The sequence below is a fragment of the Photorhabdus sp. RM96S genome (genome assembly GCF_042879335.1).
Taxonomy (GTDB): Bacteria; Pseudomonadota; Gammaproteobacteria; order Enterobacterales; family Enterobacteriaceae; genus Photorhabdus; species Photorhabdus kayaii.
In genome coordinates, this window is record NZ_JBHFKT010000028.1 from 1 (window position 1) to 57,671 (window position 57,671).

A 57,671-nucleotide genomic window follows, 5' to 3' on the forward strand; every position below is an offset into this window, starting at 1 on the left:
GTGGATAAATAACGGTAAACAGATAAGATTGCAACAAGAATAAAGCGTGGCTTATTTTGTACGGTTAATTCGTCATCTTATGGATAAAAAATGATCATGCGTTAGCCCTGGCCAACAACATCTACAAGAAATTGTGCATAACATCGTAATGCACGGAAACGATTTTCTGGCAACCCATAATAACAATTAATGAGATTAATACTGTTTATTACCAGGAGAAATTTTTATGACAACTCGCCCTTATGATTTTATCGCCATTGGAATAGGTCCTTTTAATCTCGGACTAGCATGTTTAACTCAGCCATTAAAAGATGTTCATAGCCTGTTCATTGATCAAAAACCGGGCTTTGATTGGCATCCGGGAATGATGCTAGAAAATTCCACCATGCAAACCCCTTTTATGTCAGATCTGGTGACTCTGGCATCACCCACTCATCCACTTAGCTTCCTTAATTACATCAAGCAAAAAGGGAGAATATACTCTTTTTATATCCGGGAAAGTTTTTTCCTGATGCGTAAGGAATACAACCAATATTGTCAGTGGGCGGCAGAACAGTTATCTAATCTACGCTTTAACACACGCGTTGACAGCATTAGTTATAATGAACATACCTCGCTATATACATTACATTGTTCAGATACGTTAACTGGGCAACAACACCAATTTGTTTGTAAAAAATTGGTATTGGGTACCGGACCTGCACCTTATATTCCAAAGTGTTGCCAACCCTTCTCTAATCAGATGGTGACATCTGGTGATTACTTGAAGAACAAAGAAGCTTTACAACAAAAGCAATCTATTACTGTTCTGGGTAGTGGACAAAGTGCCGCTGAGATTTTCTACGATTTGCTCAGTGATATTGATAAATTCGATTATCAACTTAATTGGCTTACCCGCTCGCCACGTTTTTTCCCGCTGGAATATACCAAGCTGACACTAGAAATGACGTCACCAGAATATGTAGATTATTTCTATAGTCTCCCGGGCGAAAAGCGTGATGCATTAAATTTGTCCCACAAGCAGCTTTATAAAGGTATCAATAGTTCATTAATCAATGATATTTTCGATTTAATGTACACCAAAAGGTTAAATGGCAAGTTAAACGTCAATTTATATACCAATAGTGAATTACAACAAGTTAGCCATGCCCAAAATGGCCGCGACCTAACATTGGCGTTATTCCAACACGAACAGGAGCAACCATTTTCTCTGGACACCGAAGGAGTTGTTCTGGCTACCGGCTATCAGTATCAAATCCCGACTTTTATTGAAGGTATACATCACCTTATCCGTTGGGATGAGAAAGGACGTTATGGTGTACAGCGTAATTACAGTATCGATCAGAACAATACCATTTTCATACAGAATGTGGAATTACATACTCACGGTTTCGTCACGCCGGATCTGGGAATGGCCTGTTATCGCAACTCCTGCCTGATTTATGAAATTACCGGTATTGAACATTATCCGATTGAGAAAAGTATCGCTTTCCAGCAGTTCAGCGTTGAAACCGAAGGAGCATGCTAATGTCCGTTTTTAATCCTACACTGTTTGAAAAATCCTTGCCTGAAATAGGTACCTTTGCATTACGTCCACTGGATCTGGAACAGGATATTCTCATATTAACTGACTGGGTTAACCGGGATTACGCCCATTATTGGGGAATGCAAAACAATACTGAGAAACAAGTACGGGAATTTTATCATAATTTAGAATCAAGCCATCCGGGCAGTGTCTTTATTGGAATATATCGGGGGCAACCTACTTTTCTATTAGAGTGTTATCGTGCACAAGATGATCTGATTGGAAAATATTATCCGGCACACCCAGATGATATGGGAATACATATTCTGGTTGCACCACCGCAAGAAAAAATAAGGCATTTCACCTGGGGAATTTTCCAAACCATCATGGCCTTTATTTTTAGTGATCCTACTGTGGCTCGCATTGTGGTTGAACCTGATATACGTAATGAAAAAATTCACAAACTTAATCTACGGGCTGGTTTTGTTTATCAGAAGGCATTGGTATTACCGAATAAAACAGCCAAGTTAGCCTTTTGCACCAGAGAACAACATCAGATTGCGTTACAGCGGGAACATCAAGCGACAACATCAACCCACTCAGGCGCATTGATGACAAATGCCATACACTTGCAACCGGCGGTCTGGCTGAAAGTTAATCGTCTGCACTTGTGTAAAGCGATTTCTGAATTTTCACATGAATGTTTACTCGTGCCTCAACAGTTAACTGAAAAAGCAGATAATGATGGATATCACCATTACCGTTTGGATAATGCTAACCATCTGGTCAGCTATACTTTCCGGGCACGGCGTATGGCACTGGATCACTGGCTGATTGATGCCGATTCGCTACAAAAAAATGCCAACGGAGAAGAAAAAGTACTCGATTCCTTACTATTCATTATTGAGTTCAAACAACAACTTGGCATCAGTGATGTCGTAATGCCTACCTATCTGGAAGAAATTACCAGTACTCTCTATAGCAGTGCTTTTAAGCATAACAGAATCGGTATCAGTGCAATGGATCTCGTGAATACTGATTTTCAGGCGCTGGAAGGGGAGATGATGGAGGGACATCCCTCTTTCGTCGCCAACAATGGCCGGATTGGTTTTGATATTGGTGATTTCCAGAACTTTAGTCCCGAAGCTGCCTCTGCTATGCATTTAGTATGGCTGGCCGCACATAAGAGCAAGGCACACTTTGCTTGCATCGAGCAACTCAATTATCAACAGTTGCTGGAACAAGAACTAGGCACCACTGCAATGGCTGAATTTGATCAGCGGTTGATCGCGCTTAACCTTAATCCAGAAGATTACGTTCTGATGCCAGTTCACCCCTGGCAATGGCAGAACAAACTGACATCGGTGTTTGCTCCTGATATTGCTAATCAGAAATTGGTCTACCTTGGTATTGGTGCCGATATCTATCAGGCACAACAGTCAATCCGCACCCTATTCAATCGCAGTCATCCTCAGCGATATTATGTAAAAATGGCGTTGTCCATTCTAAATATGGGATTCATGCGCGGTTTATCACCTTATTATATGGCGACGACGCCAGGCATTAACGACTGGCTATTCGATCTGGTCACACAAGATCCCATCTTGCAACATTATCGTTTTAAAATTTTACGAGAAGTCGCCAGTGTTGGATTCAAAAACAGCTATTACGAGCAAGCAATCAGTAGTGATACGCCTTATAAAAAAATGATGGCGGCACTATGGCGAGAAAACCCGCTGCAACTCATTGAACCTGGGCAACAAGTGATGACTATGGCTGCGTTACTGCACAGTGATCAGCAAGGGAATGCCCTATTGCCCGCATTAATTTCAGCATCCGGCCTACCTACTCATGAATGGTTACGTCGCTATTTAGAGAGTTATCTTGCGCCACTGTTACACTGTTTGTACGCTTATGATCTGATGTTTATGCCACACGGCGAAAACATCATCATGGTATTGGAAAACCATGTTCCACAGCACATCTTCATGAAAGATTTAGCGGAAGAGATTCTGGTCATGAATCCCGACGCCGATTTACCGGAAAAAGCGAGTCGAGTCAAAGTAGACATGCCGGAAGATATGAAAACACTCACTATCTTATCTGATGTGTTTGACGGTATATTCCGCTATCTGGCTGCAATACTGGATGAACAGGGTGACTATTCACAGGATCTTTTCTGGCAGGCCGTAGCAGATTGTATTTTAAGCTATCAGCACAACCATCCTGAATTGAGTGAGCAATTTGTACGTTACGATCTGTTTACACCAGAGATTAAACGCTGCTGTCTAAACCGCCTGCAAATAGCGAATAACCGCCAGATGCTTGATTTAGCTGATCCGGCTCAAAGTTTACAGTTTGCTGATAACTTGATTAACCCAATTGCCAAATTTGGTCATTCGTAAAATAGCACTATCCATGGGCATGGAGAATGGTGTTTCATCAGTAACATGCTCACTACTCTATTAAGGCGGTGCTGCTACAGTACTGCCTTCTTTATTTACATAATTTACCTATACACGTAATTTCAGTGGATTAAATTTCAGCACCGATATTATTTTCCGTTTCAACTTACCTATAGTTGTATTCAATTATGTTATACCCGTCATCTTTCAAGTTGCCTCTTTGTTGGCTGCACTCGCTCACCCCGGTCACATAGTTATCTATGCTCCCGGGGATTCACTCCCTTGCCGTCGCGATCCATCTTGAAATCCATAGGGTATATATTCAGATTATTGCCAGACATTCCTTAAAGCTGGCAAGATTAGCAATAAAAGCATAATATTAACAAGTCATTAACTATATAGAGTCATATTGGAAACATATATCTTTATTTAGGAATAAAATTAAATGTCTACAACGCTATTAACCCTGGAAGAAGCCCGGCAAGTGATTGGTCATACTTTTGTTCACGATATGCCTTTTAACCAATTATTAGAACTTGAACTAATTCGATTTGAACAAGATTACGTAGAAATACAATTCCGTAACCAAAGTAAATTAGTAGGTAATATCGCACAAAAAATTTTGCATGGTGGAGTCATTGCCTCAGTGCTTGACGTATGTGGTGGATTGGTCTGTATCGGTAACGCCTTGACCCGTCTAGTGCCTGCATCATTAGAAGAATTAGAAAAACGATTATCAATAATGGGAACGATTGATTTGCGGGTGGATTATCTACGCCCCGGTCGTGGTGAATTATTTACTGCCACCAGTAGCATTATCCGCAATGGTAACAAAGTTTCTGTTGCCAGAGCAGAACTACATAATGAGCAGAGAGCCCATATCGCCAGTGTAACGGCGACCTATTTGGTAGGATGACAATATCATTTTAATCGCTTGCGTAATATTCAGCCCGGTGACATATTATTTTCACGTTAACGGGCTAAAAACCCATGACACTCTTTCCACCTTTATTAACATCAGGACAATATGAACAAGCCACAAACTACCAAAGGAGTATTGTACGCCTTCGGTGCCTGTTTTATCTGGGGAATCGCACCAATTTATTTTAAACATATCCAGCAAGTACCTGCTGACGAAATTCTGACCCATCGTATTATTTGGTCATTTTTCTTTATGTTGCTACTGTTAACATTAACTCGTCACTGGTCACAGGTAGCCAAAATTTTCCGTCAACCTAAAAAAGTATTATTTCTGGCCGTGACAGCAACCGTGGTTGCCTGTAACTGGCTGATTTATATCTGGGCGGTGAACCACGGCCATATGCTGGAAGCCAGCTTAGGTTATTTCATTAGCCCATTAGTTAACGTTTTGTTCGGCATGTTGTTTCTCAGTGAGCGTTTCCGCGGTACGCAATGGGCTGCGGTTATTCTGGCCTTCACCGGCGTATTAATCCAGCTATGGCAATTTGGTTCTATACCGGTCATTGGATTAAGTTTGGCTGTCACTTTTGCCCTGTATGCCCTGCTGCGTAAGAAGATGAACGTTGATGCTCAAACAGGCATGACGATTGAAACACTGTGGTTACTACCGGTTGCCGCCATTTACCTATTTGGTTTTGCCAACACCCCAACCAGTGATTTAAGTAATAACCCAACGATTCTCAATTTATTGCTGATTGCCGCGGGCATTATTACTACTGTGCCATTACTGTTATACACGGAAGCCGCAGCTCACCTGCGCCTATCCACACTAGGATTCTTTCAGTATGTCGGCCCAACGCTGATGTTCTTGCTAGCAACCTTGGTTTATGGTGAACAAATAGGCACCGACCGTCTGATTACTTTCGGCTTTATCTGGGCTGCATTAGTGCTGTTTACACTGGATGCCGTGTATACACAGCGTAGATCGCAGAGATAGCGAAACAATGAAAATAGCCATCAGATTAGCCAATACAACCGAACAGCTCGCCCTTGAAGCTCTGCAATTACGTGCGTCTCTTATGTGGGAAGAAGATAGAGAGTTATTACTAGCAAATCCCCACATGATAGAACTGCCGATAGAATATATTACAGCAGGATATGTTTATATTGCGGAACAAGCTAATGTAATCTTGGGATTTTGTGTTGTATTGCCGCTATCTGATGGAAATGCAGAACTTGATGGAATATTTGTTGAACCGGGCTTTTGGCATCAAGGTATTGGCAAGCAATTGGTGCAAATCACATTGAATGATCTTCATATAAAAGGCAAAGTCTCATTGCAGGTGCTGGCTAATCCGCAAGCAGAAGGGTTTTATATTGCCCTTGGCTTTAAATATTTGGGAAAAGAATATACTCAATTAGGGACAGCGATTCGTATGATTAAATACATACGATGAAATTAAGCTAATTTTATTTATTCTTTTTTATGTCCGATATAAAACCATAGAATTAAGGTTAATAATATTTAAATTAAAACTTCAACTATATTAAAGATAGAAAATAATAGTAAAAGCTTCTTTTAAAACAAAAAGCACTCCAAGTTATATATCCAATCAGAGATTATATGAACCATATGGAATAAGCATTTAAGCATTTTATAATAATGTTAAGATTGTTTCCACTCAATAATCAATATTTTAAAATAATAATAAAACCCAATACTGCACAAAAATATTATTAACGTATTAACGTATTAACGTATTAACGTATTAACGTATTAACGTATTAACGTATTATTTTCATATCTCTATTATAGCCGCTATAATACAATTATTACAGCAGCTATACCCTATGGATTTCAAGTTGCATCGCGACGGCAAGGGAACGAATCCCCGGGAGCATAGATAACTATGTGACCGGGGTGAGTGAGTGCAGCCAACAAAGAGGCAGCTTGAAAGATGACGGGTATATATATTAAAGCCAATTCTTCCGCTTAAAATAGAGATACGGTGCAAGGCCGGCCGCAATCATTAAACCAATTGCGCCCGGATAACCAAATGTCCAGTGTAACTCCGGCATAAATTCAAAGTTCATACCATAACTGGAAGCCACCAGCGTTGGCGGCAGGAATACCACAGAGACAACCGAGAAGATTTTGATAATTCTGCTCTGTTCAATATTGATAAAACCCATTGCCGCCTGCATCAAGAAATTAACTTTTTGAAACAAAGATTCATTATGTGGCAACAGTGATTCAATATCCCGCAAGATTTCACGGGCCTGCTCTAGTTGAGCTCCCGGCAAACGGGCCCGTCGCACCAAGAAGTTAAGCGCACGCTGTGTATCCATAAGACATAAGCGAACCTTCCAGCTAATATCTTCCTGTTCAGCAAGACTGGACAAGGCAATATCAAACTCATCACCCTGTTTCCCTTCCATAATGACCCGGCTCAGGGATTCCAGTACGCTGTAAATATTTTCGATAACATCAGCCAACTGTTCAATCTTGGTTTCAAACAGATCCATTAGCACTTCATAAGCATTACCATCGACTAATGTCTGATTACGAGCACGCATACGATACAATCGGAACGCAGGGAGCTCCCGCTCTCGCAACGTATAGAGACGACCATCACGAATAGTAAATGCAACTGTTGCGTTGCCAGCATGGTCTTCCGCGTCTTCAAAGTAAAAAAATGAGTGGACGTGTATCCCGTCTTCATCTTCAAAAAAACGCGCCGACGCCTCAATGTCATCCAGTTCCGGTCGGGTTGCCAGAATTTGGCCTAATTCATTTTGAACTTGCAGCCTGTCTTGTTCTTCCGGCTCAACCAAATCTACCCATAAGGAATCAGATAACTTTTCTCCCTCTTCAAATTCAAGACGGAGCAGGCGATTATTCTCTAACTTAAATGCGCTCAGCATGTATCATAAGTCTCCTTTACTCCCTACGTGATCGTAAGGCGCGAATGTTACGCTTAGAAGAAAAAGCCTGTCAACATTCAACCTGGATATTATTTTCAGACCATTTCAAGTCTGGCATAAGCAGCAACCAGCCACTTAATCCCTTCCCCTTGAAACGCGATTTGCAATCGGCTATTTTCACCACTCCCCTCCATATTGATAATGGTTCCTTCACCAAATTTAGGATGACGAACACGTTGCCCAAGAGCATAACCGCTATCATTGGAGCTAATTGGTGTACCTAACCGACTATGGCTAACTGGACGAGATACTGTCGCACGTAACCGAACTTCTTCAATACATTCTGACGGCAGTTCCCCAATAAAACGAGATGGCCGATGATAAACCTCTTTGCCATATAAACGACGACTTTCGGCATAAGTGATGGTCAGCTTTTCCATTGCACGTGTCAGCCCCACATAAGCCAAACGACGCTCCTCTTCCAAACGTCCACCTTCTTCAATCGACATCTGGCTTGGGAACATGCCTTCTTCCATGCCAACAATAAATACCTGTGGGAATTCCAGTCCTTTAGCCGAATGTAATGTCATCAGTTGCACCGAATCTTGGTAGGCATCGGCCTGCCCTTCTCCCGATTCCAGCGCGGCATGGGAAAGAAACGCCTGCAATGGCGTAAAATCTTCATCCTCTTCCTGATAGCTAAACTGGCGAGTCGCCGTGACAAGCTCTTCAAGGTTTTCAATACGCGCCTGCGCTTTTTCACCTTTTTCCTGCTGATACATTGCCCGCAGGCCAGAATCACGGATAACCCTGTCAGTCTGAACATGCAATGGCATATCTTCTGTTCCTGTCGATAATGCGTCAATCAGTTCAATAAAACGCTGTAAGGAAGCAGCGGCACGCCCAGCCAGCACTTTCTCTTGAAGCAATATCTGACAACAGTCCCACATCGTTTGCTGCCGTTCACGAGCCGCTTGACGCACAATATCTAAAGTTCTGTCACCAATACCACGGGTAGGCGTATTCACCACACGTTCAAACGCCGCGTCGTCATGACGATTGGCAATCAAACGCAGGTAAGCCAGTGCATCTTTAATTTCCTGACGTTCAAAGAATCGTTGACCACCATAAATACGGTATGGCATTGATGCCTGTAACAGCGCCTCTTCCAGTACACGGGACTGAGCGTTGCTGCGGTAAAGTATGGCACAGTTTTTCAGGGCACCACCATTTTCAAGCCAATTTTTTATCCGGCCGACCACATAACGGGCTTCATCCAGTTCATTAAATGCACAATAAAGGGAGATGGGCTCACCCTCTATACCATCAGTCCACAGATTTTTACCCAGACGATCACTATTATTAGCAATCAGCGTATTGGCAACTTTCAGAATATTACTGGTGGAACGGTAATTCTGCTCCAAACGGATAGTTTCAGCGCCGGAAAAATCTTTCAGAAAACGCTGAATGTTCTCAACTTGAGCCCCACGCCAACCATAAATAGATTGATCATCATCCCCGACAATCATCACTTTGCCTGTTTCCCCTGCCAACAGATGGATCCAAGCATATTGAATACTGTTAGTGTCCTGAAACTCATCCACTAGAATATTAGTAAAGCGGCCACGGTAATGTTGCAGGATCTGAGGTTTATTCAGCCACAACTCATGAGCTCGCAGTAAAAGCTCAGCAAAATCCACTAGCCCGGCCCGATCACAAGCCTCTTGGTAAGCCTGATAAATTTTCTGCCATGTCGCCTCAACAGGGTTGCCATAACTTTCAATATGCTGTGGCCGCAATCCTTCATCTTTTTTACCATTGATGTACCACATGCCTTGACGAGCTGGCCATTGTTTATCATCCAGATTCATCGCTTTGATAATGCGTTTAAGTAGGCGATTTTGATCTTCACTGTCAAGAATCTGAAAATCCTGTGGCAAATTAGCATCCAGATGATGGGCTCGTAACAAACGATGAGCCAAACCGTGAAACGTACCAATCCACATTCCACCTTGACTGGTACCGATCAAGTTTTCAATCCGATGACGCATCTCCGCAGCCGCTTTATTGGTGAAGGTCACGGCCATAATGGAAAATGGCGAAGCTTTCTCCACCGATAACAACCAAGCAATTCGATGTACCAGAACCCGGGTTTTACCACTCCCCGCGCCTGCTAATACCAACATATTAGTCCGCGAAGCAGCTACCGCTTCCCGTTGTTTGTCATTCAGACTTTCGAGCAGATAGGAGACGTCCATAGTTACCATCGATTGATTAGACAGCACCCAGAGGTTGCTGTGTTTTTATACAGAATAATTTCTTGATTATATCAATGCTGTCAAAGAAGCCAAATCGTAAATCTCAATGTGAGGCAGTAGGCAGCTTTCCATCGTCTGCAATCGTTTTTTATTCTTAGTATTCATCCAGCAAGCTTGCATACCACTACGCAGTGCCCCTGCCACATCAGTATTCAAGTCATCACCGACATGTAAGATTTGCCCAAGCGCTAAACCCAGACGATCCGCAGCCAAACAGTACATATCACTGCAAGGTTTTGCACGCCCATCAGGGCCAGCTTTCAGCACAAATTTAAAATAAGGGGCAAGGCCACAAGCAGCGGGTTCTGCATTGCCATTAGTAATGGCTACTAGTGGCATCTGTTCAGCAAGTGCCGTCAGGGTCTTATGTGTTGATTCAGGAATATCAATCCGATTACGCCAGAGGGTGAAATGCGCCATGACATCATCTGCCCCCCGATCAGCATCTTCACGGCTAAAACCGTAATAGCAAAACATCAACTTTGAGGAGTGCCAGCGCCATAAAGTCATGTCATGACAAATTTCAGGATACTGCTCAAGTGTCAATTCACGGAAAGTACATAGATCCTGATGATTAAGATGACTGAACCTAGGATCATACCGCCGTACAAAATTCAGTACTTCCTCTTCCGTTTTATCCATGACTGGATGATTATCATACAGCGTATCATCCAGATCAAATGTCATCGCTAACACTGGCGCAAGAGGCCGGTAAAAACGCATTACGATTTCCCCCGTTTGGCTCTGGGATGGGCTACATCATACACTTTTGTCAAATGCTGGAAATCCAAATGAGTATAGATTTGTGTGGAAGATAGGCTGGCATGACCAAGTAATTCCTGAACCGCGCGCAAATCACCACTGGATTCCAGAATATGAGTGGCAAAAGAGTGGCGCAATTTATGAGGATGAATATGACTACTTATTCCCTGGCGTATTCCCCACTGAGCAAACCGTTTTTGTACATTACGGGTTGATATCCGCCGCCCACTCTTTGAGACAAAAACGGCATTATCCTCCGGCTCGAATAGTTCCCGCATTGCCAACCAACGATTAAGCCATTCAACCGCGGTATGTCCCAAAGGCACCTTCCGCTCTTTACTGCCTTTACCTGAAACCCATACTTCTCCACTTTCAAGCTCCAGATGCGGGCAATCAAGGCTCACCAACTCCGACAAACGTAATCCAGCACCATACATCACTTCCAACATCGTCCGGTCACGCACCGATAATGGATCATTAAAATTGATATTCAGCAGCTGGTTCACTTCATCCACATCGATATTTTTCGGCAAATGACGCTTGGTTCCCGGCGTGCTGACGGTTTTACTCGGGTTAACGGAAATGTCCCCTTGAGTCACCAGCCAATCAAGGAAACTACGCAAGGAAGATAAACGCAACGCCAAGCTAGCTGACTGTAAGCCAGCCCGACGACTACGTGTTACCAACATCCTCACTTTCACTGGATCAAGATCTTTCCATTGGCTGACACCCATTTCTAAAACCATCTCAGCCAATGTGACAAGCTGACGACGATAATTGATGATAGTCACTGGACTTAACCGACGCTCTACCCTGAGATACCGCAAAAATGCCTCAATCGGCTCCAGTAACCGGTCAATTTCCTGCATCATATTCGTTTAATCCAACGAGACAATATATCCGGCAATAACTTAGCCAGATGCTCAAGCATGTCAGTTCCCATGCCTTCTTGATAATGTTGATGATTCCGACTGTTAAATATCACCATACCCAGTTCGCCCCTCGTTCCCAGTAGAGAGACGGCAACCGAACCGACATGCCGAACTTGCGGCAACAGCAATAGAATTTCCGGCCCATTTAGCATACCGAGATAGTGGTTTTTATTACCAAAACGCTGAATACGGATTGGTTCAAAAGCATTGCGAGAAAGCGCTAAATCAGGCGCATCAAGTGGTGCGCCAATATGCCATTTATCATTGAAAAGACGGATACTGGCACTATTTAGTCCCATATTCTTAGCCCATAAACTTAACCGACTAAGCATATCTTGCAAGCTCTCTGCCGCAACCAAATTAACAAGTAATTTAAGCAACTGCTCAAACAGTTGTTCATTCACTCTAGCCTGCTCCATGAGCAGCGTTATATCTTCTTCCAGATAAGCAATACGCGTTCTCTGGCGGCTCATATACCATTCAACCAAAGAAATCGTTTCTCTTACCGGATGAGGAACCCGCATCTGTTCAACGACACATGCATTACGGATAAAGAAATTGGGGTTTTCCAATAAATAATCCACAACAGTCTGATCATCAAGTATGTCATTGATGTTTAACTGCTCTTCTTTTTTCTCCATCTCCAATGCCCCGCAGCTCAAAACAGAATCGATTACAGATGAATTGTGCCATCATAAACATGCATCGCCGGTCCCGTCATATAGAGCGGTTTTCCCGGCCCATCCCAACAAATAAACAGTGAACCTCCCGGCAAATCTACCCGAACGTGATTGTCGAGCAATTGCTGCTGAATACCCACTGCAACCGCTGCACAAGCACCACTGCCACAAGCTTGGGTTTCCCCAACACCACGTTCATAAACCCGTAAGCGGATATGACCACGGTTTAAAATTTGCATGAAACCAATATTCGCCCGTTCAGGAAATCTTTCGTAGCTTTCCAAAGCTGGCCCCAAAATATCTACTTCAGCCGTTTCCACGTCTGACACTTGAATCACACAATGAGGATTCCCCATAGAGACAACACCACAAAGAACGGTTCTTTCTACTACCCGTAAAATATAGGTTTTTTCCGCCCTTAACGCACGAAATGGTACATGATGCGGCTCAAATTCAGGTTCCCCCATATTAACGCAAACCTGATCATCATTGGTGATGCTCAGCAGCATCCGCCCCGATTGCGTGCTGACTTTAATATCACGCTTATTAATTAATCCTTTAAGGCGGACAAAACGGGCAAAACAACGCGCTCCATTGCCACACTGTGCAACTTCACTACCGTCAGCATTAAAAATGCGATAGTGAAAATCCATATCCGGATCATAAGGTGCTTCAACAATTAATAATTGATCGAAGCCCACACCAGTATGTCTATCTGCCAAACGGCAGATCAATTCTGGTGAGAAATAAACATTTTGGGTCACAGCATCAACGACCATAAAGTCATTACCTAGACCATGCATTTTGGAGAACTGCATATAATGCTCCACCGTAAACCGTAGCTACTGACTATCGGCTTATCTCGCTTATTTCTGAGAGGTGCTATCCACTTTCTGCCCTTGCTGCTCTTGCTGCCCAGTATTCGGGGAAATCTGAGACGCAGTTGTCGCCTTCTCTGTCGATGGTTGTTCTGGAGGAAAATAGAGAGGACCTTTCAGTCCACAGCCGGAAAGTACAAATAAGGTTATGATAGCCAGAAATCCGCGTAATTTTTTCTTCATTGCATTAATGCCTGTAATTCATACGTCAATATTCTCTATAATCGCAGTTAGACCTCGAAAAGCAAATAGGAAATGAAGATGAACGACAGTGAATTTCACCAGTTAGCTGACCAACTGATACTTTATATCGAAGGGCAGTTAGATAATTATGATGGCAATGCTGATATCGACTGTGAAACCAATGGCGGCGTCATGACCCTGAGCTTTGATAATGACAGCAAAATTATTATCAATCGCCAGGAACCTTTCCATCAAATCTGGTTGGCAACCAAAGGCGGTGGTTATCATTTTGACTACAAAGAAGGTCAGTGGATTTGTGACCGCAGCGGTGACAATTTTTTAACCATGCTAGCACACGCCATCACCGAACAAAGTGGCGAGCAGTTCAGTTTTCCATAATTGAACCTACCCCGCACCGCGGGGTAAATCAGTAATGTGACACAGAACGATAAGGTTCTGGCTGCTCTTCATTTTCCCCATCATGAGCCACACACAAATGTGAAAAAGATGATTCACTAAATGGAATCACCTGAATCTGGCCTTTCATTTGCACAATCTGATAAAACTGTGGCAAGTTAAAGTTGATAAAACTTGATCCGTAGGTAAACCGATCATGAGATGAAGAATAAAACCGACTGACGTCACGTACCAATTCTTCCTTACTTCCCTCACAATGAGAATAAATTTCTACCCGGTTGGTTTCATCCAGAATATAAATATTAAAACCTTGATTATCTTGCGTATTTTCGAAGAAAAATTGAATAATTCCCTCACTGGCAAAGCCATCAACCACCGCGGGCAAATGTGTCTCTTTGGTATTAATTTTCACCGGCAACCCATGCAATTTGTTATTAGAAATTGCCCCATAGAATTCCACGGCATTTTCCAATTTCTGCACAGATACGTTAAGACGTTCAAAGAACAGCCCCCAAGTCTGACCAGCAATACGTAATGCTTTAAAACGACCAGGGTCCTGACGATTGCTGGATAAACGTAATTCAATACATTCAGATACCAGTTGCTGGATGCGGGTTCGGATAAGCCCTCGTAAATGTTCGCTGTAACAGAACACTTCAACAGCCGCTGGCGGTGCAGCATCTTGATGCATTTTACCCAGTATGGTCTTCAACGCTTCCAGCACAGATTGCCCACCACTAAAGTGTAAAGTCCTCACTTCATTCCATGAATTACGATAAAGTAAGTCAATGCTTTCTACCAAACACTGTTGCGATTCACCAAAACTGAATACATCAAGCTTACGGAAATCAAAATGTACAACCTGATTGGAGAATTCAGCGGTCGGATCTTTCTCCAGATTGACAATAATTGCCAAATGGCGAATTTCACATGGGCTATAGAGTGCTTTCGGTGTCGGTGATGGCAGACGGATGGGAAAATGAGTAGAAATATCATTAATCAATTCATGCAACTTCAGCTCATCACATTGAGTTTCGCCATGATGAATATGAATACACGATTTTTCTGTTAATAAACCGTTAAAGTAGGTCCACGACACCAGTTTATTGAGATAACGATTATATTCCAGAGGTTGATGACCAATGATCGATCCAATAGCCGGAGCCTGATTGTAGAGATACCAACCGCTACGGTTTGCACGTCCTTGAGGGACATAAATAAATGTTAAATTTTTCTCTGATAGGTCTGGCGAAATTTGCGGATTAACCAGCGTTACTTTCCCTGGCAATGCTTCAAATGCAGCATAAAGTTTACGCGTCAGCACACCAATATCCTGTGGACTGGCACTGACACTCAGATTATTACGGCGGGCAAAACGGATAAGATTACGATAGCTCTGCATCATGGTATCGAGCAGTTCATTATGCGCATCACGAACCTGTTCAATTTTCCATGAGTTGCGGTTATCCAAAATTTTCAACCGTTCTGGATCCCATTTCCACTCATAGACCAATTGGGTCAAAACCTGACGTCGCCAGCCAATGCAGCCTTTATCATCTTGATTTAGAGAGAGCTTTTCACAAACTTTTAAATAAAAACATCGACGTATTAGATCTAAACGGGTCGTATCATTAATTTCTATCAGATAACGGGTAACACGCTCAAGCATCATGCTGTATGCATCAAGGCCAAAGGAAACTATTTCACCCGCATGTAGGCGCTGTTTCATCTCCATTGCCAGTAACTTACCATTGGGATATTCCCAAGAATAGGCTTCCAGTAACAAGCTTTTTAATACGGCTTTATAAGGGGAATCGATACTTTTATAGAGTTGCCATAAGCTAGCGCCAAAGTACTCTTCAGCAGATAGTTCACTCAATCCACCGAGATCAAGCCACTCATTTGGCGTCAGAACACCTTGCGCATAAAGCGATAAAACATATTCATCATAATGGCGTTCTTCTTCTACGGGCACCATTTCCCATAACAAACGCTTACCCGCCATACGTACAGCGGTACGATAAAATTCATCAAGTAACAGAATATGCTGAGTAGAACCGCAGTTCTCTCCACCGAGGCTACCACTCGCATTATGGCGAAAGCGGTTTTCATCGATAAGAAAAAAATTGACTTCAATACTAAGCGCTGCCGCCCACTGTTCAATAAGCGTACACTTACGTTGCAGCAAAAGGCGCTCATCATTATCAAGCCATGACTGATGACATACCCAGATATCCAAATCAGAACAACCGCTCTGCCCGATTGATGAAGTACTGCCCATTGAGTAAATACCGGTAATAGGAAGTTCACCATTGGCTGGCTGTTCTATGAAGTGATCTAATTTATTTTCTAAATCATTAAGATAAGATTTTTGTGCTTCATCATGCACGAAAAAACATACGCCATAGGGAACATTACCGTTAATGTAACCTGGCATCATCGGATGATGATAATGCAATAATACTGGCAGTAAACTGTATACCTGTTTAAATTCCGCACTCATGGCGGTAGAAGCGCGTTCTAACCTGAGTTGGTTTATCGCATCCAGTCTCTGCTTCAGTGTTTCGATATAAAGGTACAAGACGTCTCGCCCGATTGAGTTCCAGTGCCCAGATAAATCCCCCGTTTCCGGCTGTTATAGCTCGATGGAATTATTTAGAATGATTTTTACCAATTTATTACCGGAAACGTGATCAATTTAACACCTTGTCGATAAACCGTAAAGTCAGTAAAGCAATTGAATTCGATGCCTTATCGTACGAAAAATCAAATAATACATTGTTATATATGGAAATAATCAAAAAACCCATACCGTTTATACTTTCTTATACGAAAGAAATTTTCTCTGCCCATTTTTTCAAGTTAATGCGCGTAATACCTTGTTATCATCAACCCTATAAAAATGACTCCGTTGGCTATATTTTAATTAATGATTTTTTCCATTCGGAATTCTTTAATTACAGAAATAAGTTATTTGAAAAGTTAATTCATAATTAAATCAATCTATTTTTATAGATATAAAAATAATTTAAAAATTAAAATTTATTTTATGCTTTAACATAACTGGCATCTCTTCTTCTCAGCCTCCTGGCTGGAAAAAAAAGTGATGAAGTGTTAAAACGAGTGCTATGTTTTTCATTTATATGACGGCTGAAAAGCCTGAGCAATACAAACATCTATGTCAACTAAAACCATCCGTATCGCAACCCGACAAAGCCCTCTAGCCATGTGGCAGGCGCTGTATGTTCAACAAAAACTACAACAATGTCACCCAGATTTGGAAGTTCAACTGGTTCCGATGGTAACCCAGGGCGATGTTATTCTGGACACGCCTCTGGCAAAAATTGGAGGAAAAGGGCTATTTGTCAAAGAGTTAGAATTAGCTCTACTTGAAGGCCGAGCCGATATCGCCGTCCATTCAATGAAAGACGTCCCGATCTCTTTTCCTGAGGGGCTAGGTCTGGTCACTATTTGTGAACGTGATGATCCACGTGATGCTTTCGTCTCTGTGAAATATCACTCTCTTGATGAATTGCCAACAGGCAGCATCGTTGGCACATCAAGTTTACGCCGCCAGTGTCAACTTCGTGTATTCCGTCCTGATCTGATTGTCCGTGACCTTCGGGGCAATGTTGGAACCCGTCTGAACAAGTTGGATAATGGTCACTATGATGCAATCATCCTCGCCGTCGCAGGATTGAAAAGGTTAAAACTGCATGAGCGTATCCGTACGCCATTGACGGCAGAACAATCATTACCTGCCGTTGGTCAAGGCGCGGTAGGAATTGAATGCCGCCTTGACGACCAACAAACACAAACTCTGTTAGCACCATTAAACCACTATGATACAGAAGCTTGTGTTCTTGCCGAACGTGCGATGAATACCCGGCTGGAAGGAGGCTGCCAAGTACCAATAGGTAGCTATGCTATCTGGCAGGACGGGAAAATCTGGTTACGGGCATTAGTTGGCGCACCTGATGGTAGCGTTATTATTCGCGGTGAGAGAACGGCTTTCCCAAAAGATGCCTGCCAGGCAGGGGTTGAATTGGCAGAAGAGTTGTTGGAACGGGGAGCACGGGAAATTCTAACCAAAATTTATCGAGGAAATCCCCCCACATGAGTATTCTGGTGACTCGCCCTGCTCCTGCCGGAGAGGAACTCGTCAGAAAGTTACAGGCTGCGGGAAAAACAGCTTTCAGCGCACCTTTAATCAATATTCACCCAGGTTCAGAGCTGCCACAGCTAGCTGAGAAGCTTAACCATCTAAATACCTGTGATATGGTATTTCTATTGTCAAAAAATGCAGTTTATTATGCAAACTCTCAGTTAAATAAAATTAATCTTTTATGGCCCAACAAGCTGATTTATTATGCTATCGGCAGATCAACCGCTCTGGCTTTTCATCAACTAACGGATATGAATGTTATCTGGTCATCAGAGGGTGAGACCAGCGAAATCTTGCTAAAACTACCATCACTACATCAGGTTGAAAATAAACAAGCTTTGCTGCTCAGAGGAAATGGCGGACGTGAACTTATTGCCCGGACGCTGACAGAAAGAGGTGCCACAGTTAATTATTGTGAATGTTATTTCCGCCAGCCAGTAGACTACCCGGCAGCAGAATTCAGTGCCCACTGGCAAAAGTATGGAGTACAAACTTTAGTTGTAACCAGTGGCGAAATACTGCAACTATTATATAACTTAATACCTGAAAGTGATCGAAATAGGTGGTTATTGCATTGCCACCTGATTGTGGTAAGCGAGCGTCTTGCACATACCGCCCGGAACTTGGGCTGGCAAGATGTTAAAGTTGCAAAAAGTGCAGATAACGATGCCTTAATTCAGGCACTAGAATAAACTGACATGGGATGCCCACTATGACGGAGCAAAAACAGTCCGCCGAGACAGTTGAACAAACAAAAACTACGGTTGAAAACTTGCAACAGCTCGAAACCGCGCCTCAAAAGCAAGAACGTTCTGGTACGCTAAAAAACATTATTGCTATTGCAATCATGCTGGCAATCGGCGGCGGTCTTTATTATTACGGACAGCAACAAAGCCATTTATTGAGTGCAGAGAACCACGAGCTACGCCAACAACTGGAATCATTGAAACAACAACAATCACAGGATAAACAGCATATTGAAGCGCTGTTTAAAGAACAATCACAGACTTTAAGCCATTTTTCCGCACAAAATGAGCAACTGGGTCATAGTCTACAAGAGTTACAGGCCAAAATCTCTGCGTTATCCAGTTCTGATGTAAAAAGCTGGCTACTAGCACAAGCTGATTTTCTGGTCAAAATGGCAGGCCGGAAATTATGGAATGATCAAGATATAGTCACCGCCGCTGCTCTGCTGAAAAATGCAGATGCCAGTCTCTCTGAAATGAATGATCCAAGCCTGATTGAAATCCGTCGTGCAATTACACAAGACATCAGTACATTATCTGCCATTAGTCAGATTGATTTTGACGGCATTATCCTGCGAGTTAATCAGCTTTCTAACCAAGTAGATAACCTGCGTCTGGCTGACAATACAACCGATGGTTCGCCAATGGACGAAGATAATGATGAATTAACCGGTACATTATCTGAATGGCGCCAGAATCTGAGCAAAAGCTGGAAGAGTTTCATGGATAATTTCATTACCATCCGTCGCCGGGATACCGCAGCAGAGCCATTACTGGCACCAAATCAAGATATCTATCTACGAGAAAATATCCGAGCCCGTCTGTTGATTGCCGCCCAAGCAATACCCCGTCATCAAGGTGAAGTTTTTAAACAATCATTAGAAACAGTTTCAACTTGGGTTAGAGCTTACTTTGATATCAATGATCCCAATACCAAAGCATTCCTGGAAGAAATTGATTCATTAAGCCAGCAGCCTGTTTCCATAACTGCGCCAGACCACCTTTCAAGCCAGCCTTTACTGGAAAAACTGATGCAAACCCGGGTTCGTAGCTTACTTTCCCAATCTTCTGAAACTAATCAGGAGGGTTAAGTTATGCTGAAAGTTCTATTACTGTTTGTGGTACTCATTGTTGGTATTGTGCTCGGTCCGATAATTGCTGGCCATCAGGGATATGTGCTGATTCAAACTGACAATTACAACATTGAAACCAGTGTTACCGGCCTGTTCATTATATTTGTTCTTTTACAACTGGTACTCTGCCTCTTTGGTTGGTGCTACCGCAGAGTTATACGCACAGGCTCACGTACCCGTGGCTGGTTCCTTGGACGCAAACGCAGCCGTGCCCATGCCCAAACAAAAGCAGCGTTGCTCAAACTGGCAGAAGGCGATTTCAAACAAGTTGAGCAATTACTGACCCGTAACGCTGATCATGCAGAACAACCTGTGGTCAACTACTTACTGGCGGCTGAAGCAGCCCAACAACGCGGTGATGAATTTCGTACCAATCAATATTTACAACGCGCGGCAGAAGTCGCAGATAATAACCAGTTGCCTGTGGATATTACCCGTGTACGTATTCAACTCACGCAAGGTGAAGTTCACGCAGCCCGTCATGGTGTAGACAAGCTATTAAATCAAGCTTCACGTCATCCAGAAGTCTTACGCTTGGCTGAACAGGCTTATATGAAATCAGGAGCTTACCAGTCACTGATTGATATACTACCGGTAATGGAAAAAATCCATCTACATGATGAGTTACAAATTCACAAATTGCGCCAGCAAGCCTATATCGGTCTGATGAATCAGTACATGGCAGAACAAGGCAGCGAAGGTTTAAAACGTTGGTGGCACGATCAAAGCCGAAAAATTCGCCATGATGTGGCGTTGCAAGTTGCAATATCTGAACATTTGATTGAATGTAATGACCATGAAGCTGCACAAAAGATCATCCTGGAAAGTTTAAAACGTCAATACGACGAACGTTTACTCTTATTGATCCCTCGCTTAAAAAGCGAAGATCCAAAGCCGATACAAAACGCATTGGACCATCAGTTAAAACAACATGGTTCTACCCCTCTGTTAAACAGTACACTTGGACAAGTTGCTTTGCGCCACGGAGAATGGGAAAAAGCAGTAAAAGACTTTAAAACTGCATTAGCCCAACGTCCTGATGCACATGATTATGCTTGGTTAGCCGATGCATTGGACAAACTACGTAAACCAGAAGAGGCCGCACAAGTTCGTCGCGAGGGATTAGTACTCACTTTAAAGCGTGAAAGTAATGTCGTGAAGAGTGATCTCGTTAATAGTAATAGTGCTGTAATGTCGTGATCGCTCATCCATTATTAGCAAGTCTTCATGCCGATGATTAAAAATGCCCCGCACGGGGCATTTTTCTAACCATATTTCTTAGCAAAATCTTCATCGGAAGTGCAAAGATAAATAATAAATTCAATAAATGAGATAAGTGTAGGGATAAATGTCCAGAAAAATAGCAGATATAAAATCCCCATACCGATCTTGCCCAGATAAAATTTATGAGCGCCAAAGGAACCAAGAAAAAACGCCAACAGTGCAGCAACAATGCGGCTTTGACTACCAGAAGAATAGGCCCTTATCATCGCGCCACAATGTGGGCATGATTGTGCGGATTCATGTAACATTCGGCTACAACCAGGACATCCCATCATTTTTGACATCAATATTCCCCTTAAGATAAGTTTAGAAATGAAATAACTAAATCAATTTTACAGTAAAAAACTAACTATCATATTTTCAGTTCTGTTTATATTAGACAGTAATACCTAAACAGTATATATACCCGTCATCTTTCAAGTTGCCTCTTTGTTGGCTGCACTCGCTCACCCCGGTCACATAGTTACCTATGCTCCCGGGGATTCACTCCCTTGCCGTCGCGATCCATCTTGAAATCCATAGGGTATAAACCTACCAGATATATCTCTTAGAAATAAAAAAACACCTACCTTAAAACAAAGATAGGTGTACAAATACAATCAGGTCTACAGACGGATAGTGCCTCACTCAACGTTGAGTCCGGTCGGCGATGAAAATTACTCATCTGTGACATGGACAATAGGCACCGATAATCGGCTCTGCATCATCCCTGGGTTTATGAAGCATATGCAATCATAAGAAATAGGATGAGCATCTACGTTTGTAATAATGCATTTAGTGTGCCAGCTTTTATTTAAATGAAAGCTGCCTCGCTTCATCAGCTATTTCTCTATTTATTACAACAAGAAATCGAATCATCACAAAATCCATCTCATGCACTGTCTCTTATTTGAGACAAAACACAAGGTATTTATTATTTTCATTATAATTCAATTTGTTATAAGTCTCTTATTTGAGACAGCTAGTATATCGATTGTCTCCAAAATACAAAAAATAAAAAATTACTATATAAAACAAATAGTTATTTTTAAAAAATAATCCACTAAATTTGAATCAACAGAGCACAACTTAAAGGTATATCGATCAGGAAAGGGAACAAAAAGCCAAGGAGATAAAAAGGGATAAAACGCAAAAAAACCTGCAATGCAGGTTTTTTTTTGGAATTTGGTCGGCGAGAGAGGATTCGAACCTCCGACCCACTGGTCCCAAACCAGTTGCGCTACCAAGCTGCGCTACTCGCCGAAATTTTCTACTCTTTACTTTTCTCTTTTTTATGGTGCGAAAGGGGGGACTTGAACCCCCACGTCCGTAAGGACACTAACACCTGAAGCTAGCGCGTCTACCAATTCCGCCACCCTCGCGTGTCACAAAAAAGATGGGGTGGCTAATGGGACTCGAACCCACGACAACTGGAATCACAATCCAGGGCTCTACCAACTGAGCTATAGCCACCATAACAGCTATTTACTGCTAAATACTTATTACCAACAGCGCAATACATCACCGCAGCTCTTGCACGCAAATAATGGCGCGCCCGACAGGATTCGAACCTGAGACCTCTGCCTCCGGAGGGCAGCGCTCTATCCAGCTGAGCTACGGGCGCTTAACGCCGTTTCGGGTGGGGATAGTACGGATTTAATGATATACTGTCCAGTGCTTTTTTAAAGAAATGATGCGTTTGATTACACCTTGCTCATTTCGTAGATAAAGCCAGCTCTTAACTTCCCTATTCACTACCACCGTGACAGTAAATCAATCTATACCCGTCATCTTTCAAGTTGCTTCTTTGTTGGCTGCACTCGCTCACCCCGGTCACATAGTTTGCTATGCTCCCGGGGATTCACTCCCTTGCCGCCGCGATGCATCTTGAAATCCATAAGGTATATCAGGCTTTTGATTTTTTACCGTTAAAAAGCTTCACCAACCAATAAATCAGCGACACCATTAACAAAAACCCCCCACCAACCAGCAATGAAAAACGGGTATCCGGGTTAATTGCCATTCCTATCAACACACAACATAAAAATGCCAATGTCAGGTAATTTACATAAGGGAACAGAATGGATTTAAAACCATGTTGTTTCAGTGCCTGCTGATGATACTGACGAAAACGCAATTGACTTATCAGAATAACAAACCACGGTACCATTCCTGGCAATACGCTGGCACTGTAAACATAAACAAAAACCGCCTGCGGATTTGGGATCAAATAATTCAAACTAGAGCCCACAATCAAACACAGGATAGTGATGGCAATACAGATTACCGGCACCCCATTCTTTGACAATTTAGTCAGTGATGAAGGTAGCTGACGGTTTTGCGCCAACGCATAAAGCATCCGTCCACCACTGTACATGCCGCTGTTACAGCCGGAAAGCGCGGCCGTCAATACGACAAAGTTAATCACGGCTGCCGCGGAAGTGATCCCCACTTTGGTAAATGTCATTACAAACGGGCTACCCTGTGAACCCACTTCTGTCCATGGAAATAATGTCACTACAATGAAAATCGCACCCACGTAGAAAATCAGAATACGCCAGAGAATATTGTTAATCGCTTTTTTCAATGTCACCTGAGGGTTCTTCGCTTCCCCCGCAGTGATACCAACCAACTCCACCCCCTGATAAGATGCAACCACAATACAGAGCGCAAACAAGAACCCTTGCCAATTACCCGCAAAGAAACCACCATGCGCAGTCAGATTACCCAATCCAATAGGCTGCCATTGATTACCAATACCGAAAAATATCAATCCCAAGCCAATCAGGATCATGACAATAATTGTGGTCACCTTAATCATGGCAAACCAAAATTCCAGCTCACCGTAAAGACGTACCGCCGCAAGGTTCGCCAAAGCGACCAATGCCACCGCAATCAATGCCGATACCCACTGAGGAAGTTCAGGGAACCAAAACTCAGCATAAACCCCGATAGCCGTTATTTCTGATATCCCTACCGCCACCCACATAAACCAATAACCCCAAGCGGTGAGGCATCCCCAATATGGGCTGAGATATTTATGTCCAAAAGAGGCGAAAGAACCCGTGACAGGTTCAAGAAACAGCATTTCTCCCATCGATCGCATAATGAAAAAAACAAAAATTCCGGCAATAATGTAAGCCAGCAAAACGGAAGGACCAGCCCATTTCAGTGTGCTGGCCGAGCCCATAAACAGACCGACACCAATTGTGCCGCCTAGTGCGATTAGCTCTATATGACGGGCTTCTAAACCCCGTTGCAAGCTATGTTGTTGATCTGCCATAAATTCCCTGTCCATTGTTATATGTTGTAATGTGCAATAATAAAAACATACAAGACTGATGTTGATCAGCCATAAAAAGGTCAGGGATCAAAACATGTTTTTCCACTGAGTGGAATAAAAAATTATCCAATAATTAACTACAAATAGTGAAAATCTGGCAGGATTAAAACTGTTAGATAAATATTGTGGAATAAATTCACTGTATCACCTGACGAAAGTATCGCCTGACGAAAATTTACACGACAGGCAAGAAGTGGGTTTACAGACGACCACTATAATAATATCCAAGAAATTTCAGTAACTTAAACTGGCGACGAATACGGCTTGGTTGTGATAACAAGCGATAAAGCCATTCAAGCCCCAAATTCTGCCATGCTTTTGGCGCACGTTTCACATGGCCGATAAATACGTCATAAGTACCGCCAACGCCCATATACAACGCATCCGAATGAATTTTTCGACAGTCACGCATAAAAACCTCCTGTTTAGGCGATCCCATTGCAACTGTCACAATCACCGCACCGCTGGCATGAATCCGTTCAAAAACAGCATTACGTTCTTCTGGCGTGAAATAACCGTTCTGGCTGCCAACAATATTGACGTTCCACTGAGCCCGTAGTTTGCTTTCAGTCTGTTTCAATATCTCTGGTTTACCTCCAACCAGAAAAATAGGTGTACCTTCTTTGCCAGCACGTTCCATGATGGCTTCCCATAAATCAGCACCCGCTACACGAGAAACTTCAGCATCAGGGTATTTACGGCGAATAGCACGTACAATACTGATACCATCAGCATACAGATATTCTGCATCACTCAGCAGTGTGCTTAAAGCTGTATCTTCCTCTGCCGTCAGAACTTTTTCCGCATTAATCGCCACCATAGTACCCGTCTTTACCTGCCCGCGTTGAAAAATATGGTCAAGAAAGTGCGCCATATCGCGGAAGCCCCAAATATTCAGGCCACGAATACTATATTTAGGAATATTGCTTAGCTCCATTTTCTTTCCTTACATTGCAACAGACGTTTTTGTGATACAACCAGGTTGCTAGTCAGATACGTTCTAATAAGCCCTGCACTCTCAAATAGCCAATACAACAACTTAGCAATTACCAGACATAAGCCAAAAATAATACAGAAAAATACTACACGGGAAACAAATGAATCCACGCCTTCACGAGCCAATACTATCATGTTGAAGATCGCGCCAAAGCAAAATGCCTGCAAGATAGCGGCCTTATAACGATTAGTCTCCTGTTTTCCTAATTCATAAACCCAGTCAAACCACTTAATTATCAATCCAACAACAATCGCACCAACCGGAATAAACAGCACTCCCCCCATCACAACCAGAGAGCCTATCAGAGTTGGGGAAATTGCCAGACCAGAGTGGTTATCCAGTACTTCCCAGGTAAAATAATTCGCTGAATTCAACACAGCATCAGGGCGTCCTGGCCAAAGCCAACTTGGAATAAAGACATAGAAATCACGGATAATAGGCGCCAACCCCTGAAAATCAATTTTGTCGTAGTTATTCAGCAGTAATGCAAAATTTTCCCACGGTGAAAAAGTATCCCTTGTAAGGTAGAGAAAAGTATAAAACGCTTCTGCACCGCTGACATCCAAACTATAGCGTTTGAGTGCCAACCAAAACATGCCAACAATCCCTATTGCGCCCGCCATGACCAACATCCACAAGGTTATCCAGCCACGCACAATGCCAATAAACAGAAACAACGCGAACGCAATGATAATATTAGCCCGTGTTCCGCCAACAATGACATAAGTCAGTATCCCAAAAGCAACCGTGCTCATCAGAAAAAACAGCCAGCGTAACTGGGTCTGCTTCAAGAAATAAACCACCAACATGGCAGGAATAAAGAAGTAAAAGAATCGCTTCAGGGCAACACCGGAAACCTGACTGGAAAAAATTTGACTGTACGACTGTAACTTAAACAGTAGAAAACCGTTTTGCATAAAGAACAGACCCACTGTCACCACCGCAACCAATGCCAGTAGTAACCATGTAAAGTTAGTTTCTACCCGGTTCATGGTGAATACAGGTGCTTTAGGCTGTATAGACGGCTTTCTTAGCCGTGTTTTATAACTGACGTAATAAATACCATAAAAACAGGTCGAAGCCAGTAGAGCGTGTAGTAAGGCGTCTACAGGTACCACTTCAACATCAAATTGGAAAACCAACAAACATGTCAGTGGGAAACCAAAATAGAATGTCAGCAAATAAAGCAATGAGAAGAATATATTAAAATTAAAGCGTACACGCCGGAATTCCTGATAAGTCAACGTCAGGATGAAAACCAGTGATATTAAATAAACAACAAATAATCCGCCAAACTGCGTTAAAGTCATTGCTGCTCTCCCGCCGCTTTTGCCAACGCCTGCCGCCAGCCATCAATAAAGTTCGGGCTAAAAAAAGCTATCACATTTCTATCCAAGGAGAGCATCTGCCGTTGTGCTTCTGTAATCAGTTGGCTATCTAAAGGATCACCGGCGAAAAATACCGGCACCTGTTGTTCTATTAAATCTCGCCAAAAAAGATTCTGACGACTAAGTACAAATGGCACACCAAATTGTATCAACAGACAAATTGTTCCAATCCCCTGCTGGCGATTAAACATGAAATACCCTAAATCACAACGGCGCAACAATGCCAGATAATCATCAAACGCCATATTTTGCTTAATAATGTTCAAATTTTCTGGCCGGAACAATGATAAAGCAGCCTGTTCTACCTGATTAATATAAACCTGATTGTTTTCAGGATAACCCATTGGGATAATGATTCGCACCTTATCGCCAAACTGCTTATGAATTACTTTCAATGCCGTAATATGGCGGTTCGATCGATCACCAGAATTCCCCAACAAAATTGTCATCTTGCCATCTTCAACAGATATTCTATCTGCAATTGTCAAAGCAGGTTCCATTCTGGTTGGAAAATAGAGCAATGATGTTGGTACGTTTGGATGATGTTGAGAATAAAAATAGAGATCTCCACGAACCGCAAACACATGCCCTACCCGACGCTGCGCCAGACGACGCAAGAAATAGAATAGACGGAATTTTAACTGACTGGAGTCTTCATACAGATCAGCTCCCCAGGCATGCCACCAAAATTGATTGCGTTTGATTTTTCCTGACAACAGCGCCAACCACAAACTCACATTAAATTGACCATGAAAAAAAAATCGACAATCTCTGTCTGAACTCGCTTTAGCAATAACCGCCTGCGCCAGAGATTTTTTACTGTCGAAGAATGCCACATCCAATGCTGGGCAATCATCCAATAAAGCGCGATTTCTGGTCACTACCATAAACTTCGGTTTGGCTAAAAAACCAATTTCGTGCGCTAAGACATCATTAAAAAAGCGCAATACCGTTCGATTGTGATGTGGGATATCAGATCCCAAAACGTGAATGAGGGTTGTCATGCTCGCCTACGATAAATAAGAAATGCACCACAACAAAGGGTGAAATAAATAATGTAAGTTGCCATATAGGCTTGTGCTGCACCTAACGCTCCATTTACAGGAATAAGCCAGTGGGCAAAACCAGTAAGCAATAAAAACTGACTAATTTCTGTCAACACATAAAAACGTAACGCAGCCTTGGCAATCACCAGATAACCAAAAACATAAGCGCCCACTTTCAAGACATCACCCACCAACTGCCAGGCAAATAGATCACGCATAGCAGTAAATTTGTCAGAAAACAGTAACCAAATGGCAAAATCACGCAGCAGCCATACAGTAAAACTTACAACAGCCACAGCAGGCAAAACAAATTTCAGCGCCTTAATTATCTCATTTGATATTTCGTCCTTACCTTGCAACCGTGAAAGCGTTGGCAACAGATAAACAGTAAAAGATGCTGTGATAAATTGCAGGTAAGCATCGGAAATACTGCTTACACCTTGCCAAATACCCACATCGTGCCAACTATAATGCGCTGCCAGTAGATTTCGCATCATAATGTAGGCAACCGGTATGGTAATAGAAGTCAGCAGAGCCATAAGGGTAAACTTGCCAAGCCGACCAGCCAGTACTTTATCCCACATGGGCTTAAGACTTGAAATCGATACCGCTTTGAGACGCCAAACCATCAATCCCGCGGGAAATATGATTAATGCTGGCACTAAAGCCAAACCCGCCAAAGCACCTTCATACCCACCAAGGACAAAACAGAGATAATAGGCCATTACACCAATCACGCTACCAAAAATAATCGCCAGCGCATTCCCCTGAGCATCTCGGTATCCTTTCAAAATAGCCAAAAAATAGTTGGCAAAAGCAATCCCCATTTGAATAAAGGCGAGGGCCTGCACAACTGGCTCATAATCTTGATGGCCGAATAATCCCGTACTGATAGACCCGCTAAACAGCAAGAAAATCACTGCCAACAGCGTGGAAAACCCAAGGATAATGGCAGAAGATGTTCCCAGTACCGTACGCAATCTTTCCGGCTGCTGCTGATACTCAGCAACATATTTAGTTACACCATTAAAAATACCGGCACCAGCCAACACCCCAAGCACAGTGATAAGCTGACGGAAATTACCCGCCTGCCCAACCCCGCTGGGGCCAAAAGCAACCGCCAGTAATTTAACGATTAAAAGCCCCACACCGATTTTTATCAGTGTGGAGCCCGCAGTCCATATTGATGCTTTAGCCAACGACATATCAGGCGAAGTATTCCTGAATATGTTTGATGACAATCTGCTGTTCAGCGTCTGTTATGTTGTAAGACATCGGCAAACGTACCAAACGATCACTTTCATAAGTAGTAAAACGATCTTCCCCATGAAAACGGCCAAATTTTTCACCACCGGGGCTGGTGTGCAGAGAAACATAATGGAATACCGTTAGTACCCCCGCGTCCTTCATATAACTATTGAATGCTGAGCGTTCTTCAACATCTTTCAGCTTGATATAGAACATGTGAGCATTATGCTCCAACCCTTCCGGTATGACAGGCAATGTCAGGAGACCAGCATCAGCCAGCGGTTTTAATGCTTGATAATAGGTATTCCACAAGGCAAGGCGACGTTCATTGATTGTCTCAGCTTTCTCTAATTGCGCCCACAAATAAGCAGCCTGAAGCTCCGACATCAGATAACTCGAACCGATATCGCGCCAAGTATATTTATCAACTTGACCACGGAAAAACTGACTACGATTAGTCCCTTTTTCGCGAACAATTTCCGCACGGGAAATCAGTGATTGATCATTGATAAGCGCTGCACCACCTTCACCACCAGAAGAGTAGTTTTTGGTTTCGTGGAAACTGTAGCAACCAATGTGTCCGATAGTTCCCAGTGCGCGTCCTTTATAAGTAGACATTACCCCCTGTGCAGCATCTTCCACGACAAACAGATTATATTTCTCTGCCAAGGCCATGATAGTATCCATTTCACAGGCTACGCCGGCGTAATGCACTGGAACAATCACGCGTGTTTTAGCTGTAATTGCTGCTTCGATTTTGGTTTCATCAATATTCATGGTATCCGGACGAATATCCACGAATACAATGGTTGCTCCACGCAGCACAAACGCGTTAGAACTAGAAACGAAAGTGAAGCTCGGCATAATAACTTCATCACCGGGTTGAACATTCAGCAAAATAGCCGCCATTTCCAGTGAAGCTGTACAGGATGGCGTCAATAAAACTTTCGGGCAATTGAAATGTTGTTCCATCCACTCTTCACAACGCTTGGTGAAACCACCATCCCCGCAAAGCTTACCGCTCTCCATTGCTTGCTTCATGTAATCTAATTCAGTGCCAACGACTGGTGGTCTGTTAAATGGAATCATTTCATCCCCTATATAACCAATACGCGGTGCTTTCAACAAACGCACCACTGCGTGTATAAAGGCGCAAAGCAGCAATGTTGCTGGTTTGTGTCGCAATCCTTAACTGCCGTATTTGGTGGTGTTGACACCACTGCTGCGCCGCCAACATCAATTTTGAGCCAATCCCACGGCCAATATTTCCTGGGAATACAGCCAGTAAACCTACACGAGCCTCTCCTGCTCCTATATCTCGTAAGGTAACAAACCCTGCGGGTTGTCCATTATCTCCATTTACCAGCAAACATTGATGATCAAATGTCCCCAATACCGCTTTTTCCACCCAGGTAGCGTAGAAGCGACCGCTATCCTGCGGTTGATACCACGGGGTTCGGAAACGACTCAAAGGAAATACGTTGGAAGCTACCTCCTTCAACATCGGGATATCTCGCCGCTCAGCCGAAAGCAACTTACTCTCAGAGTTGTCGTTATCAGCATTTTCTATGCCAATTATTAAGGAAAGGTCTACTTCTCCTTCCACTAACGAAAAGCCCAACGCGAATAATCCATCAATAAGATCCAATCGCTGCGCAGGTACTTTAGCTTGCACTAAAGCATACTGCTCTAACTGAGATGAGGTTAGCAGACCGGCATTAGGTGTGAAATCAAGGCGAGCGGTGGACAACCCAAAATAGTGGCTATCCCACTCCAATGGTTCAATATTAGCGTACACGAACATGGAGCAGATCCAGCAGATATTGGCCGTAGCCAGTTTTTGACAAAGATTTTACTGTTTCTCTTAACTGTACATCATCCAGCCAACCATTACGCCAAGCGATCTCTTCAAGACAGGCGATCTTAAAACCTTGACGCTTCTCTACGGTCTGCACAAAAGTGCTGGCCTCAATCAGGCTGTCATGAGTGCCAGTATCCAACCAGGCAAAGCCACGCCCTAACAACTCAATATTTAGTTCACCACGTTCCAAATACGTCTGGTTAATACTGGTAATCTCTAGTTCACCCCTGGCAGAAGGCTTGACCTGTTTAGCAAAATCTACTACTTGATTATCGTAGAAATAGAGACCCGTTACCGCCCAGTTGGATTTTGGCTTTTCTGGTTTTTCCTCAATAGAAAGAACGCGGAACGCGTCATCAAATTCCACCACCCCAAATCGCTCAGGATCCATCACTTGATAACCAAAAACAGTCGCCCCTTTTCCACGAGAAACAACATTTCTCAGTTTTGGGCTGAACCCTTGTCCAAAGTAAATATTGTCTCCCAATACCAAGCAGCAAGGCCCGCCATTGATGAACTCCTCACCAATCAAAAATGCCTGAGCTAAACCATCTGGTGATGGCTGTTCTTTATAACTTAAGTGAATACCAAATCTGTCACCATCACCTAACAGCCGGCGGAAAGAAGGTAAATCTTCTGGTGTAGAGATAATCAGAATATCACGTATCCCTGCTAGCATGAGTACTGACAAAGGATAGTAAATCATTGGTTTATCATAAATTGGCAGTAATTGTTTGGAAACACCCTGTGTTATCGGATGCAACCGGGTTCCCGATCCACCTGCCAGTATGATTCCTTTCATATTTACTGCCCCCATCGTCATTTAGTTTTTACCTAATCCAAGGCGCTCACCGGCATAAGAACCATCTTGAACCTTACGCCACCAGTTTTCATTTTCCAAATACCATTGAACTGTTTTACGAATACCTGATTCAAATGTTTCTTGTGGTCTCCAGCCTAGATCTCGTTCAACTTTCGCCGCATCAATAGCATAACGCATATCATGGCCTGGACGATCTGCAACATAAGTAATCAAATCTCGATAATAAGCAATGCCCGCGGGTTTCTCAGGACAAAGCTCTTCCAGAAGCTCACAAATCGCACAAACCACATCAATATTTTTGCGTTCATTATGACCTCCAATATTGTAGGTTTTGCCCGGTTCAGCTTCTGTCACAACCAAATAGAGCGCTCTGGCATGGTCTTCCACATACAGCCAATCGCGAATTTGTTTCCCTTCACCATATACCGGTAAAGATTTTCCTGCTAATGCATTTAAGATAATCAGAGGGATCAGTTTTTCCGGGAAATGGTAAGGACCATAGTTATTTGAACAATTGGTGATAATGACCGGTAAACCATAAGTCCGGTGCCATGCTCTTACCAGATGATCGCTGGATGCTTTGGACGCCGAATATGGGCTACTTGGCGCATAAGGTGTTGTTTCGGTAAAGAATCCCTCTTCACCATGTAAATCACCATACACTTCATCTGTTGAAATGTGGTGAAAACGGAAAGCAGCTTGTTTCTCTTCATTGAGTTTCTGCCAGAAAGCACGCGCAGCTTCCAACAAAGTATAAGTACCCACAATGTTGGTTTCGATAAATGCCGCAGGGCCATCAATAGAGCGATCCACATGGCTTTCTGCCGCCAAATGCATCACACAATCCGGCTGATATTGTTCAAAGACCCGTTCCAGCGCTCCGCGTTGACAGATATCAACCTGCTCAAACGCATAACGTGGGCTATCCGCAATCGGGGCAAGAGACGCCAGATTACCGGCATAAGTCAGGCTATCAACTACAACCACGCTATCTTCTGTATTATCAATGACATGCCGTACAACAGCAGAGCCAATAAAACCTGCACCACCTGTGATTAGAATACGTCTCAACGCCAGACTCCTTTTGTATCCACAATCCACTTCTGTTTAATTTCATGACTATTTACAGCTTTAAACTGATTATGATCTACCAGCATCAACAGAATATCTGCTTCTTCCAGCGCTTTTTCCAGATTAACTAATCGAGTTATTTCCTTCAAGGGAGCGGGTAATTCATGAATATGAGGTTCTACAGCCAGCGTTTCACCTGCATGCCATTGCGCAATCATACCGGTGATATGTGCTGCTGGACTCTCACGCAAATCGTCAATATTTGGTTTAAATGCCAAACCAAAACAGGCAATTTTCACTTCGCTTGCACGTTTTCCACTTTCAGCCAAACAATCCGCAACAGCCGCTTTTACTTGATCCACAACCCACAATGGCTTGTCATCATTAATCATACGTGCTGTATGAATAAGACGTGATTGTTTCGGGTTTTGAGAAACAATGAACCACGGATCAACAGCAATACAATGACCACCCACGCCAGGACCTGGTTGGAGAATATTTACACGCGGATGGCGATTCGCCAAATTGATCAATTCCCACACGTTGATACCTTGATCAGCACAAATCAGGGAAAGTTCGTTGGCGAATGCAATGTTTACATCTCGGAAACTGTTTTCTGTCAGCTTACACATTTCTGCCGTTCTTGAATTAGTGATAACACATTCACCTTCAAGGAAAATTTTATACAGCTCACTAGCTCTGGTTGAAGATTTTGACGTCATACCACCAACAACACGGTCATTCTTAATTAATTCAACCATAACTTGCCCTGGCAACACACGTTCAGGACAGTAAGCGATATCAATATCAGACGCCTCTCCCATCTGTTGTGGGAACGTTAAATCAGGGCGCGCTGCCGCCAACCATTCTGCCATCTGCTCCGTCGCGCCTACTGGTGAGGTAGATTCTAAAATAACCAGATCACCTTTTTTCAGAACTGGCGCCACAGATTCGGCTGCGGAACGGACATACGTCATATCCGGCTCATGATCGGCTTTAAAAGGCGTCGGAACAGCTATCAGAAAAGCATCTGCGGGTAACGGAGCAATCACTGCTTTCAGATAACCGCCTTCTACGGCAACTTTCACCACTTTGTCTAGATCCGGTTCTACAATATGAATTGCACCACAGTTGATGGTTTCTACCGCATGCTGATTAACATCCACGCCAATGACTTTCTTATTACGGGATGCAAACGCTGCCGCCGTTGGCAAGCCAATATAACCAAGACCAATAACAGAAATAGTTTCAAAGCTCATAGTGTCACCTGATTTTTTTCAAAGCGTCGAGAATACGTTGACAGGCATCGCCATCCCCGTAAGGATTATGAGCGCGGCTCATTCGCTGATAGGCAGCATCGTCTGTCAACAATCGAGTCACCTCTTCCACGATAGTTCTTGTTTCCGTCCCTACCAAACGTACCGTTCCAGCATCAACCGCCTCTGGCCGTTCAGTAGTATTGCGCATTACCAATACCGGCTTTCCTAAAGAAGGAGCTTCTTCCTGAATACCACCGGAATCTGTCAGGAGCATATAGGCATGGTTCATTAGATAAACAAATGGCAAATAATCCTGAGGTTCAATAAGAATAATGTTATCAATATCATGCAAAATGCGCTTTACTGGCTCACTGACATTCGGGTTTAGATGAACCGGATAGACTACTTGCACATCTGGATGAACACGGGCTATCTGTGCCAAAGCTTCACAAATTCGCTCAAATCCGCCACCAAAACTTTCACGACGATGCCCTGTCACCAGAATCATTTTCTTATTAGTATCAATAAACGGGTAGTGCTTCGCTAGCTTACTCCGCATAGCCTCGTCATTCATTATTCGATCGCGTACCCACAACAACGCATCAATTACTGTATTTCCGGTAACAAAAACCCGATTATCTGCAATTGATTCTTTCAATAAATTATTGTGAGAATTTTTTGTCGGAGCGAAATGATACATTGCCAGATGCCCAGCAATCTTACGGTTTGCCTCTTCCGGCCAAGGGGAATAAAGATCACCCGTTCTTAATCCAGCTTCAATGTGACCAACAGGGATACGTTGGTAGAACGCAGCCAAACTGGTTGCCATCGTTGTTGTCGTATCTCCGTGAACCAATACAACATCAGGCTTAAATTCTGCTAAAACAGGCTTCAATCCTTCCAAAATACGACAGGTAATATCCGTTAGATCTTGCCCTGATTTCATAATATTGAGATCAAAATCAGGCGTAATCTCGAAAAGGTGTAACACCTGATCCAACATTTCCCGATGTTGGGCGGTGACACATACTTTCGCTTCGAAGGCTTCATCCTCTGCCAATGCGTGTACTAGCGGAGCCATCTTGATAGCCTCCGGCCGGGTACCAAACACAGTCAACACTTTCACAGTGACTCTCTTATAGTCAGTAACTTGCAGATTTTCCTGCAAACAATACTCTGAATGCCATTTACTCCTGCTGGAGTCGCAGAAAATATCCTTCAGAAGCAGTTATTTCTAATAATTATCTGATTATTTACGCGAGCATCTAACCAATGCCACGCCAGCTCCCACTAAAACGCCAACTGCACCCCACATGATCATCAAAAACATTCTGCGTGGGCTGTCTCTGGTAACAGGCTCCTCTGGTGTTCTCAAATAGCGGTAAGCCTGGAATTGATCCTGTAATGTCGGGTGAACATTCAATACTGCTAACATTGCAATATTCTGGTCATAGCCCACATCATACTTAGGCCCTATTGCTTCCAAAGTCTCAAGTTGAGCCTGTAACAACGGAGTCCCTAACATAAACATTTTTGAATCGGGCAACTGATCCACCGGTGTATCCGTTTGATTGCGCTGAATCCCTTGTTTTTCCGCAATTTTCAGGGACTGCTGTAATACATTCATTTCGCGGTTATAAACCGCTTTAGCGACCATTTCTTGGCGCTTAACCAGTGCATCCATAGATTGGGCACGGGTAGCCCATGCACCTTTTACTTCATCATTTAAATGAGTACTGGCATGACTATTGGCAAAAGCAATGTACTGGCGCAGGAGTTGATTTGCTTGTTTAGAAGACTCAGCGGTCAGTTTAATGCTGTCATTCAGCACTTTTTTATCATCATGAGGAATAAACTGAATATTATTGATTAATTCATCTAATAAGGCCGCATCAGCTCTAGCATCGCCCTCCTGCTGCTGTTTGTAATAATCAGATTTCAACCAAAATTCACGGCGAGTATCATATGCAGCAACCTGAGTGATAAACTCCTTATAGGCTTCTTCTGGAATAGACGGTAACTGAGTTTCCAGTGAAATGTTAATGTGAGTATCCAGATTGCGCAAAAACTGCTGCTGAGAGTAATAACTTCCCAACTGATTAGTCGTAGGCAGATCAGTGATTGCGGTGGCACTCCATTTTTGTTGCATCAGATAAGATGCTCCTAGCGCCGCGGTTGCGAAAATTATTGCCAGTGCAACGATCCATACCTTTCCATGCCATAGCGCACTGCACAAGGCTCTGATATCCAGCTCATGCTCCAGAGCTTGTTCATCCTGAATAGATTTCGTTTCTGATTTTATCACTGCACAGAACCTCTGCTGATAATAGATGTTTAATGGTTAGCTGAACGGCGCATACGACGCTTTTGCCGTTTAATGAAACGAGCTACCTTCCATACACGCTTGAGGCAATAGCCATACAACACAAATGCAAGCAAGAACAGTGCCAACATTATCCACTCAGGCACAAATTCCAACCATTCTCCAGTAATGCCGACAGCGGCTAATAAAACGGCAACAACAGTGATTAAAATAAAAGCCTGACGTGATGAGAATCCAGACCGCATAACTAGGTGGTGAATATGTTGCCTATCAGGAGAAAATGGACTCATTCCTTTCCGTAACCGGCGGTACATAATAGCAACCATATCCATTAATGGAATGGCAACAATCCACAACGCAGTAACTGGATTAACAGGATGCTCATTCCCCTGAGTAGATTCAATGAGCAGCCAGATAATGGTAAAACCAATCAGTGTACTGCCCGCATCCCCCATAAATACTTTGAAACGTTGGCTTAATAAACCAAGATTAAGGACAATATAAGGGAAAATGGCAGCAATAAATGCAAAACACCATAATGCTAGTGCCGCATTACCACTTTGATACAGTAAAATCCCCAAAGCACCGAAGGAGACACAGGATAATCCGCCTAATAATCCATCTATCCCATCAACCATATTGAATGCATTGATAGCAGCCCAGACAGCAAATAGTGTTACAACATAACTAAACGGTCCAAGTGTCATGTCCCAAGGGCCAAAAGCATAACCAAGACTATCTAATTTCAGACCAGCAAAATACATCATCGCAATACCAACCAGAGCTTGGATGGTTGCCCGGACCTTAACGCTAATATCAAAACGGTCATCCAATGCACCGACAAATACCAATACACCGGCACAAACCAAATATAACCACTTGTGAGGAATAAATTCTTTTGTGATAACAAAAGCAAAACAGATGCCAACAAATATTGATATTCCTCCAACCAGAGGCACTAACCCCTGATGACACTTACGATAATTGGGCTTATCAACAAGGCCAACTTTTTTTGCTATTTTGCGAGCCATAAACAAAAACGCAAAAGAAAACAGAAAAACATAAAAAATTTCAATATTCATGCTGAGAATATTCACGATGATAACTCTCTGTAAAAAGTAAACACACCCTGGTCATTTATCAACCGAAAACACCGCTTATATGAAAAATTAATGGCCCTTATGCTCTTACATCATTCTTTTAATATTTATTTCAAATATATGGCAGCATATACAGCTTGCAAAATACATGCCATATATAGCTATAACAGTGCGGTGAATACAAAAAACGCCACGAAACTGTGGCGCTAATTTAAAATGATCATGAACTGAGTTAAAAACTATGAACGTTTCATCATGTCAAAGAAATCGTCGTTCGTTTTGCTCATAGCCAGTTTGTTGATAAGGAATTCCATCGCATCAATTTCGCCCATCGGATGAATAATTTTGCGCAGAATCCACATTTTCTGTAGCTCTTCAGAAGTGGTGAGTAGCTCTTCTTTACGTGTACCAGAACGGTTGTAATCGATAGCTGGGAAGACGCGTTTTTCAGCAATTTTGCGGGAGAGATGCAGCTCCATGTTACCAGTACCTTTGAACTCTTCGTAAATCACTTCATCCATCTTAGAACCCGTATCCACCAACGCAGTCGCAATAATGGTCAAGCTTCCGCCCTCTTCCACATTACGCGCAGCCCCGAAGAAACGTTTCGGACGATGTAACGCGTTAGCATCCACACCACCAGTCAATACCTTACCGGATGCGGGAACAACAGTATTATAGGCACGTGCTAAGCGAGTAATAGAGTCAAGCAGAATAATCACATCTTTTTTGTGTTCAACCAGACGTTTTGCTTTCTCAATAACCATCTCTGCCACCTGAACGTGACGAGAAGCGGGTTCATCAAAAGTAGAAGCAATAACCTCACCTTTTACCAGGCGTTGCATTTCAGTGACTTCTTCTGGACGTTCATCAATCAGAAGTACCATCAATACACAATCTGGATGATTGTGGGCAATGTTAGCAGCAATATTTTGCAGCAACATCGTTTTACCCGCTTTTGGTGGCGCGACGATCAGACCACGTTGTCCACGGCCAATCGGTGCAGCCAGATCCAGAACACGGGCAGTCAGATCCTCAGTGGAACCATTACCACGTTCCATACGTAGGCGGCTATTAGCATGCAGCGGGGTTAAGTTTTCAAAAAGAATTTTACTGCGGGCATTTTCTGGTTTGTCAAAATTAACTTCGTTAACCTTCAACAGGGCAAAATAGCGTTCACCTTCTTTAGGTGGACGAATTTTACCTGAAATTGTGTCACCGGTGCGGAGGTTAAAACGACGGATTTGGCTGGGAGAAACATAGATATCATCGGGGCCGGCAAGGTAGGAGCTGTCTGCTGAACGGAGGAATCCAAAGCCATCCTGCAATATCTCCAACACGCCATCACCGAAGATATCTTCCCCACTTTTCGCATGCTGCTTAAGGATAGAGAAGATAATATCTTGTTTACGCATACGGGCTAGATTTTCCAGCCCCATATTTTCGCCAAGTGTAATCAGTTCAGATACCGGCGTATTTTTTAATTCGGTAAGATTCATAATGGTGGGTTCTTAAACTCGGGGTATATCTCGAACTATGAACGTGAATAGTATGGCAGCGTCATCGATCGGTGCCTGTTTATTTTGTACAAAAACAAATCAGACCTTTAATACATTATGCATATAAAAAGGTAATAATTTGAAGTACTAAGATTGAGCTCAAATAAGACTGACAGGCTGTCAAAAACGCTGTTGAGATAATGCTGAAACATTACTGATTTCGATAAAAACTATCTCAACGTAACGAGCTATACGCCAGATTATTCCCGTATAACCCATTGGATATTTTAGACTATCCAGAGATAACAGACTTATCAGACACTACAGATTATTCAGTATGCAACATACTTCTAACATGATGTATGTGATACAAGCAGTGGCGCTAACTTATCACGCTTCTTTACGGACGTCTAGCGGTCAATGAAATAAATAATAATATACGCTAAACGCCCAGCATTAATGTGAGCTCACTTCAATCAGAGATTAGCATCCAAAAATTCTTTCAATTGAGTTTTTGACAGTGCTCCCACTTTTGTAGCAGCAACCTGACCATCTTTAAACAGCAACAGTGTAGGAATACCACGGATACCATACTTAGGAGCAGTTGCCGGGTTGTCATCAATGTTCAATTTAGCAATAGTCAGTTTGCCTAAGTATTCTGGGGCAATTTCATCTAAAATAGGTGCAATCATTTTACATGGTCCACACCAGGCAGCCCAAAAATCGACAAGAACTGCACCTTCTGCGTTAAGAACGTCAGTATCAAAGCTAGCGTCACTCAAATGAATAATTTTGTCGCTCATTTTTTACTCCAAAGAATAATTTTTTACCATGCTAGTGTAACATTACTGATATAAGGTTGCCTTTATTTCAACGGATACACTTTCGTAAGACAATGGTTAACTGATATTCTACCACACTATGAGTAAAACACACTTGACAGAAAAGAAGTTTTCCGACTTCGCCTTGCACCCCAAGGTTATAGAAGCTCTTGATAATAAGGGCTTTTCTAATTGTACACCGATACAAGCACTGACATTGCCTTTCACTGTCGAAGGTCGTGATGTCGCGGGGCAAGCGCAAACCGGTACGGGGAAGACGCTAGCATTTTTAGCGTCTGCTTTTCATTATTTACTGACTCATCCCGCAGCGGAGGAGCGTCAAACCAATCAGCCAAGAGCGCTGATTATGGCTCCTACCCGCGAGCTCGCTGTACAGATTTACTCTGATGCAGAAGATCTAGCACAGGCAACAGGTCTAAAGATGGGTCTTGCCTACGGCGGTGATGGTTACGACAAACAGCTGAAAATACTAGGAACCGGTGTTGACATCCTTATCGGCACTACCGGACGTCTAATCGACTATACCAAACAGGGGCACATTAATCTGAATGCGGTCCAAGTTGTGGTGCTTGATGAAGCTGATCGCATGTATGATCTCGGTTTTATCAAAGATATCCGCTGGCTATTCCGTCGGATGCCATCAGCAAACGAACGTATGAACCTACTGTTTTCTGCCACACTCTCTTACCGAGTCCGAGAACTGGCATTTGAGCAAATGAATCATGCAGAGTATGTCGAGGTAGAACCGTTACAGAAAACGGGACACCGTATCCGCGAAGAGCTGTTTTATCCTTCTAATGAAGAAAAGATGCGCCTGCTTCAAACGTTATTGGAAGAAGAGTGGCCTGATCGATGCATTATTTTCGCCAATACAAAACATCGTTGTGAAGATATCTGGGCGCATCTGGCTGCTGACGGACATCGAGTTGGGTTACTAACCGGTGATGTAGCACAAAAAAAACGGTTACGCATTCTGGAAGAATTCAGCAACGGCAATATTGATATTCTAGTTGCAACTGATGTCGCAGCCCGTGGATTGCACATTCCTTTAGTCACTCATGTTTTTAATTATGACTTACCAGACGACTGCGAGGATTATGTTCACCGCATTGGCCGTACTGGTCGTGCAGGTGAAAGTGGTCATTCGATCAGCCTAGCCTGTGAAGAATATGCACTAAACCTGCCAGCGATTGAAGATTATATTCAACACACTATCCCGGTCAGCAAATATGACAGTCAAGCCTTGCTGAAAGATTTACCGGTACCTAAACGCCGACACCGTCCGCGTTCAGGAAACCATCAGCGTCGTAACAATTTGTCGCATCGTAATAATACACCACGTAATAACCGTAAACGTTCAGGCTGAAAATGATGCTGAGTTCTTCTTCGCTCTATGCGGCTATCGACCTAGGTTCAAACAGTTTTCACATGCTGGTTGTGCGTGAAGTATCCGGCAGTATGCAGATACTGGCACGAATCAAACGTAAAGTCAGGCTGGCCGCCGGATTAGATAAAAATAACCGCTTATCTCAACAGGCAATGGAGAGAGGCTGGCAATGTCTCAGGATTTTTTCTGAATGCTTACAGGATATACCTCCATCACAAATCCGCGTTGTTGCTACGGCAACTTTACGCATCGCTGAAAATTCAGACGCATTTGTGAAAAAAGCATCAGAAATCCTTGATTGTCCGGTTAAGGTAATCAGTGGCGAAGATGAAGCTCGGCTTATTTATCAAGGCGTTGCCCATACAACTGGCGGCCCTGAAAAACGTCTGGTTGTCGATATTGGTGGTGCAAGTACAGAACTGGTTACAGGGAATGGGGCAAAAGCCTCTCAGTTATCCAGCCTAAGTATGGGTTGTGTTACCTGGCTTGAAGGCTACTTTAATGACCGTAGCCTGACGGAAGAAAATTTCGCCAGAGCCGAAGCTGCCGCACATGAAACGTTGAAACTCATTGCCCCAAAACTGATCGAACAAGGCTGGCAGATTTGTGTAGGCGCTTCCGGTACCGTTCAGGCTCTGCAAGAAATCATGATTGCTCAGGGTATGGATGAACTGATCACTTTGCCGAAACTTCAAGAGCTCAAACATAAAGCAATTGAATGCGGTAAGCTGGAAGAGCTGGAAATAGAAGGATTGACGCTGGAACGGGCTTTAGTTTTCCCAAGTGGCCTTGCTATCCTGATAGCGATTTTCCAGGCATTAAATATTGAAAGTATGATCCTTGCGGGCGGCGCCTTACGGGAAGGTCTTGTTTACGGCATGCTGGATTTACCAATAGAACCCGATATTCGTACCAGAACACTACGTAATATACAGCGACGTTTTCAGCTAGACGTTGAACAGTCTCAACGGGTCAAGCAATTGGCTGAACACTTCCTACAACAGGTTGCTAAACCTTGGGAGCTTGATAGCCGATGTCATGAATTATTACAAAGTGCCTGTTTGATACATGAAATTGGCCTAAGTATTGATTTCCACCAAGCTCCATCACATGCAGCCTATCTGATCAATTATCTCGCTCTCCCCGGCTATACGCCTGCACAGAAAAAACTCTTAGCCACATTGCTAAAGAACCAGAGTGGCTCTATTGATTTGTTTTCCTTTAATCAACAAAACGCCTTACCTATGATACAAGCTCAACGTTTATGTCGTCTGTTGCGGTTAGCTATCATCTTCGCCAACCGTCGTCGAAATGACACGCTCCCTGCTCTACGTTTAAATGTGAGTGATGAAGCGTTAACAATAACATTACCTCATGGCTGGCTAATGCAACACCCTCTGAGAGCAGAGTCTTTACAGCAGGAAATTCAGTGGCAAAACCATGCTCAATGGTCACTTGTTTTAGGCGAGCAGAATGCTCAAACCTGAATAAAATCACTTTCCCTGTATCTCTGTGATACAGGGAATCTCCAGCATATTTATGACTTATTTTTTTGTCCAAGCCCTAAACGCGATTTGATATCCGCGATACACGATTGCCCTTTTTGCATTCTTTCTTCGGCAGTCACTATTTTTTTATCTTGTGGCCAATGTAAGTCATCCTGTGGCAATTCATGCAAAAAACGGCTTGGTTCTGGACGGATTAACTCGCCATATTGACGACGTTCTTTACATAAAGTAAAGAATAACTCACGTTGAGCTCGGGTGATCCCTACATAAGCCAATCGTCGCTCTTCATCAATATTTTCTTCATCAATACTGCTCTGATGAGGCAACAGCCCTTCTTCCATGCCAACCAGAAATACATAGGGAAACTCCAACCCTTTGGAAGCATGTAAAGTCATCAATTGCACCTGATCAAACTCCTCACTGTCCTCGGCTCGATCCAACATGTCCCGTAATGTGAAACGCGCAACCACCTGAGATAAAGTCATTGCCTCGTTTAATTCATCACCTTCCAGCATTTCACTCATCCAAGTGAATAACTGATTAATATTTTTCATCCGCATCTCAGCCGCTTTTTGGCTCGGTGATGTTTCGTACAGCCAACTTTCATAATCCATACCATGTAGCAGATCACGCACAGCTAGCAAAGGATATCGTTCAACCTGACGAGTTATCTCATCCATCCAGTGAGTAAAACGCTGTAGCGCCGCCAAACCGCGGCCAGTTAGACTTTGTTCCAAACCAAGATCAAAACTAGCCTGATAGAAACTTTTATTGCGCTGATTCGCCCACTCACCCAGTTTTTGAATGGTAGCCGCACCAATTTCACGTCTTGGTGTATTGACAATTCTTAGGAATGCGCTGTCATCTTCAGGGTTAGTCAACACCCGCAGGTAAGCTAGCAAATCCTTAATTTCGGGGCGAGCAAAGAAAGAAGTTCCACCAGAAATCCGGTAAGGAATACGGTTTTGCACCAGCATCTTTTCAAACACGCGGGATTGATGATTTCCTCGGTAGAGAATAGCGTAATCTTTATATTGGGTCTTATTGATAAAATGATGTGCCATCAGCTCCCCAATAACCCTTTCCGCCTCATGCTCTTCATTATTAGCTGTAATCACTTTCAATGGATCACCATACCCCAATTCAGAAAAGAGCCGTTTTTCAAACACGTGAGGGTTATTGGCGATCAAAATATTAGCTGCTTTCAGAATACAGCCAGAGGAACGATAATTCTGTTCTAATTTGATCACATTAAGCTTAGGGAAATCCTCTTTCAGTAACACCAAATTTTGTGGTCTTGCACCGCGCCATGAATAGATCGACTGGTCATCATCACCCACCACCGTAAAACGAGCCCTTTGTCCCACCAACAATTTAACCAGTTGATATTGACTGGTATTGGTGTCCTGATATTCATCTACTAGCAGATAACGAATACGGTTTTGCCAACGCTCCCTGACTTCTTCATCACGTTGCATTAGCAAAGTCGGTTTGGTAATCAGATCGTCAAAATCCAATACATTACAGCTCGCCAGATGTAAATCATAACGGCGATAACATTCAGCAAACTGATGCTCCTGAGCAGAACGGGCCAATGCCAAAACTTGCTGTGGAGAAAGCAGATCATTTTTCCAGTTTGAAATGGCAGAGATCAATTTTTGTAATAGATCTTTATCTTCCTCCAGTAAATCGGCTGTTAAATCTTTCAACAGGGCCATCTGGTCATGCTCATCAAACAACGAGAAATTGCTTTTCATTCCTAAAGCTTTGTACTCACGCTTAATGATTTCCAACCCCAACGTGTGGAAAGTAGAAATCATCAGCCCCTTAGCCTCTTTGCGCCCCAGAGTTTGTGCTACACGCTCTTTCATTTCCCGGGCGGCTTTATTAGTAAACGTCACAGCGGCGATATGACGAGGCTGATAGCCACAAATGCGGATAAGATGAGCAATTTTATTGGTAATCACTCTGGTTTTGCCGGAACCAGCCCCCGCCAGGACCAGACAAGGACCGGTAACAAATTCGACAGCTTGTTGTTGGCTAGGATTTAATCGCATGATGTTTAATAAGTTATATCAGGACAGTATCTCAGGGGATAGAATTGTAGCAGAAAGGAGAGAAAGGAAACGCCGTTTTCTTTATGAAAGAAAAGCACTCTATTAGTTGGTAAATCGCGACTTATCCCGCAAAACTTTAGCAAACGGTCTCAGAACCATATTCATTGGATTCAAAGAGGGAGGATTTCTCCCCCTTATCCTTATCAATATCAACCGCCAACAGCAATACGTTTCATATCTGTCATGTAACCACGTAATACGCGGCCAACAACTTCAATTGGGTGGTTACGAATAGCCTCATTTACATCGCGTAACTGAGCGTTATCGATACCGTTATCTACAACGGGTTTACCTAAATCACCCGCCTGTAGCGAACCCATAAACTTCTCTTTCAGCAGTGGAACCGCAACATGAGAGAACAAATAGTTACCATATTCTGCTGTATCAGAAATAACGATATTCATTTCGTACAGGCGTTTACGAGAGATAGTATTCGCAATCAGCGGTAATTCATGCAGAGATTCATAATAGGCCGATTCAGCGATAATACCGGTATCAACCATAATTTCGAATGCCAGTTCAACCCCGGCTTTCACCATAGCAACCAGTAAAACGCTGTGATCAAAATATTCCTGTTCACTGATTTTGCCATCATATCCAGGTGAATTCTCAAACGGAGTATTGCCGGTTTCTTCTCGCCAATCTAACAGTTTCTTATCATCATTGGCCCAATCAGCCATCATACCGGAGGAAAATGCACCAGAAATGATATCATCCATATGTTTCTGGAACAGCGGCGTCATTATTTCTTTCAACTGCTCAGACAAAGCATACGCTCGCAGTTTTGCCGGGTTAGACAGGCGATCCATCATCAGGGTAATGCCACCTTGTTTCAGTGCTTCTGTGATGGTCTCCCAGCCAAACTGGATCAGCTTTCCTGCATAACCCGGTTCAACGCCATCTGCCACCAGTTTGTCATAACACAACAGTGAGCCCGCCTGTAACATACCGCACAGAATAGTTTGCTCACCCATCAGGTCAGATTTCACTTCAGCCACGAAAGAAGATTCCAGAACACCGGCGCGATGCGCACCCGTTGCCGCGGCCCATGCCTTAGCGATTGCCATACCTTCACCTTTCGGATCGTTTTCCGGGTGAACTGCGATCAAAGTAGGCACACCAAAACCCCGTTTGTATTCTTCACGCACTTCCGTGCCAGGACACTTAGGTGCGACCATCACCACAGTGATATCTTTACGGATTTGTTCACCGACTTCAACAATATTTAAGCCGTGAGAATAACCCAGTGCAGCGCCTTCTTTCATCAATGGTTGAACTGCGCGAACAACAGAAGAGTGTTGCTTATCTGGCGTCAGGTTAATTACCAAATCAGCCTGAGGTATTAACTCTTCATAAGTGCCGACTTGAAAACCATTTTCCGTTGCTTTACGCCATGAAGCACGTTTTTCTTCAATGGCCTCTTTACGCAGGGCATAAGTGATATCCAGGCCGGAGTCACGCATATTCAGGCCCTGATTCAGTCCCTGCGCTCCGCAACCGACGATAACCACTTTTTTACCTTTTAAATATCCTGTCTCATCAACAAACTCTTCCCGCGCCATAAAACGACATTTACCTAACTGCGCCAACTGCTGACGCAAATTCAGCGTATTAAAATAATTAGCCATTAGTGACTCCGTTATCATGTTGTGCTCAGCGCTCAGCAATGAAATGCTGCGACTGTTTTTTAGATTTCCCCACCCTGTGGGGTGTTTATATATTTTCAATATATGACATGAAAGCCATTGCTTAAATTGATATATTAACAATACTACATTGCACTTTATGCAATACAGATTATTGGACAGGAAAAGGAGAATAGGCTATGGATATACGCGACCTCAAACTGTTTCTACATCTGGCTGAAAGCTGTCATTTTGGTCGTACAGCAAAAGCAATGCATGTCAGTCCATCCACATTATCTCGCCAGATTCAGCGTATTGAAGATATTTTGGGGCATCCATTATTTTTACGGGATAATCGCACTGTAAAATTGACCTTTGCCGGCGAGCAATTTAAACAATTCGCCCAACAGACACTGTTGCAATACCAGCAACTAAAACACTCATTGAATCAACAAAGCCCATCTCTAAGCGGCGAGTTACGTCTATTTTGTTCGGTCACCGCGGCCTACAGTCACTTACCACAGATCCTAGACCGTTTTCGTGCGGAACATCCTATGGTTGAAATCAAACTCACCACAGGTGATGCCGCAGATGCAGTCAATAAGATACAGTCTAATGATGCCGATTTAGGCATCGCCGGTAAGCCGGAAAAACTACCAGATAATGTCAGCTTCACCAAAATCGGTGAAATCCCACTGGTACTGATTGCGCCTTCCCTCCCTTGCTCTGTACGAGCACTTGTAATACAAAAGTCCCCTGACTGGAATAGCATTCCCTTCATTTTGCCGGAACATGGCCCTTCACGTAAGCGCATTGAGTACTGGTTCCGCCACCATAAAATTACCAACCCATCGATTTACGCTACCGTGTCCGGTCATGAAGCCATTGTTTCTATGGTTGCATTGGGTTGTGGAGTGGCATTAATTCCCAATGTCGTTGTAGAAAATAGCCCTGAACCGGTACGCAATCGCATATCTTTACTGGACAACATCTCTCTAGTAGAACCATTCGAATTGGGTATATGTGTACAGAGAAAACGGCTTAATGAACCCTTGATTAAAGCGTTTTGGGGATTGTTATAACAAACTGGATTAACAGGTCTTTTTATTCATTACAATCCTGATACAACTTATTTTCGGTATTATGCCAACATACTTATAATTTATGTGGCCTAATTCACAAAGAACATAAAAATATAACCATATTGTTCTCATGATAATATGTTTAATATAAGTTATAACCAATCAAAATAATTATATAAAAATATTGGCTCCTCATTAAATTTTTGGTCATTAATTATGTCATTAAAGAAAATACTTTTAATTATATCAAGTAGATAGTAGCTATTTAACGTTAAAAAATTTAGATATTGTTAAGATTGACCAGCAAAAATTGAATATTCCACCAGCAAAAAACAGAGTGGAAAATAATTCTTTTCGCCATGTCATAACGATATTTTCCAATAGTGAAATTATTTTTTACAGATACCAAAGGAGGCGGCTTCATAATAATGATTTAATGGTATTGTGACGATATAGTAACTAATAATAATTATTTAACGAGTTAATATAATTTAATTAAAAAATCACATCAAGTATTCATAATAATTAAATAAAATAATTAATTCAAATACACACAACAATTTAATAAAGGACACCACCATGTTACACAAAATAGACAAATCACCGTATTTTATTAAATTCTATAAATTCCATCTACAAGATCTGGTTTTCTCTTATAATATGCAAACAGAATGGCATCATCATCCTTGTATCCAATTGAGTGTATCACCACATAATTCACTCATGAGGGTTGATACCGAAAATGAATCGAGACAAGTACATGGATTCATTATTTCTTCTAATATTAAACATAGATTACACTCGGAAGGGCAACTCTGCTTTAATCTACTGATAGACCTAGCCAATCCACTATGTCATTTATTACTACATCAAATGAGAGGCTCAGATATAGTATACTTAAATCAAGAATCATCCAGTTTAATAGCAAATTACTTTATTAATTGTTTACAGTCAGAAATCTCTCCAGATATTTTCATCTTAAATAACCTTTTAGGTAAAATAGAAGATTGCCATTGTTATCAGGACAAACGAATCATAAAAGCAGCCTCTCTTATTACTGAATTACCGGTTAAATGTATATCTTCTCGTGAAATATCAAACCAACTCTACTTATCCGAAAGCCGATTCTTACATCTATTTAGAGAAAAAATGGGAACTAATTTCCGTAGTTATCTATTATGGAAACGTCTGCATCATGCTATTGATGAGATACATTCATCAGATTCACTGACTTTATTAGCTTGTAATAGTGGATTTTCAGATGGCGCACACTTCAGTCGTACCTGCATGACGCTATATGGATTAAGGCCCTCTGAATTAAAACATGCCAGTAAGAACAGAATTCAACAAGTACAACAAAAATATTTCAATTTATCATCAACATTAACAGGTCTAAATTTTACAAAGAAAAATATCTGTGTTATGAATAAATAATATTTTTGATACATTACCTAAAATAAATAATTTCTATTTATAACCGTTATTATCAAAGCCAATATGTTAGAGATTCTGTATCATTTTATTCCTAATAGCACATTTACTATATTATGCACTCTTAGTAATGATACAGAATTCAGAGTAACACCATCACAATACTACCTAATAAACCATCAATCCACGACAAATAAAACATACAGAGTAAAATATCACTATTCTGTATTAATAATTCATTTTAATGGTACATGCTCTTTCAGATAATTTTCCACCCATTTAGCGACCCGACAAGTGTCTTTATAAGCCCCTAACATCAGTTCAGAACCACGGCTACTCAACCATTTCCGCCCAACGATAAATAACCCAGGATAAGGAGTTTTCCCACCTTCCGCATGACCATTTTTACAAACGAATCCATTAGCATCCACAGCACCGGGAAGCGTTAACCATGCCGTATCATCTTTATACCCCAAACACCAGATAACCGTATCCACCTCATATTGATTGCCGGACGAATCACATAATTTATTGTCTTTTATATCAACTAGCCTATTCGCTATTTTTATACCCCAAGCAGCTAACCGATGGTTTTTCAGGTCACCACAAGGGATAGGATTACGCCGCCGCATAATTTTCCCTACTAAACTGTAATAATTGGCAAATAACAGACCGCTTTTACTTAACCACCAAAAGATATCTTTGCCCAATATTCTATTAGGCAAGAGAGGACGGGAGGAACCGCAAAATAATGTCACCTCCGCAGTTGCTGCCAAATCTTTAGCAATCTGACGACCACTCGCACCATCACCAACGACAGCAACTCGGCTACCCGTTTTAATTTGCTTAGGTTCCCGGTATTGATCTGCTGTAATTTGTTGTATATCTGTAGAAAACCGTTCAGCAAGCGCCGGAATATCAACTAATTGATTAGCCCCTGTTGCATTAACCAAACAAGGCGCATGAAATACTTTTCCATCTTTTGTTTTAACACGATAGCCATCTGTATCATGCTTCACCTCAACCACTTCGGTTTGAGTATGTATCGCAAGGTTATGATGTGAAGCATAGCGCTCAAGGTAATCAGCGACTTCATTTTTATCTGGATAACCTTCTTTAATTCCAGGAAACGGTAAGCCATGAAGTTGAGTCATACCGCGTGAAGTGAATAATAGCATATTATCTGGGCGCCTGCGCCACACATCACCAATACGTGCCTCCCGCTCTAATATGCAGACATTAATATTCTTAGCCGCAAGGATAGCAGCTAAACTTAACCCGGCTTGACCGGCACCCACAATTAAGCAATCCATTTTCATCATGCGTACTCGTTTTTTAATTTGGCATTTGTTTATATTTTATTTCTATCATTATCCCAATCTTAGGACAATGAAAAAATTTACAAAAGAACATTCAATAGATCAAAAAACAACGAACTTCACAAAAATATAAAAGACAATGAAAAAATTTACTTGAATTAACTGGTCATATTCGCACTAAAGTGAATATTTTGAATAAACCAGCTATTTTTAGCATAATTTTAACAATATTGACAAATCCATATAATGATCAAAGCAATAATATAGCCAATTTATTCAATAAAAATAAATTATTAATGACTATCCTTTTTTCCTACGTAACTTATGCTTTATCGCTATAACTTATAATAAGCAAAGATTAATTTATCTACTCTTTACCCTACCGGAGATGAAAAAATGGAAAATATCAAAAATATATATGACGGTATAAAATCTCGTGGCGGAAATCCGTTGAAGTGGTTAATAGCCGATGTCGACCTTCTCTATAAGCTGTCTAAAGAAGAGCAACAAGAATTAAAAACCTGTTTGCTTAAAGACGCTTTTAATTTCCATTATCATAATAACCCTTACTATAAAGATATTTGTGAAAAACAAGGTATTAAACCAGAAGATATCCAGAACTATAATGACTTAGTTCGCATCCCACTAATACCCGTTGCAACTTATAAATCAGCCGAAAGTCACCGTTTATTAAGCAAACCATTATCTGAAATCGAACATGAAATGCGCTCAACGGGTACCAGTGGAATTCCTAGCGTTTATCGTCGTTGCCACGATACGATGGATCATACAGTATTGGCTGTCTATTCCAATTATCGCAGTATGTTCAAAGTATCTGGCGGTGCCGGCCTATGCTTATGCCCGTCAACAGAAGATATTCCAGAAATGGCACTGGTCAAAATCTTTAATTTCCTGACGGGTTTATTAGATACCCGACGCTATATGATTAATCAGGACCACTTCTCCCCAGAAGATGCTTTGAATCAATTAATCCAGTGGAAAGGCAAATTCACCCGGCATTTAATTGGCCCTCCATTCATGATCCATCGTTTTATTACGTTCCTAAAAGAGAATAATACCAAGCTCACTTTAGATCGCGATAGCATGGTAATTACTATGGGCGGCTGGAAACGTTTTACCGGGGATATGATCTCCCGCAGCGAATTGAATGCAGATATCGAAGAATGGATGGGCATTCCTGCTTCCCGAAATCGTGACATGTATGGTCTGGTTGAAGCAAACGTTCTTGCCATCGAAGATGAATATAACCATAAGCATGTTCCTCCTTATATTCATTTCTCCGTCCGTGATCCTAACGATTTAACACGTGAATTACCTGATGGCGAAACCGGACAATTAGTGATCTTAGATCCACTCTCTGTTTCCACTCCCGGCATGTTACTGACAGAAGATTTGGTCTACTTGCGTACCGATCCTAATAAATCCTGGCGTAATTCTCAGCGAATTCAGTTTGTTATGCGTACCGCTGCTGCTAAAGAGTTTGGTTGCTGTGCAGTCAACCTTGAGAGAAGAATGTCAGACGATGAAGGTACTTCAGCTACACCCGCTGTATAAATAGCAAGGTGGAATTATGTTTAACAACATCATTATTGACAACTTTTGCAATCCTGACTGCCAAGGGACGTTATCCGCCCCCACCATTAAACTGGCATTAGGTAACCCTGTATGCGGTGACAAGGTTGATATCGACCTGACACTGAATAACCAAGGCCGGGTAAATAATGCCTGTTTTCGTGCATGGGGATGTACCGCCTCCCTGGCAATGTCTAACCAATTTTGTCGTCATGCTAAAGGTAAGACTCTCGAAGAATTGAATGCATTATCGCCTGAGGGAATAGATGCATTATTAGGCGAGTTAGAACCCGCACAGCAACACTGCCTTGATATGCTGCATAAGCTATTTGAGCAGCTAAAGGGAAAAATATGACAAGTCTATATTTCGACTACAACGCCACAACACCGCTAAGTGTTAAAGCTCAGTTGGCGATTAAAGACGCAATGTCTATTTTTGCTAATCCGTCTAGCCACTACAGCTTAAGCGGCATGGCGAAAAAGTTGCTCACTGACGCTAGAAGATCGATGGCTGCATTGATGGGCACAGTCCCAGAGCAAATCCTATTTACATCAGGGGGAACCGAAAGTAATAACCAAGCCTTATCCAGCTTGTTAGCAACACTTTCCGGTTCGGATCTGTCTGCTCATCATGTTATTAGCTCTTCCATTGAGCATCCGTCTGTTCTGGCACCGTTACTCTGGTATCAGCAACGCGGGCTCCAGCTAACGCTGATCAATCCCGATAATCAAGGGCGGATCAGTGTACAAAGTATCCAGGAAAACCTACGGCCACAAACACGTCTGATCACATTGATGGCGATTAACAACGAAACCGGCGTGATCCAGCCCTATGAAGCGGTCGCTTCTTTAGCAAAAGAGGCCGGTGTTTATCTACATATCGATGCAGTACAGGCTATTGGTAAGCTTCCTTTTAGCTGTGACACACTTTCCGGCGTAACGACCGTATCTTTCTCCGGCCATAAGTTTAACGGCCCGAAAGGTATTGGCGGGCTCTACCATGCACCAAGTATTCAATTAAATCCCTTGCTACATGGTGGAGGGCAAGAACAAGGAGTACGCAGCGGCACTGAGAACACCTTAGGACTTGCTGGACTAGCGGCAGCAGCTAAAGAATCACTGAACGGCTTGCAAGGACGCTTCAATACTTACAAAACGCTCAGAACAACCTTGCTATCTCTGTTAGATCAATATCATGTTAACTACCTGATTAATGGTAATACCAATCCAGCGTTTCAGGCACCTTGGACTCTCAATTTAAGTTTCCCTGGTATTCGTGCTGAATCGCTAGCCAGCAGGCTAGATTTACGTTACGGCATCTCTTTATCCTTAGGATCAGCCTGTAGCAATAACAAATCAACACAACGTTCTCATGTTCTGGCTGCTATGAGGCTCCCCGATGATCGTATTGATAGTGCGGTACGCATCAGTTTCGGATATACCACAAGCCAAGATGATATTGAGATATTGGCTAGCGCTATCAAACAAGAAACATATAACTTACTTAAAATTTCAGGGAAATCTTTAATCACCCAGGAATAATAGCAAAACGATATTTAAAAAACGGGGTGGCAGGAATAACGCATTTATTAATTGGTACCTATACCCTATGGATTTCAAGATGCATCGCGACGGCAAGGGAGCGAATCCCCAGGAGCATAGATAACGATGTGACCGGGGTGAGTGAGTGCAGCCAACAAAGAGGCAACTTGAAAGATAACGGGTATATATTCCTGCACCTAAGCTCCGCCAGTACTGTTTAAATTTTTAGGGGACATTAATATGAAACTATTTGAATTACTTCAATCTCAAATTACTGAATTAACTGATATCGAACCAGAAGATATTACTCTTGACACCCTGCTTGATGATATTCATCTGGTGAGTCTGGATTTTGTTTCTATTCAGGTTGCTTTAAAAAGAGAAATGGGAATTCAACTGAATTTCGATAAGTTCCAGCGAGATAATACGACGACAATCGGTGATTTCGTCAATTATGTCAGTGAATTAACAAAATAATCATCACCAATGCACTTGGATGTTAGCTGTCTATGACGATATCACAATGCAGCTAACATTCATTTTTATGATGCTTTTATCTGCCAATCCTATTATTTGGTTGTATTAAAAATAAAGCATGTCACCAGGAAATAAATTTTGGAGATAATGTTTCATGAATATTCAAACAGGCTATCACCGCGTTGCCGTCACAGGCTATGGTTCTATCTGTTCGCTTGGGCAAAATACCCAAGAAATTTGGGATGCAATTCTAAGCTACCGTGTAGGCTACAAAAAGGAGGACCACCCAGACGCTTCTGTCGTAGCAAAGTTTTTCGGCAATATCCCTTTTTCTCCTGATGTCTCTCGGTTTTCCAAAAAGTTATTAAAGAACCTGCCCAAATTCAGCAAACTTGGGCTGATTGCTGCGGATGAAGCAATCAAGATGGCATTTGGTCACGATAAAGCCGCTCTTGACGAAAATTATTCTCCTTTTGAACGCGGCGTCATTTTTGGCACTGGTTGGGGTGGAGAAGATGCAACCGTTGAAAACAGCCATTCCTATGCTGATCAAGGCATTGCTTCACCTATGACCAATATTATGTCTATGCACAGCGTAGGGACAGCGGCAATTTCAATGAACTGGAATTTACGAGGATATCAAAATACCCCGGTTGCAGCTTGTGCAACTGGCAGTATGGCGATAGGTGATGCGTTTGAACTTATCCGCAGTGGACGCACTAAAATGATGCTAGCAGGGGGCGGTGAAAGCATCAGAGATCCATTCATTGTTTGGAGTATCGACATTCTTGGAGCATTGAGTAAAGAACAGGAATCTGTCGAAAATGCCTGCTGCCCATTCAGTAAAGATCGTAGTGGTTTTGTTATGTCGGAGGGTGCCGCAATATTATGCCTTGAAGACTATGACAGCGCTGTTGCCAGGGGAGCAAAAATACTGGCGGAAGTGATTGGCTATGGCAATAACTCTGATGCGTCAGATATGACAGCCCCGGCACCAGATTGCAAAGGACGGGTCATGGCGATTCAGATGGCGCTGGAACAGGCCAAGCTCTCCACCTCAGATATTCACTATATTAATGCTCATGGGACATCAACCCCATTAAACGACATTAACGAAACCGATGTTCTAAAAATAAGCCTGGGCGAGCACGCTTATCGTATCCCTATTTCCAGTACAAAATCCTATACAGGCCATCTTATTGCCGGAGCCGGAGCAATTGAATCCATTTTCTGTCTCAAAGCGATAGAGACAGCAACGATTCCCGCAACGATGCACTTGAATAATCCTGATCCGCTATGCGATCTGGATTATGTCCCCAATATCCACCGAACTCACCAAATTGTTGACACTGCTTTAAATGTTAACTACGGATTTGGTGGCACAAACTGTGCACTTATTTTCAGGAAAGCCGACAGATGAACGTTCAATTTCGTAAAGAAGATCTCAGTCAATGGGCTAAATTCTCTGGCGACTACAATCCTATCCATTTTGATGAGAAAATCGCTAGAGAAGTCGGGTTGGGTGGTATTGCAGTACACGGCATGCTGGCAATGATCCCGCTCAAAAGCGGATATGATTACCTGTCACAACCAAATGGGGAAATGGGCAGACAGTGGCACGTTAATTTACGCAATCCCGTACCTCTGGATGCCTGCTATTGCGTCAAAACTAAGCACACTGACCGAAATGGGAAAACGACCTTTAATCTGCAAGACGAAACAACCAACCTGAAACCTCTAGTTGGTCACTATAGTTGTTTCGATTTTTCACAAAAAACTAGCTTTCCCGAAAAACCACGTTGCCAAGTTCCCATACAAGAGACAATAAAAAAATCCATCGAATTTAAACATACCTTTCCGGAAGTCAATGAATTCTGGATCTTTCTTGATGCTCTGATGTTTTATCTTTTTATGCAGCAAAGTGCCAAAACTGCACTAGCAACAGAATTTAAAACCTATTTTGGCAAACAAGAACATGATGAAACATGCCTCAAAGATCTCATTGTTTTGCATGTTATGCACACTGTGAGTTTCTCTCCAGCGCTGCTTAATCGCCAAATCCCAGATGAAATGCCAAATATCGAATATACGATCCTACCAAAAGATACATTCGACGTTGATGGTTCGTTATACGGTACGTTGGAAATCCCAATCTGGCTGAATGGCGAAATCTCTTTAGTTGTTGAGATGAGTCTGATGGGAACAACAAAAAGAAAGCAGATTGCCAACTAAGATTTGATGAATGCGGTATTGGCAAACGGATGGCAAAAATTTAGAGGAATAACTTAATGAGTATCAGCACCCCTTGGGTTTTTATTTCAGGAGGATCACGTGGTATCGGCAAAGGCATAGTAAAAATGCTGGCTGCTCAGAACTATCACGTGGTTTTTACCTATAAATCAAGCACAAATGAAGCTCAAACATTATGTCAGGAAATTGAACAGCAAGGTTATCGCTGTGAGGGCTATCAATGTGATGTCTCAAACGCCGAAGAAGTCAAAACATTGTCAACAGAGCTTGTCTCACAATATGGCTCTCCCTATGCCATCATCAATAACGCCGGAATTACACAAGATGCATTACTGATAAATATGAAAGAAGAAGAGTGGCACAATGTAATTTCTACCAATCTTTCTTCTGTTTATTTAGTCAATCACGCTTTTCTCCCTGAAATGATTACTGCGGGAGAAGGCTGCATTATCCACATGAGCTCAGTCACTGCGTTTAAAGCCAACTCAGGGCAAGTTAACTACGCTGCAACCAAAGCCGCTATGATCGGTATTACCCGCTCGTTAGCGGTTGAAGTTGGCCGATTTAATGTTCGAGTCAATACCGTTGCGCCAGGCTTGATTGATACTGAAATGTTGGATCATATCCCTGCATCACACAGGAAAAAACTATTATCTACCATTCCATTGGGCCGTTTAGGTTCAGTGGAAGATATTGCTCTGGCAATCAATTTCCTGCTCAGCCCCGGAGGACGCTACATCACCGGGCAAACATTCGTTATTGATGGAGGAATGACTGCCTGAGTCAGTTAAATAATTAACATCAATGGCTTCGTATCCCTATTCTGTGATTATTTGTACCCAGATAAATGTTCTGGGTACTGACACAAAATACTGTTAATCATTACCAGATAGACAATCCAGCCTCTCTGATAAATGTTAATAACGATAATAAACAATTTTAATATTAAATCATGCTCTTGGCGTTAAGTGCTAAATATTAGCAATTTTCATTTTATCAGATGAGAAGGGCTTGACCTTGTAGTCGACTCCAAGGTGTTTAATCAAATATAAGCACATTAATTAAGACAAATTTATTTTTAATCACTGTGATGGGAGAGAACACATGACCGGAGAAATACAACCCCCTCCGCTTAATGAGAAAAAGTCAAAACGTAAGTTAGCACTGATCCTCGCAACTCTCTTATTTGTTTTTGCCGGGTTAGGTTACTTCACCTATTGGCTTATTTCATTACGTCATTATCAAGCAACTGATGATGCTTATGTTGTTGGTAATCAGGTACAAGTA

The 57,671-nt window shown here is 42.5% G+C and carries 50 protein-coding genes and 4 tRNA genes (1 of these 54 running past the window's edge); 23 read left to right on the forward strand and 31 right to left on the reverse strand.

The window, feature by feature from the left end; translation table 11 throughout:
* Window positions 1-226: 226 nt before the first annotated feature.
* The 5 genes from ACGF49_RS16550 (at window position 227) to ACGF49_RS16570 (ending at window position 6,308) form a co-directional block, all read left to right on the forward strand.
* Entirely contained in the window at window positions 227-1,528 is a 1,302-nt protein-coding gene (locus ACGF49_RS16550; RefSeq protein ID WP_113042920.1) for a lysine N(6)-hydroxylase/L-ornithine N(5)-oxygenase family protein, read from the forward strand.
* Window positions 1,528-3,930 carry a GNAT family N-acetyltransferase gene (locus ACGF49_RS16555; protein WP_113042919.1) on the forward strand — a complete coding sequence of 801 codons (2,403 nt, stop codon included), beginning with the start codon at window positions 1,528-1,530 and terminating at the stop codon, window positions 3,928-3,930. The genes ACGF49_RS16550 and ACGF49_RS16555 overlap by 1 nt, the downstream gene beginning before the upstream one ends.
* Before the next feature lie 445 nt (window positions 3,931-4,375).
* A complete protein-coding gene (locus ACGF49_RS16560) occupies window positions 4,376-4,846 on the forward strand; it encodes a thioesterase family protein (RefSeq protein WP_113042917.1) in 471 nt (156 codons plus the stop codon).
* 111 nt (window positions 4,847-4,957) lie between these two features.
* Window positions 4,958-5,848 carry an EamA family transporter RarD gene (rarD, locus tag ACGF49_RS16565; RefSeq protein WP_113042916.1) on the forward strand — a complete coding sequence of 297 codons (891 nt, stop codon included), beginning with the start codon at window positions 4,958-4,960 and terminating at the stop codon, window positions 5,846-5,848.
* A 7-nt stretch (window positions 5,849-5,855) separates the two neighbouring features.
* Complete coding sequence (locus tag ACGF49_RS16570) at window positions 5,856-6,308, forward strand: GNAT family N-acetyltransferase (protein WP_158536573.1); 453 nt, start codon at window positions 5,856-5,858, stop codon at window positions 6,306-6,308.
* A gap of 517 nt (window positions 6,309-6,825) precedes the next feature.
* On the opposite strand, the gene corA is transcribed toward ACGF49_RS16570, so the two are convergent.
* From corA to ACGF49_RS16605, 7 genes are all read right to left on the reverse strand, one after another.
* Window positions 6,826-7,776 (reverse strand): magnesium/cobalt transporter CorA, encoded by a 951-nt coding sequence (gene corA / locus ACGF49_RS16575; protein ID WP_112877284.1) that lies wholly within the window; start codon window positions 7,774-7,776, stop codon window positions 6,826-6,828.
* 95 nt (window positions 7,777-7,871) lie between these two features.
* Window positions 7,872-10,043, reverse strand: coding sequence for a DNA helicase II (uvrD, locus tag ACGF49_RS16580; protein ID WP_113042913.1), 2,172 nt, complete (start codon window positions 10,041-10,043; stop codon window positions 7,872-7,874).
* A gap of 57 nt (window positions 10,044-10,100) precedes the next feature.
* Complete coding sequence (gene yigB / locus ACGF49_RS16585) at window positions 10,101-10,817, reverse strand: 5-amino-6-(5-phospho-D-ribitylamino)uracil phosphatase YigB (protein WP_387491934.1); 717 nt, start codon at window positions 10,815-10,817, stop codon at window positions 10,101-10,103.
* The gene (xerC, locus tag ACGF49_RS16590) at window positions 10,817-11,725 is read right to left on the reverse strand and encodes a tyrosine recombinase XerC (protein WP_191214875.1); all 909 of its coding nucleotides are present in this window, start codon (window positions 11,723-11,725) and stop codon (window positions 10,817-10,819) included. The genes yigB and xerC overlap by 1 nt, the downstream gene beginning before the upstream one ends.
* Entirely contained in the window at window positions 11,725-12,429 is a 705-nt protein-coding gene (locus ACGF49_RS16595; protein ID WP_113042907.1) for a DUF484 domain-containing protein, read from the reverse strand. The genes xerC and ACGF49_RS16595 overlap by 1 nt, the downstream gene beginning before the upstream one ends.
* A 32-nt stretch (window positions 12,430-12,461) precedes the next feature.
* Entirely contained in the window at window positions 12,462-13,286 is an 825-nt protein-coding gene (gene dapF / locus ACGF49_RS16600) for a diaminopimelate epimerase (protein ID WP_387491936.1), read from the reverse strand.
* 48 nt (window positions 13,287-13,334) lie between these two features.
* Window positions 13,335-13,529 carry a lipoprotein gene (locus ACGF49_RS16605; RefSeq protein WP_113042903.1) on the reverse strand — a complete coding sequence of 65 codons (195 nt, stop codon included), beginning with the start codon at window positions 13,527-13,529 and terminating at the stop codon, window positions 13,335-13,337.
* 78 nt (window positions 13,530-13,607) lie between these two features.
* Here ACGF49_RS16605 and cyaY point away from each other — a divergent pair, with 78 nt between their 5' ends.
* Window positions 13,608-13,928 carry an iron donor protein CyaY gene (gene cyaY / locus ACGF49_RS16610; RefSeq protein ID WP_113042901.1) on the forward strand — a complete coding sequence of 107 codons (321 nt, stop codon included), beginning with the start codon at window positions 13,608-13,610 and terminating at the stop codon, window positions 13,926-13,928.
* 28 nt (window positions 13,929-13,956) lie between these two features.
* Here the strand turns inward: cyaY and ACGF49_RS16615 are convergent, their stop codons facing one another.
* The gene (locus tag ACGF49_RS16615; RefSeq protein ID WP_113042899.1) at window positions 13,957-16,527 is read right to left on the reverse strand and encodes a class I adenylate cyclase; all 2,571 of its coding nucleotides are present in this window, start codon (window positions 16,525-16,527) and stop codon (window positions 13,957-13,959) included.
* 597 nt (window positions 16,528-17,124) lie between these two features.
* Here ACGF49_RS16615 and hemC point away from each other — a divergent pair.
* From hemC to hemY, 4 genes are read left to right on the forward strand one after another with little or no spacing between them, the layout of a single operon-like run.
* Window positions 17,125-18,066 (forward strand): hydroxymethylbilane synthase, encoded by a 942-nt coding sequence (hemC, locus tag ACGF49_RS16620; RefSeq protein WP_113042897.1) that lies wholly within the window; start codon window positions 17,125-17,127, stop codon window positions 18,064-18,066.
* Window positions 18,063-18,803, forward strand: a complete 741-nt coding sequence (gene hemD, locus ACGF49_RS16625; RefSeq protein WP_113042896.1) for a uroporphyrinogen-III synthase — start codon at window positions 18,063-18,065, stop codon at window positions 18,801-18,803. Before hemC ends, hemD begins: the two co-directional genes overlap by 4 nt.
* Window positions 18,804-18,823: 20 nt before the next feature.
* On the forward strand, window positions 18,824-19,948 hold the full coding sequence (hemX, locus tag ACGF49_RS16630; protein WP_113042893.1) for a uroporphyrinogen-III C-methyltransferase: 1,125 nt from the start codon (window positions 18,824-18,826) through the stop codon (window positions 19,946-19,948).
* Window positions 19,949-19,951: 3 nt separating this feature from the next.
* A complete protein-coding gene (gene hemY, locus ACGF49_RS16635) occupies window positions 19,952-21,190 on the forward strand; it encodes a protoheme IX biogenesis protein HemY (protein ID WP_113042891.1) in 1,239 nt (412 codons plus the stop codon).
* A gap of 65 nt (window positions 21,191-21,255) precedes the next feature.
* Here the strand turns inward: hemY and ACGF49_RS16640 are convergent, their stop codons facing one another.
* The 20 genes from ACGF49_RS16640 to trxA all read right to left on the reverse strand — a co-directional run bounded on the left by ACGF49_RS16640 (window position 21,256) and on the right by trxA (window position 40,014).
* Window positions 21,256-21,558: an NINE protein gene (locus tag ACGF49_RS16640; protein WP_113042889.1), complete on the reverse strand. Its 303-nt coding sequence runs from the start codon at window positions 21,556-21,558 to the stop codon at window positions 21,256-21,258.
* A gap of 881 nt (window positions 21,559-22,439) precedes the next feature.
* Window positions 22,440-22,516: transfer RNA gene (locus ACGF49_RS16645), tRNA-Pro, on the reverse strand.
* 32 nt (window positions 22,517-22,548) lie between these two features.
* A tRNA-Leu gene (locus ACGF49_RS16650) sits at window positions 22,549-22,635 on the reverse strand.
* Window positions 22,636-22,650: 15 nt separating this feature from the next.
* Window positions 22,651-22,726: transfer RNA gene (locus ACGF49_RS16655), tRNA-His, on the reverse strand.
* 74 nt (window positions 22,727-22,800) lie between these two features.
* Window positions 22,801-22,877 (reverse strand) — tRNA-Arg (locus ACGF49_RS16660).
* A gap of 282 nt (window positions 22,878-23,159) precedes the next feature.
* On the reverse strand, window positions 23,160-24,536 hold the full coding sequence (locus ACGF49_RS16665) for an amino acid permease (protein WP_271867012.1): 1,377 nt from the start codon (window positions 24,534-24,536) through the stop codon (window positions 23,160-23,162).
* Between the two features lie 259 nt (window positions 24,537-24,795).
* Entirely contained in the window at window positions 24,796-25,533 is a 738-nt protein-coding gene (gene wecG / locus ACGF49_RS16670) for a lipopolysaccharide N-acetylmannosaminouronosyltransferase (RefSeq protein ID WP_113042885.1), read from the reverse strand.
* Window positions 25,524-26,903 (reverse strand): ECA oligosaccharide polymerase, encoded by a 1,380-nt coding sequence (gene wzyE, locus ACGF49_RS16675; RefSeq protein ID WP_113042883.1) that lies wholly within the window; start codon window positions 26,901-26,903, stop codon window positions 25,524-25,526. The genes wecG and wzyE overlap by 10 nt, the downstream gene beginning before the upstream one ends.
* A complete protein-coding gene (locus ACGF49_RS16680; RefSeq protein ID WP_113042881.1) occupies window positions 26,900-27,985 on the reverse strand; it encodes a TDP-N-acetylfucosamine:lipid II N-acetylfucosaminyltransferase in 1,086 nt (361 codons plus the stop codon). Before ACGF49_RS16680 ends, wzyE begins: the two co-directional genes overlap by 4 nt.
* Entirely contained in the window at window positions 27,982-29,232 is a 1,251-nt protein-coding gene (gene wzxE / locus ACGF49_RS16685) for a lipid III flippase WzxE (protein WP_113042880.1), read from the reverse strand. The genes ACGF49_RS16680 and wzxE overlap by 4 nt, the downstream gene beginning before the upstream one ends.
* A 1-nt stretch (window position 29,233) precedes the next feature.
* Complete coding sequence (rffA, locus tag ACGF49_RS16690) at window positions 29,234-30,364, reverse strand: dTDP-4-amino-4,6-dideoxygalactose transaminase (protein ID WP_113042878.1); 1,131 nt, start codon at window positions 30,362-30,364, stop codon at window positions 29,234-29,236.
* Window position 30,365: 1 nt separating this feature from the next.
* Window positions 30,366-31,079: a dTDP-4-amino-4,6-dideoxy-D-galactose acyltransferase gene (gene rffC / locus ACGF49_RS16695; protein ID WP_113042877.1), complete on the reverse strand. Its 714-nt coding sequence runs from the start codon at window positions 31,077-31,079 to the stop codon at window positions 30,366-30,368.
* Complete coding sequence (gene rfbA, locus ACGF49_RS16700) at window positions 31,063-31,938, reverse strand: glucose-1-phosphate thymidylyltransferase RfbA (protein WP_113042949.1); 876 nt, start codon at window positions 31,936-31,938, stop codon at window positions 31,063-31,065. The genes rffC and rfbA overlap by 17 nt, the downstream gene beginning before the upstream one ends.
* A gap of 21 nt (window positions 31,939-31,959) precedes the next feature.
* Window positions 31,960-33,030 (reverse strand): dTDP-glucose 4,6-dehydratase, encoded by a 1,071-nt coding sequence (rffG, locus tag ACGF49_RS16705; RefSeq protein WP_113042875.1) that lies wholly within the window; start codon window positions 33,028-33,030, stop codon window positions 31,960-31,962.
* Window positions 33,027-34,289 carry a UDP-N-acetyl-D-mannosamine dehydrogenase gene (wecC, locus tag ACGF49_RS16710; RefSeq protein WP_113042947.1) on the reverse strand — a complete coding sequence of 421 codons (1,263 nt, stop codon included), beginning with the start codon at window positions 34,287-34,289 and terminating at the stop codon, window positions 33,027-33,029. The genes rffG and wecC overlap by 4 nt, the downstream gene beginning before the upstream one ends.
* A 4-nt stretch (window positions 34,290-34,293) precedes the next feature.
* Window positions 34,294-35,415 (reverse strand): non-hydrolyzing UDP-N-acetylglucosamine 2-epimerase, encoded by a 1,122-nt coding sequence (wecB, locus tag ACGF49_RS16715; protein ID WP_112877342.1) that lies wholly within the window; start codon window positions 35,413-35,415, stop codon window positions 34,294-34,296.
* Window positions 35,416-35,538: 123 nt separating this feature from the next.
* Window positions 35,539-36,594 (reverse strand): ECA polysaccharide chain length modulation protein, encoded by a 1,056-nt coding sequence (wzzE, locus tag ACGF49_RS16720; RefSeq protein WP_228901467.1) that lies wholly within the window; start codon window positions 36,592-36,594, stop codon window positions 35,539-35,541.
* A gap of 29 nt (window positions 36,595-36,623) precedes the next feature.
* Complete coding sequence (wecA, locus tag ACGF49_RS16725; RefSeq protein ID WP_228901469.1) at window positions 36,624-37,709, reverse strand: UDP-N-acetylglucosamine--undecaprenyl-phosphate N-acetylglucosaminephosphotransferase; 1,086 nt, start codon at window positions 37,707-37,709, stop codon at window positions 36,624-36,626.
* A gap of 242 nt (window positions 37,710-37,951) precedes the next feature.
* Window positions 37,952-39,211 (reverse strand): transcription termination factor Rho, encoded by a 1,260-nt coding sequence (rho, locus tag ACGF49_RS16730; RefSeq protein ID WP_011148733.1) that lies wholly within the window; start codon window positions 39,209-39,211, stop codon window positions 37,952-37,954.
* A gap of 476 nt (window positions 39,212-39,687) precedes the next feature.
* Window positions 39,688-40,014: a thioredoxin TrxA gene (gene trxA / locus ACGF49_RS16735; RefSeq protein ID WP_228901471.1), complete on the reverse strand. Its 327-nt coding sequence runs from the start codon at window positions 40,012-40,014 to the stop codon at window positions 39,688-39,690.
* A 118-nt stretch (window positions 40,015-40,132) separates the two neighbouring features.
* On the opposite strand from trxA, the gene rhlB reads away from it, so the two are divergent.
* Entirely contained in the window at window positions 40,133-41,419 is a 1,287-nt protein-coding gene (rhlB, locus tag ACGF49_RS16740) for an ATP-dependent RNA helicase RhlB (RefSeq protein WP_113042872.1), read from the forward strand.
* A 5-nt stretch (window positions 41,420-41,424) separates the two neighbouring features.
* Window positions 41,425-42,927: a guanosine-5'-triphosphate,3'-diphosphate diphosphatase gene (gene gppA, locus ACGF49_RS16745; RefSeq protein ID WP_113042944.1), complete on the forward strand. Its 1,503-nt coding sequence runs from the start codon at window positions 41,425-41,427 to the stop codon at window positions 42,925-42,927.
* Window positions 42,928-42,977: 50 nt separating this feature from the next.
* On the opposite strand, the gene rep is transcribed toward gppA, so the two are convergent.
* Window positions 42,978-45,005 (reverse strand): DNA helicase Rep, encoded by a 2,028-nt coding sequence (gene rep, locus ACGF49_RS16750; RefSeq protein WP_271859503.1) that lies wholly within the window; start codon window positions 45,003-45,005, stop codon window positions 42,978-42,980.
* A 209-nt stretch (window positions 45,006-45,214) separates the two neighbouring features.
* Window positions 45,215-46,693 carry a ketol-acid reductoisomerase gene (gene ilvC, locus ACGF49_RS16755; protein WP_113042869.1) on the reverse strand — a complete coding sequence of 493 codons (1,479 nt, stop codon included), beginning with the start codon at window positions 46,691-46,693 and terminating at the stop codon, window positions 45,215-45,217.
* A 197-nt stretch (window positions 46,694-46,890) separates the two neighbouring features.
* Between ilvC and ilvY the strand changes: the two genes are divergently transcribed.
* Together ilvY and ACGF49_RS16765 are read left to right on the forward strand one after the other, a co-directional pair.
* Complete coding sequence (gene ilvY / locus ACGF49_RS16760; protein WP_113042868.1) at window positions 46,891-47,772, forward strand: HTH-type transcriptional activator IlvY; 882 nt, start codon at window positions 46,891-46,893, stop codon at window positions 47,770-47,772.
* 579 nt (window positions 47,773-48,351) lie between these two features.
* Window positions 48,352-49,206 (forward strand): helix-turn-helix domain-containing protein, encoded by an 855-nt coding sequence (locus ACGF49_RS16765; protein ID WP_387491956.1) that lies wholly within the window; start codon window positions 48,352-48,354, stop codon window positions 49,204-49,206.
* Window positions 49,207-49,439: 233 nt separating this feature from the next.
* On the opposite strand, the gene ACGF49_RS16770 is transcribed toward ACGF49_RS16765, so the two are convergent.
* Window positions 49,440-50,558, reverse strand: coding sequence for an NAD(P)/FAD-dependent oxidoreductase (locus tag ACGF49_RS16770; RefSeq protein ID WP_324251622.1), 1,119 nt, complete (start codon window positions 50,556-50,558; stop codon window positions 49,440-49,442).
* Window positions 50,559-50,918: 360 nt separating this feature from the next.
* Between ACGF49_RS16770 and ACGF49_RS16775 the strand changes: the two genes are divergently transcribed.
* The 9 genes from ACGF49_RS16775 to emrA all read left to right on the forward strand — a co-directional run.
* Window positions 50,919-52,097: a LuxE family acyl-protein synthetase gene (locus ACGF49_RS16775; protein ID WP_387491958.1), complete on the forward strand. Its 1,179-nt coding sequence runs from the start codon at window positions 50,919-50,921 to the stop codon at window positions 52,095-52,097.
* Between the two features lie 16 nt (window positions 52,098-52,113).
* Window positions 52,114-52,470 (forward strand): iron-sulfur cluster assembly scaffold protein, encoded by a 357-nt coding sequence (locus ACGF49_RS16780; protein ID WP_113042863.1) that lies wholly within the window; start codon window positions 52,114-52,116, stop codon window positions 52,468-52,470.
* Entirely contained in the window at window positions 52,467-53,657 is a 1,191-nt protein-coding gene (locus tag ACGF49_RS16785) for a cysteine desulfurase family protein (protein WP_113042862.1), read from the forward strand. Before ACGF49_RS16780 ends, ACGF49_RS16785 begins: the two co-directional genes overlap by 4 nt.
* Before the next feature lie 26 nt (window positions 53,658-53,683).
* Window positions 53,684-53,878 (forward strand): hypothetical protein, encoded by a 195-nt coding sequence (locus tag ACGF49_RS16790; protein WP_271859505.1) that lies wholly within the window; start codon window positions 53,684-53,686, stop codon window positions 53,876-53,878.
* 19 nt (window positions 53,879-53,897) lie between these two features.
* Entirely contained in the window at window positions 53,898-54,134 is a 237-nt protein-coding gene (locus tag ACGF49_RS16795) for an acyl carrier protein (RefSeq protein ID WP_112877319.1), read from the forward strand.
* A 154-nt stretch (window positions 54,135-54,288) separates the two neighbouring features.
* A complete protein-coding gene (locus ACGF49_RS16800) occupies window positions 54,289-55,554 on the forward strand; it encodes a beta-ketoacyl-[acyl-carrier-protein] synthase family protein (RefSeq protein WP_113042860.1) in 1,266 nt (421 codons plus the stop codon).
* Window positions 55,551-56,366 (forward strand): MaoC/PaaZ C-terminal domain-containing protein, encoded by an 816-nt coding sequence (locus ACGF49_RS16805; protein WP_228902329.1) that lies wholly within the window; start codon window positions 55,551-55,553, stop codon window positions 56,364-56,366. The genes ACGF49_RS16800 and ACGF49_RS16805 overlap by 4 nt, the downstream gene beginning before the upstream one ends.
* Before the next feature lie 56 nt (window positions 56,367-56,422).
* Entirely contained in the window at window positions 56,423-57,166 is a 744-nt protein-coding gene (fabG, locus tag ACGF49_RS16810) for a 3-oxoacyl-ACP reductase FabG (RefSeq protein ID WP_271859506.1), read from the forward strand.
* Window positions 57,167-57,488: 322 nt separating this feature from the next.
* Window positions 57,489-57,671: the start of a multidrug efflux MFS transporter periplasmic adaptor subunit EmrA gene (gene emrA / locus ACGF49_RS16815; RefSeq protein ID WP_271859507.1), read on the forward strand. It continues 990 nt past the right edge of the window; only the first 183 of its 1,173 coding nucleotides appear in the window; the start codon lies at window positions 57,489-57,491; the stop codon falls past the right edge of the window.

What these genes read in the sequence shown, in the direction of transcription:
- ACGF49_RS16640 (WP_113042889.1), bottom strand. Translation starts at nt 21,558, where the DNA reads ATGTCAAAAATGATGGGATGTCCTGGTTGTAGCCGAATGTTACATGAA.
- wzyE (WP_113042883.1), bottom strand. Translation starts at nt 26,903, where the DNA reads ATGACTTTAACGCAGTTTGGCGGATTATTTGTTGTTTATTTAATATCA.
- ACGF49_RS16570 (WP_158536573.1), top strand. Translation starts at nt 5,856, where the DNA reads ATGAAAATAGCCATCAGATTAGCCAATACAACCGAACAGCTCGCCCTT.
- wecC (WP_113042947.1), bottom strand. Translation starts at nt 34,289, where the DNA reads ATGAGCTTTGAAACTATTTCTGTTATTGGTCTTGGTTATATTGGCTTG.
- ACGF49_RS16560 (WP_113042917.1), top strand. Translation starts at nt 4,376, where the DNA reads ATGTCTACAACGCTATTAACCCTGGAAGAAGCCCGGCAAGTGATTGGT.
- rfbA (WP_113042949.1), bottom strand. Translation starts at nt 31,938, where the DNA reads ATGAAAGGAATCATACTGGCAGGTGGATCGGGAACCCGGTTGCATCCG.
- rarD (WP_113042916.1), top strand. Translation starts at nt 4,958, where the DNA reads ATGAACAAGCCACAAACTACCAAAGGAGTATTGTACGCCTTCGGTGCC.
- ACGF49_RS16785 (WP_113042862.1), top strand. Translation starts at nt 52,467, where the DNA reads ATGACAAGTCTATATTTCGACTACAACGCCACAACACCGCTAAGTGTT.
- rffC (WP_113042877.1), bottom strand. Translation starts at nt 31,079, where the DNA reads ATGTTCGTGTACGCTAATATTGAACCATTGGAGTGGGATAGCCACTAT.
- xerC (WP_191214875.1), bottom strand. Translation starts at nt 11,725, where the DNA reads ATGCAGGAAATTGACCGGTTACTGGAGCCGATTGAGGCATTTTTGCGG.
- rhlB (WP_113042872.1), top strand. Translation starts at nt 40,133, where the DNA reads ATGAGTAAAACACACTTGACAGAAAAGAAGTTTTCCGACTTCGCCTTG.
- gppA (WP_113042944.1), top strand. Translation starts at nt 41,425, where the DNA reads ATGCTGAGTTCTTCTTCGCTCTATGCGGCTATCGACCTAGGTTCAAAC.
- ACGF49_RS16680 (WP_113042881.1), bottom strand. Translation starts at nt 27,985, where the DNA reads ATGACAACCCTCATTCACGTTTTGGGATCTGATATCCCACATCACAAT.
- ACGF49_RS16550 (WP_113042920.1), top strand. Translation starts at nt 227, where the DNA reads ATGACAACTCGCCCTTATGATTTTATCGCCATTGGAATAGGTCCTTTT.
- ACGF49_RS16765 (WP_387491956.1), top strand. Translation starts at nt 48,352, where the DNA reads ATGTTACACAAAATAGACAAATCACCGTATTTTATTAAATTCTATAAA.
- cyaY (WP_113042901.1), top strand. Translation starts at nt 13,608, where the DNA reads ATGAACGACAGTGAATTTCACCAGTTAGCTGACCAACTGATACTTTAT.
- hemY (WP_113042891.1), top strand. Translation starts at nt 19,952, where the DNA reads ATGCTGAAAGTTCTATTACTGTTTGTGGTACTCATTGTTGGTATTGTG.
- ACGF49_RS16795 (WP_112877319.1), top strand. Translation starts at nt 53,898, where the DNA reads ATGAAACTATTTGAATTACTTCAATCTCAAATTACTGAATTAACTGAT.
- ACGF49_RS16555 (WP_113042919.1), top strand. Translation starts at nt 1,528, where the DNA reads ATGTCCGTTTTTAATCCTACACTGTTTGAAAAATCCTTGCCTGAAATA.
- dapF (WP_387491936.1), bottom strand. Translation starts at nt 13,286, where the DNA reads ATGCAGTTCTCCAAAATGCATGGTCTAGGTAATGACTTTATGGTCGTT.
- ilvC (WP_113042869.1), bottom strand. Translation starts at nt 46,693, where the DNA reads ATGGCTAATTATTTTAATACGCTGAATTTGCGTCAGCAGTTGGCGCAG.
- hemC (WP_113042897.1), top strand. Translation starts at nt 17,125, where the DNA reads ATGTCAACTAAAACCATCCGTATCGCAACCCGACAAAGCCCTCTAGCC.
- ilvY (WP_113042868.1), top strand. Translation starts at nt 46,891, where the DNA reads ATGGATATACGCGACCTCAAACTGTTTCTACATCTGGCTGAAAGCTGT.
- rffA (WP_113042878.1), bottom strand. Translation starts at nt 30,364, where the DNA reads ATGATTCCATTTAACAGACCACCAGTCGTTGGCACTGAATTAGATTAC.
- fabG (WP_271859506.1), top strand. Translation starts at nt 56,423, where the DNA reads ATGAGTATCAGCACCCCTTGGGTTTTTATTTCAGGAGGATCACGTGGT.
- rep (WP_271859503.1), bottom strand. Translation starts at nt 45,005, where the DNA reads ATGCGATTAAATCCTAGCCAACAACAAGCTGTCGAATTTGTTACCGGT.
- ACGF49_RS16780 (WP_113042863.1), top strand. Translation starts at nt 52,114, where the DNA reads ATGTTTAACAACATCATTATTGACAACTTTTGCAATCCTGACTGCCAA.
- hemX (WP_113042893.1), top strand. Translation starts at nt 18,824, where the DNA reads ATGACGGAGCAAAAACAGTCCGCCGAGACAGTTGAACAAACAAAAACT.
- hemD (WP_113042896.1), top strand. Translation starts at nt 18,063, where the DNA reads ATGAGTATTCTGGTGACTCGCCCTGCTCCTGCCGGAGAGGAACTCGTC.
- wecG (WP_113042885.1), bottom strand. Translation starts at nt 25,533, where the DNA reads ATGGAGCTAAGCAATATTCCTAAATATAGTATTCGTGGCCTGAATATT.
- wzxE (WP_113042880.1), bottom strand. Translation starts at nt 29,232, where the DNA reads ATGTCGTTGGCTAAAGCATCAATATGGACTGCGGGCTCCACACTGATA.
- ACGF49_RS16775 (WP_387491958.1), top strand. Translation starts at nt 50,919, where the DNA reads ATGGAAAATATCAAAAATATATATGACGGTATAAAATCTCGTGGCGGA.
- ACGF49_RS16595 (WP_113042907.1), bottom strand. Translation starts at nt 12,429, where the DNA reads ATGGAGAAAAAAGAAGAGCAGTTAAACATCAATGACATACTTGATGAT.
- ACGF49_RS16665 (WP_271867012.1), bottom strand. Translation starts at nt 24,536, where the DNA reads ATGGCAGATCAACAACATAGCTTGCAACGGGGTTTAGAAGCCCGTCAT.
- ACGF49_RS16800 (WP_113042860.1), top strand. Translation starts at nt 54,289, where the DNA reads ATGAATATTCAAACAGGCTATCACCGCGTTGCCGTCACAGGCTATGGT.
- trxA (WP_228901471.1), bottom strand. Translation starts at nt 40,014, where the DNA reads ATGAGCGACAAAATTATTCATTTGAGTGACGCTAGCTTTGATACTGAC.
- corA (WP_112877284.1), bottom strand. Translation starts at nt 7,776, where the DNA reads ATGCTGAGCGCATTTAAGTTAGAGAATAATCGCCTGCTCCGTCTTGAA.
- ACGF49_RS16605 (WP_113042903.1), bottom strand. Translation starts at nt 13,529, where the DNA reads ATGAAGAAAAAATTACGCGGATTTCTGGCTATCATAACCTTATTTGTA.
- rho (WP_011148733.1), bottom strand. Translation starts at nt 39,211, where the DNA reads ATGAATCTTACCGAATTAAAAAATACGCCGGTATCTGAACTGATTACA.
- uvrD (WP_113042913.1), bottom strand. Translation starts at nt 10,043, where the DNA reads ATGGTAACTATGGACGTCTCCTATCTGCTCGAAAGTCTGAATGACAAA.
- yigB (WP_387491934.1), bottom strand. Translation starts at nt 10,817, where the DNA reads ATGCGTTTTTACCGGCCTCTTGCGCCAGTGTTAGCGATGACATTTGAT.
- ACGF49_RS16805 (WP_228902329.1), top strand. Translation starts at nt 55,551, where the DNA reads ATGAACGTTCAATTTCGTAAAGAAGATCTCAGTCAATGGGCTAAATTC.